Origin of the sequence: Paludibacterium yongneupense DSM 18731, from assembly GCF_000422925.1 — a bacterium.
Classification (GTDB): Bacteria; Pseudomonadota; Gammaproteobacteria; order Burkholderiales; family Chromobacteriaceae; genus Paludibacterium; species Paludibacterium yongneupense.
Genome location: NZ_KE383959.1, coordinates 77,196 through 133,596 on the forward strand (window position 1 = coordinate 77,196; position 56,401 = coordinate 133,596).

Genomic DNA, 56,401 nt, shown 5'->3' on the forward strand with positions numbered 1-56,401 from the left:
GTTTTCGGTTCATCCCCGCGGTCGCGGGGAACAGACTAAAAACAAACCATTGTTTTTAATCAGCATTTCAACCACTCAAAAATCTACCGACTTTTCTGCGATCAGCCTGCGTTTTCAGCTTGTTAAAGAACGGAGGGTCAATCCTGCTCCTGGCTATCCAGCGGATGAAATGATACCAGCGTGGCTCCGTCAAACTCGGCGGGCATACGACGGTTTTTACCCAAAGTAACAAACTCGAAACCAGCTTCGGTGCTGGCCTGCCAGGCCATAACCGCATTGCCGTTCTCCAGCCCAGCTTCCACCTGCTCCCACAAGTACTCACGTACCTTACGGCTATAGGTTCCCACGTAAACCCCGGCGCGGACTTCCAACAACCAGATCGCCATGCGCCCCCTCAGTCGTGGCGGGGCGTTTTCAAGCACGATGACCAGCATCGCCCAGTCCCTTCTCTTCAGGTATCGCGGCCTCCACCACCCCTTTCACATTGGGCACTTCCAGCCCGCCAACAGCCAGAATATCTTCGATGTCCGGGATGATACGCTCCAGCAGTTTGGTTCTGCGGAACATGTCGCGGCAATGTTGCCGCACCGTGCGCTCGTCGTTGCCACCGGTAAATTTTGAAGCTACAGCAAAGGCAACCGGAACCACGGTTTCGAATTTATAGATGTCCGCAATATCGTAGACAAATGACAAGGGTTTTCCACTATGAATGAAACCAATGGCCGGGGCGTAGCCGGCGGCCAGCACCGCCGCTTCTACCACGCCATACAGGCAATGGTTGGCAGCAGACAGGCAGCGGTTTACCGCATCGGCGGCGTCCCAATCTTTGTGATCGTAGTTTCTACCATGCCATTTGACGCCATATTGCTCGGCAAGCTGTTTATACAGCGCCCTCACCCGCGCGCCTTCGATACCGCGCAGTTGATCTACGCTGCGCCGCTGCGGTGGCTCTTCGCCAAAGCGACGGCGATACATTTCGCGCACCACTTTGAGCCGCGCATCGTCGTCCAGCGCCAGTTTAGCCTGATATAGAAGCCGATCAGCGCGTGCTCCACCGGGCTGGCCAGCAGAGTACAGCCTCACCCCGGCCTCTCCCACCCACACCAGCAAGGTACCAACTTCCGCCGCCAGCTTGCAGGCGGCGTGGGACACACGCACGCCCGGCTCCAGCATCAGACAGGCAACACCGCCCACCGGGATGTGGGTACGAATGCCCGTAACATCCACAGCCACAAATGCACCATCCAGAACATCCAGCTGGCAACGCTCGACAAACAGTGCAGAAAGTCGCTCCTTGATGGGGAGCGGCTTGAGCCTGGGTAGCAGATCAGCCATGGCTCACCGGCGCCAGTGACAAGAGGCCTAAGCCCAGGGATTTTGCGTGCCCTATTCCTTGATGGATTGTGGTTTGCAATGGCGCTGCCTGGTCAACGGCCAGCACACCTTCAAAACCTACCGCCTGTACCGTGATGACATGTCCTTTCTTGCGGACTGTCCAGCATTCGGAGCGGGTACGCATCACGCTTTGCGCCACGCAACCGGCTTTTTGCAGTTGCCGCTGCAACCAGGCCAATTGATCATCCTCCTTGTTCAGGCCATAGCGTTTACCTTCTCGGGTAACAGTGGGATTGGCCAGCAGGCGGAAGCGATAGCATCGGTCATCTTGCAGCAGGGCTGACAGATCCAGCACCTTGCTGGCGCTATCCCGCAAATAGCCTGCGGGGAGTTTGTGCCATCGCCCCGCTTCCTCTGATTGAATCAGCAAGATGGCCACGCCCAGGGAAGCCTCTACACTTTCCAGTCGCCACAAAAAGCGCGCAGGCTGGGCTTCATCGTGTTCGGCAAATGCCCGGCTCAAGGTACGGTGCATGTCGTAAGCGCTGGCAAGGTCGCGTCGAACGGCAGCCTCCCGGCTATCAAGCTTGAGTCTGGTCAGGAACATGCATCACCTCCGGTTTGACAAAGCGTGGGCCAAATCTGCGTTCGGAGAACGGGCCCACCGGCTGATCCAGGCGTACAGCACCTTCGGATGGGTGTTCCAGCATCAGGCGCAATGGCTGCCCGTGTTGTTCGGCCCGACCGCTGGCCAGCCGCGGCCAGGTGTGCAGCACAGATAGCAAATCACCATTCTGCACGCCTTCGGGTAGCCATAGGGGAAGCGCGGGTGGCATGGATTTGCGGCCGAGCGCCAGCGGCCATACCGGCTGTTGCAAAGCTAGCTGGATGGTTGAGAGCAGCGCAGCGTCCCCTTCCAGCCCCACCAGAAATACTGCGTCGGACAGATAAAAACGCGGACTGACCACGGTACGTTTGTGGTCTGGCTTGCCGGAAGCCAGCAGCACGCCGGTTGCTGTCTGATAATCACGCATTAGCAAGCCTTCACGGTCCACGCGCACCGCCATGCGCAATGAGGCGATATCATCCACCGGCAGGCTACGGTCACGCCCGAGTGCGGCGCAAATCAAGCCGATAACGCCGGATTTTGAGGGCTCCAGCCCGCTATCGCGTTCGTCAAACCGGCTGGTGGTGCCCCATGCCTGCATGGGGCCAGCCAGCCGAAGCAGCAAGGTGGCCATATTATTGCTCCAGCCCGCTACTCACTTGCGCCACAACCCAGTCGGCCAGTGCAGTCAGGCTGGTTTGGCACTCGCCCAGGTCTTGCGGCCACGCATGAGATAAATCCAGATAGGCCCAGCGATCCTGCTCATCACCATAAATGGCCGAGAGCTGCTTGTCGTAATCTGCCAGCGCTGCAACCGAAGGGCTGGTCAGCGCCTCGCCACCTCGGGCATACACCGGCTTCTCAAAAGCATTTGCCAGATTGAGCGGGCTTGCATGACGAATGGCGATACCGATAAAGCTGGGCGGATTATGCGCGGCAAAAGTGTTTTGCTTGCCGGTAGGAATGGCTCGGGCTACCGCCAGCACCAGCGCACGCAAGCCTGCCAGCGCCAGTTCGCGGTCGCCTTGCAGGTTAGCGACCAGCTTGGCCGGGTCAAGCACCGCATAGCGATAGAAGGTGGCGGAATTAAACTCGACCTGACCGATCATGCCGGCACCGGTTTCATCCGCTGCCCCCATGTCATCCACGGCGGTGAAATAGTCGAATTCGCGCTCTACCCGATGGGTACTGATGGCATGGGCCACCTGGCAGGCGGCGTCCTGATTCACTTCGGGCAAGTCCGCCAGCATGCGACCAAACAGGGCCACATCCAATGCTTTGCCCCCATTCATGATGGTTTTTGCCTGTTTCACCACCTCTGCCGGCGCACTGGCCTTTGCGTCTTTTTTGCTCTTTTTCCCGCCACTGACCGGCGCTGCCAGCACGTCCCAGTGTTGATTGACGAGTGAGGCAAAACCATCGACTTCCTGCTGTCCCAAGAACAGCAGGTATTCGGTTTTACCATCGTCTTTCAGTTTCAGACCAGCGGCAGAGAGTGCGCTTTCAATACGGCTATCGAGGTCCTCCGCGTCACGGCCATATTGCTCTTGCAATTGCGCACGCAGCAGTTCCAGCAGTTTCTTGGTGCGGATGCCCTGATTCGGCACCGGGAAGTCAGCATTCAAACGAATGGCCCGCTTAAAACACTGACTGCTGACACGGGCACGACGATAGCCGCCAAACACCGCATCTTTCGGTGCACCGGTATCGTCACGGTTGAGGTTGGATGGCGCAAAGTTCTGGATCAGGTGAAATTCGACAAACAGGCTCATGGCAATTTTCCAAAAATGGCGATATCAATTCAGGGAACAGCGGCTTATTTCTCTTGTGCAACCAACTGGCGATAAAAATCCCGCGCCCAGCGCTGGCGCACTTTGTCGCGCGCTTCAAACTGGAAGGGATTGAGATAACGCGACAGGTCCTGCAGGAGACTGACGTAATCCAGCCCGTAGCCATCGGCGGCCAACAAGGACACAATCTGGCGCAGATATTGAGATAGGTCTTCGGCGTCAGCAGCCAGGAGAGCGATAAACCGCTGTTCGATACTGCCGCTGTCACGCGCCTGCATCAGCTTGCCCAGTGCAGCTGCCAGGCTTTGCCCTTCGGCATGTTGCGGGTGGCGAGAAAACAGTGCGGCCGTGACATACAAGGCCTGGCGGTAACTGTCTTCGGCATGACTATCTGCTGAAACAAAACGTTCCACATACGGGAAGGCTGGCGGATACGCCCCCGGTGCGAATCCGGCACTACGGCGCAAGGCCGCCAGCGCGCCACGGTTGTTTTGCGCCAGGTTTTGCAAATGCAGGACAAAGGCCTGCGGCTGGTCAAACATGAGATGGCTCCTCTGGCAGGGATGCGATAACAGGACGCAGGGACTTGATCAGCCCCAGATAGAAAGATTCGTGCAGGGCACGGGCCCGCAAGGCACGGGCGCTGGTACCCAATTGGCGACACACGGTTGCCCAGGACAGCTCGGCAGCAGCCAGTTTTGCCGATCGCCAGTAGGCGTCGGCTGTATCCAGCCGGTTATCGGCGAGAAACACCAGAAGTTGCGGCAAACGGCTTTCCAGCGTGGAGAAGTAGGAGGCGGTGGCAGGACCGTTGTCAAACACCGCCCGCGCGCGACTGCGTGTGTCCTTGTGTTTTGGGTCAGGCATGGTATTAGCCAACATGCTACAGGCCTTCTCCTTGATGCTTTTGAACAGATCCTCGCCTTCACGCAAGTAAATGCGCAGTACCTCAGCTGCATCTTCCTGAGCCAGCAAGCGTTGCGGCAGGGCAAACCGTTCAACACGCCAACGCAAGAGTTTGGCCTGATCACTGGCCAACCCCAGCACCATGACCGCAAGCCAGCCGGAGGATTCACCCAACCTTTGCAACACCAGATTGGCGTAGCCCAGTACTGCAGCAGGCAAGGCATGCTTGCCACTGGCATCCGGTAAAAAAGTCGGTAAATCACGCCACACTGCCCGGCCCTCGCTAAAGCCCAGCCGCACCATGCCCACGCTACCAGCGCGGTAGCTTGCCATACTGTCCGGCACGTGTTCGTCGTCGGCCAATGCAAGGCCGGCGGCAAAACGTATCTGGCTAATGGTTTGCCCACCGTCGTTGTCCGGTAATAGCAGGACTGCACGGCTCAAGCGCGTATAGCGGTCATTTGGCCCGGTTGCTAGCGCGGGCTCGCCACGCAAAGCGGCAATATCAGGTTGCGGCTTTTCCCAGGCAGGCAAGTCACCCTCGCCTTCCGGCTTGGAAGGATGCAATGCCAAGCACAAGGTCTGAGCCAAAGTCTCACCCACAGGCAGGATGGCAGCGGTATTAGCCAACGCCCCTGCCTTGTCTGAATCCCTGACAGTTTTCACCAAGCCCCCTGGCGTGAACTGCAAGAAGCCCAGTAACTGGCACATCAGCGAGGAGACGGGCAAGCTGCTCCCCAGAGTGTCTACCGCATGATCAAACAACACCGGAGCATTGCCACTGCTACTGGCCAACACAATCTGTGTCCAGGATTTACTCTTGGCTCGCGTCTCCTCTGCTACCGCCAAAGCCGCTACTTGCATGAACGGCCACTCGGGATGAAATACATAGAAGCGCTCACGCCAGCGTTCCAGATAATCATGAATCGCGTCGACCGGCAGGCCTTCTCGATAGTAGCGCGCCATATCCCGCGCTGACCAAGTGCCGAACTTGTGCGTAAAAGCGCGATGGGTGATGACCAGCAGCAGACGATATAGCGCGATCAGGCTGGGCGGTGCCGTTTCCGCCAGTGCACTGATCTGCTTGGCATCGGCAAACAGCTGCAACAAACCAATATCTTTGACCTGCCCATCGGCATAGCGCACCGGTAGCCAAGGCTCGTCCAACAGGTTGTATGACTTCATGGTAATTCCTGCAGGGTTTGAGTGGAGTAGACCAGACCCAGTTTCGGGTCCAGCCGAATGGAAAGCTTGCCGATCTGGCATACGCCGTCTTGCAGCAACAACGGAGGGTAATGCGCAAGCAGGGGGTGTTCGGCCAACGCGGGATGGGGTGCTTGCGCTTGCAGGTGTTTGAGCAACGCTTTACGGGAAATCTTAATTTGACGTGCATACAGCTGCCGCGCCAGTGCGTCGCTTACGGGCTTCTCTGGGGTAAATGGCGCACTGCCGGCATGCATGCGCCACTGGCCATCGGCATCCACCCACACTGGAATGGCAGTGATGCTTTCGCTGCCCAGGCGGGTCTGATTACGCAGCGCCAGCGTATCGTCCTCGTCCGCCCCATGCGGTTTGTCGTTGTAGGCATATTCAGGGGGTTCACGCGGATCGATAGCAATATGGCGCGCCAATTGCACCTGAAAATCAGTACTAGCCTTGTGCTCTATACGGCTAACATCTTCAATTTTTTGCACAATATCAGCCGCCAGCACGGGTAACGCCGGCCATGGCGCATACACTGCCTGCACCAAGCGGTCGATATCGTCGGGCAGCCTCCATACCGGTTCATTAAGCAGCATGGCCCAAGTCACCAGACACAGATAGTCGCCGTAAATCCGTCCCCAGTTCGTAGTCTCCAGGTCAGGTAGACGCTCGGACAACAAGCCGGCAACCAGTAGACGCGGCTGGCAGTGGGCAACCGGCCGCAGATCACGCTGATGACGATGTAGACGACCGGCTCGCTGCAGCAGCAGGTCAACCGGCGCCAGATCGGAAATCAGGAAATCGAAGTCAATGTCGAGGCTCTGCTCGGCAACCTGGGTCGCAATCAACAATGCGCGTCCAGGTCGTTCCGCTGTTGGGCCAAAGGTATTCAGTACCTTCTCTTCGATATCCCGGCGCTCGTCGGCAGGAAAGCGGGCATGGAACAGCAGTAGTACCGTATCGTCAGGCAAGCGATCAACCAGACTCAGATAGAGCTGCTGGGCGCGATCCACCGTGTTGACGATGACGGCTCCGCATCCCCCTTCTTGCAAGGCACCCAGGGCCTGAATGGCGATGCTGCCCAGCGATTCGTCCAGTCCGCTTACTTGGATGGGCTCTTGCTGGCGTGCACTAAAGGTGTCACCGCGCACACCCTTGCCATCGGCCAGCAATACCCGTGGATAAGGGGGGTTATCAGGAATACCTCCGGTCACGTCCCAGGCTCGCAGTAAAGCCTCACGCTTTTTATCCGGCAGGGTGGCACTCATCAATATCACCGAGCAGCCTAGCGCTTTCAGCCAACGCAACAGGGTTTCGATCAGGCCACCGGTGTAGGCGTCGTAAGCGTGTACTTCATCGAGCACGACCACCTTGTTGGCCAAACCCCATAGCCGCACAAAGTGATGTTTGACGTTCATTACCCCAAACAAGCCTTGGTCCACCGTCCCCACCCCATAAGGGGATAGCAGACCGCGCCGCTTTTGCGCAAACCAGGCAGAGGAGCGCACGGCTTCATCGCGCGAGTCACCCCATATATCGCGTAGGCGGGCCACGGTTTCATTCATCTCCGAGCCACCGTGCGCCAGTTGGATGTCCAGCATTGAGTGACCGGCAAAAGAGCGCAGAAATTTCAACGTGCGCTCGAACATGGCATTGCCGGTGGCTTGCGTGGGTAAGGCCAGATAGATCCCGCGATGACGCTCGCGCTCTTGCAGCCTCAGACAGGCAAGAAACGCCAGCTCGGTCTTTCCCTCTCCCATCGGAGCTTCCACCACCATCAAACTAGGGCCCTGTCCTCCTGACAACAGGGCATCGGCTACCTGCTGCAAAGGGCGAGCCGTAACTCTCTGGCTCGCACCAAGAATCTGCGTAATTAATTCGTTACTACTGGCATCCGGTTGCTGCAGCAAGGCAAAAAATGGCGGCCACCCCAGCTTATCGGGCTTTGCCAGCACCTTGAATGCTATTTCCCGAGCGTTGGCAAAATGCCCGGCCAGGGTGGCGTCACGTTCACCGGGCACAAACCATTCGCTGTTGGAACCGATCCAGTCACACACACTGGTTAGGCCCGCCAACCATTGAACGGCAGTAAGGGATAGCAATTGATCCTGGGGGGCAGAGTCGGGAGAAAGCGTTTGCCAATAGGCATGAAAGATTTGCTGGCGAGTTGATTTCCAGATATCGGGCTCACCTACCGGGTGGATCGCTTGACCATCCAGAAAATTGAACCCATGGTGGGCACTCACCGCTTGCACCACGCCGGAGGCCCAATCGTAAGCCACACCCATGGATTGCAAAAACTTGGGAAGCAACGCAGCGGTGGCGGCATCGTGCCTATCCGCCTTAAGGCATATATCCGGGGAGAAAACCAGGCCCGACTGTTGGCCCAATCGCATGCCGGGCTCCCATTTGGCCTGAAAGCCGGGAATCGCTTTTCCAAAATCATGCAGGCCAACCAATGCGGCCAGCCAATGCCTGACAGCGCCAGCCGGTAAACCAAACCATTCAGCCGTCTGTATCTCATTGCTCGGGCAGTATTCCAGCAACACCGATGCGACAGCAGCCACATCCAGCATATGGCACAGCAAGCTGTGCCATAGCTCTTCTCCACTTTTTGCCCAAATATTTCTGCAAGCGGGCGGAAGTGCATCAAACCGAAGCGGATTTTCACTACTAAGCAGCGGCGCCATGAATAGCCATGTACCCTTTGTGTTTACATTGGCATATTACATTGATTTCATATTTAGTTTAACTTCACTTCTCCTGCATCATAAACGGTCTGCTCCCAGTGCGGCATTATCGATGTAATGTACTGCCTCATGCAGCTTGCAACATCCAAATGACCTTGCTCCTCGATAGGATGCCGTGCAAGCAGTAGATTACAGACTTTAAGATCTTAAACCACGGTACATCCAATGATAGGGAAGAATTCCACATCGAGGCGATGAAGAATGCGCGCACCGTGATCTGGCGACCAGTGGGCAGCCATTTTCCGTGACACTCTTGGGCAACCGCTTCGAAATTGTTCGTGACGGCAAATATGGCCTGCTGCTTATCTTGTTTTTTGGCCCCGTGATTGAGGATTTTGATTAGCGAAGAAGAATGAAAGAGCAAGAAACGGGGCACGGAAACGGATCGTACCCAAGATACTGGCGACACTCCTAACCGTTGCCGAGGTGTTGATATGTCTGATTCACACGTTCTAAGCGAGCCTGCCATCCTTATGCTTCGGAACGCCTGTCGTTCTGATCAGCACAAGGAATGCAGATGGCACGCCCAATATCGCACACTTTTCTTCAGCATTCTGGCTCGGATGGTGTTGCATCATCGGGATCGGCGCAGCATCAAAAACAACAGAAAATCTTAATCGTACTGGCGAGTGCGTTCTCAATCTTCCGTCGTCCCGTGAAGCCGGGGCAGTGGATCGCATCGCCCGCACCACTGGCTCCAATCCGGTTCCAGCTTCAAAGCAAGTTTGGCCTGACTGGACTGACACCGGTTGATTCGCTGACGATGGCGGCCCCGCGAGTACAGGAGTGTCCCGTTCGCATGGAGGCAGTCGTGGCCGCGCGGCACGGTATCAGTGAAGATACGCCGCAACTACGCGGCGCCATCAATATCTTCGAGTTGGGGGTTCAACGGGTACATGTGCGCCCTGATCTTCTTCTCAATGGCGCCCCCAACCGCATCGCCCCAGACAAATGGCACCCGCTCATCATGAGCTTCCAGAATTTTTACGGCTTGTCGCCGGGCCAAATACATAGCTCGAAACTGGCAGATATTCCATAGTCAGCATATCGAAGCCCCGATGCTGAGCGGGCCCGTACTTGTCCGCGTGCTGGAAGTTGAGTTGAATCGAGCTTCGCAACCATTGAAGCCGATTCATCTTGACTGACCGTTCGTGGCTGCGGATTCAACCGGCGACGGGCGTTATCGGCAGTAGCCGGATAGTCCCGGACAAACCCGGACAACAAAAAACCCGCATAGCCTTACGCTGTGCGGGTTTTGTGTACTTTATCGGACCTTCCCGGAAGGAAGGCTGGTGCCCCGAGCCGGAATCGAACCGGCACAGCCGAAGCCGAGGGATTTTAAGTCCCTTGTGTCTACCAGTTTCACCATCGGGGCCTATCGACGCCGCCGGCTTGCACCAGGCACATCGAGTCGAGCATTGTATGGGCTAAGCCCACCGCTTAGCAAGCCGACACCCGGATTTGAATTGTAGCCATCTGACATCTACCATTAGAACGTCCGGTCGTTGCGACCGTGAATGCAGCCCCGCCCGCTGGCGGCGGGTTCTTCCATCGACGAGAAGCGATACATGAACGACGGCAGTAGTCCCTGGCGTTGCCCGGCAACGCCTCCATCCAGCCATACCGGCCCGGGCAGGGCTGGCTCGTCGACGTCTTGCCGTCTCGCGCGGTAAGCCGCCGCTGCGCCGCCTTGCGGGCCCACCCGCAACAGGAGACGCAATCATGAACTACGGCAGCCTGATTTCCGAATACACCCAACTCAAAAATGAAGCGCAATCCCGGCCGGCGGCCGAGGGAGCCAGCGTGCTGCGCTTTATGCTGGATGCGCTGCGAAAGTGGCGTTATCGTGTCTGAACCGGTCCCGTCGGCGACTTGTTACCTGCAAGGGGATATGCTCAATGTTGACAGGCAAAACCAGCATCAGCCTCGGCCTGCAAGGCGGAGGCGCTCACGGCGCATTTACCTGGGGGGTACTGGATCGTCTGCTTGAGCATGAGCAATGGCATATCGACGGGATCAGCGCCAGCAGTGCCGGCGCCATGAATGCCGTGGCGCTGGCGCAAGGCCTGCTCGATGGAGGCCGTGCCGGCGCGCGCGCGGCGCTGTCACGCTTCTGGATGGCGGTGGCGGACAGTGCGCCGTTCGCCTTGCTGTCCGGCTCGCTCGACAACGACAACCTGACCCTGGCCCCGGCCTTCCAGGCCATGCTGCAATGGTCGCGCTACCTGTCGCCGGAAGAGCTCAACCCTTTCGACCACAATCCGCTGCGCGACATCATCGCCGAGCAGTTCGACTTCGAGCGTCTGCGCCGCAACGGCCGGGTCAAGCTGTTTGTCGCCGCAACCCACGCCAACACCGGCAAGCTTCGCATCTTCAACAACAGCGATCTCAGCGCCGACGCGGTCATGGCCTCGGCCTGCCTGCCAACGATCTACCGGCCTGTCGAAATCGACGGCGAGCCTTACTGGGATGGCGGCTTCGCCGCCAACCCCGCCGTGTTCCCGCTGTTCTACGACTGTCGTGCCGACGATATCATGCTGGTGCTGCTCAGCCCGCTCTCCTTCCAGACCACGCCGCAAAGCGCGGAGGAAATCAAGAATCGCGTGCTCGAGCTCGCCTTCAACTCGACATTTCTGCGCGAGATGCGCATGTTCACCCACCTGCGGCGGATGCTCGGACAGCGCTGGCCGATACTCGGCCGCTTCGAGCGCCACTTGATGCGCACGCGCTTCCACATGATCGAAGCGCCGGAAAAGCTGGCGCAATTACATCCGGCGACGAGGATGGCGGCCAATGCCGACTTTTTCGCCACCCTGCGCGATCTGGGCCGCGCAGCGGCGGAGACATGGCTCGCCGCGCACGGCGCCGCCGTCGGGCGACGCTCGACCGCGCCGCTCGACGACTTGTTCTATTAGCGCAGGAACAGCCAGACCGTCAGCGCGGCGCCGACGCAAACGACAAAGGCGCGCAAAATCTTCTCGGGCAGGCGGTGCATGAGCCAGGAGCCGCTGATGCCGCCAAGCACCCCGCCCGCGCCCAGCGCCAGCACGGCGGGCCAGCTGACTTGCGGCGAGAAGACGAAGACCGCCACTGCAGATGCATTCATCGCCATCGCCAGTGCGTTCTTGGTCGCCGTGGCGGTTCGCACCGCCTGCCCGGCCACGGTCAGCGCCGCCAGCATCAGAAAACCGATGCCACCGCCGAAGTAACCGCCGTAGATCGCGATCGCGCCCTGCACCGCCAGCAGCACCGGCAGTGGCAGCGTGGCGGCCGCGTCTAGCGGTTTGCGCCGGAAGCTGCCCCAGGCGAATACGCTGGTGGCGAACAACACCAGCCACGGCACCAAGCGGGCAAAGAACTCGGCGGGCGTACTCAATAGCAGCAAAGCACCTGCGACCCCTCCGACCAGACTCAGGGCAAACAGATAGCGGAAGCGCAAGGCGCCGACATCACCCACCAGCCGCCGCCCGGCATACGCCGAGGTCATCTGGCTCGGAAACAGCGCGATGGTCGATGAGATATTGGCCGCCAGCGGATTGAGGCCGGCCAGCAGCAAGGCCGGAAAAGTAATGAAAGAGCCGCCGCCGGCGAGAACGTTTTGCGCGCCGGCGTAAACGCCCGCCAGGGCGACCAGCAGCAAGGCATGGACGGAGGGATGAGCGATCGGCATGGTCATCATTCGAAAAGAGGTAAGGCCCGATTCAAAACCATGCCATTGACTATGGCAAATTGATTTATCTAATCAGGCCGAGGCACCCAGGCCATACCCATGCCGCCCCAGGTGCCGCTCCAGCCGCCGGCCAAGCTCGGCCAACGTCGCGCACACGATGAAGTACAGCGCCCCCGCCGTGAAGAACAGCGGCAGCGGGTAGATCATCACGCGGTTATTGACCTGATTCGTCAGCAGGGTCAGTTCCGGTACGCTGACGATGAAGGCCATGGACGTATCCTTGATCAGGGCGACAAACAGATTGACCAGCGATGGCAGCATGGGCGGCAATGCCTGCGGCAACAGGACCAGGCGCAAAGTCTGCCACGTCCCGAAACCCGAGGCGATTGCCGCTTCGCGCTGCCCCGCCGCCACCGCCCCCAGCCCCGACAGGACGATGTGCATGACCGATACGGCACAGAACAGAGCGAGCGCGAGCACCACCGAGGCGGAATCCGGCGCCCCCTTGCCCATCAGCAGCGGCAACAGGAAGTAGAACCAGAAAATCAGCAGCAGCAGCGGGATGCCGCGCACCAGATCCGCCAGCAAAAACAGCACGCGCCGCAGCGCGGGCGGGCTGAACCAGGCCAGCACGGCCAGCGCGAAGCCCGACAGCAGTGCGATCCCCCCGGATGACAAGGCAATCAGCAGCGTCAGCAGCAGCCCGCCTGGCTCGCCTTCCGCCGCCCTGCCCCACAGCAGATAGCCGATATTATCCGCGATGGCGGACCAGGCGCCGGGATCAATGACGGACATTTCGCCTCCACGACGGCAGCAGCGAATTGCCCAGCCCCTGTAGCAGCGCGCTGAGCAGCAGTCCTAAGCCCAGATAGATAGCGGAGACCACGGCAAAAGCTTCGATCGCATGGAAGTTGTAGCTTTCGATCTGATTGGCCTGGTAGCAAAGTTCGGCGACGGCGATAGACATGGCCAGCGTAGAGTTTTTCATCAGATTGAGGTACTGCCCGATCAGCGGTTGCCAGGCATGGGCCAGCGCCTGGGGCAAGACGACGAGTCGCAGCGTCTGCCAGGCACCGAGCCCCAGGCTGCGACCGGCCTCGATCTGGCCGCGCGCGACCGCACGCATGCCGGCACGCATGTCTTCCGCCACGAAGGCGGCGCTGAACAGGCCCAACCCCCAGACGCCAACCAGCAGTTCGAGCGAGGGGAAAGCCAGGCCGACCGCGTGATGGGGGGCATTCAACCATGTGCGCCAGGCGGAGGGCAGCAGGCCGATGCCACCGAAGTACCAGAACAGAAACTGCACCGCCAGCGGGGTATTGCGGAAGACCGCGACATAGGCGGCGGCCAGTGTCCTGGCCGGACGCGACGGCAGCAAGCGCAGCCCCAGCAGCGCGACGGCGATGGCGGTGGCGAGCACGCTGGCACACAGGGTCAGCTCGAGTGTGGTCAGCAGCCCCGACAGCAGCCATTGCCGCGGCGGGCCGCTCAACACCGCCAGCCAGTCGAAGTGGTAGCCGTTCATTCCGCCCCCCCGGGCTGGCGGGTAGCGGAATGGCGATGTCGCCCGACCATCAATGCAGGGCGATCTTGAAGTCGCGCGGCAGCGGCGTGCTGCTGCCCTTGCCGAACCAGGTGTTATAGATATGCAGCGCCTGTCCGTTCTTTTCCAGACCGACCAGGGTCTGGTTGATCGCATCGAGCAGGCGTTTCTCGCCCTTCTTGACGGCGATGCCGTAGGGTTCGACCGATACGCGATAAGGCGTGAGTTCGTACTTGGCCTTGTCCGGCGACGCGGCCAGCAGCCCGGCGAGAATCGCGCCGTCCTGGGTAATCACCTGGACATTGCCGTTGCGCTGTGCAGCGAAAGCCAGAGCGATTTCGTCATAGGACAGCACGGTCGCCTGCGGGAAGGCCTTGTGCAACTCCTGCTCTTCCGTGGTGCCCTTTACCGCGCCTATCTTGGCGTTGGCCAGGTCCTGCTGTTTGCGGAACTGGCCTTTGGGGACGAGAAACTGCTGGCCGGTTACAAAATACGGTGTCGAGAAATCGACCTGGCGCGCACGTTCTTCGGTAATGGTAAAGGCGGCGACGATGGTGTCGACCTTGCCCGAAGCCAGCAGCGGAATGCGATTGGCCGGATTGGTCGTCTTCAGCTCCAGCTTCACGCCGAGCTTGCTGGCCAGGGCCTTGGCGAAGTCGACATCGTAACCGGCGACCGCATGCGTCTTGGCATCGATGTAACCAAAGGGAGGGTTGCTGTCGAAAACGCCGACGGTGATTTTGCCGGCATGTTTGATTTCGTCGAGCTGATCGGCATGCGCGCCGCTGGCAAGCAAGGTCAGCAGCAATACGGACATATACTTTTTGCTATGCATTATGAGTCACCATCGGTTGATTTGCTTATATGTGACTCATGCTACCGCCGCAGAAACGATATATCCAATAGACAAAAACGAATTACAAATACCGATAAAGTCTAACAAAACAGACGTTTTTACTGATTTTTCCGCTAGACATAGCGTTTTACACCTTTCGAACATGCTCTAGCGCAACGCGAGAAGCGGCTCAGCTTCCGACTTCGAGCGAACCCGGAATGCGCGGGCTGACCTGATTGCGCCCCCGGTCCTTGGCATGGTAGAGCTCGACGTCGGCCAACTGGATCAGCCGCGACGAGGCCTCGCCGTGCAGCGGATAGAGTGCGGCCACCCCGATGCTGAGCGTCACTATCGGACCCGCGCGGGAATAGCCATGCTCAAGCTCGGCGTCGCGCACCGCCTGTACCAGCTTCTCGGCCAGGTAGAGCGCGCCCGCGAGATGCGTGCCGGGCAGCACCAGCGCAAACTCCTCGCCGCCGTAACGCGCAGCGAGGTCAAGCGGGCGCCGTGCATGGGCAGCGATGATGCGGGCGATATCGCGCAATACCATATCGCCTTCGTGATGGCCGTAATTGTCGTTATAAGCCTTGAAGTAATCGATGTCACACAGCAACAGGGCAACGGGCTTGCGCTCGCGCTGGGCGCGCGACCACTCGCGCTCCAGCACCTCGTTGAAACAGCGCCGGTTGGCAATGCCGGTCAACGCATCCTCGCTCGCCAGGCGTGCCAGCTTTTCGTTGACCACTTCCAGCTCCTGGGTTCTCTCTACCACCCTCGATTCCAGGTTATCGATCATGTCCTGCAGGCTGACGGCCATCCCGTCGAAGGCGTGCGCGAGGCTGTTGATCTCGCGCACGGAACTGTCAGGCATCGGCCGCCCGTCCCACTCGCCGCGGGCGAGTTGTGCCGCATACTGATTGATCTCTTCGATGGGATGCGATACCCGCTTGGTCAGTGCGATGCCGAAGCGCGTGCCGATCACAACGGAAAGCAGGATCAGCAGACCGCTGATACGCAGATTGTCGGTCAGCATGCCGGAGAAATCCTTCTCGGGTAGCAGCACGCCTATTGTCAGTTTCAGGCCATCCGGCCCCTCGTACGGAATCGCATTGAGCAGATAGTTCTCCGACCCGATACTGATCAGGCGCGAGCCGGTGAGCGGAGATCTCTTCAACTCGCGTCCGGCGGCGGCAATGCGCGGTTCATGGCTCTCGCTGGCGCTGAAACGGTGCAGATCGCCGCCGCGCATCTCGAACAGCGAACTGCTGTCCGAGGTCGCCAGCAGGTGGCCATGGACATCCATCAAAAACGAAAGTCCGTGCGCGCTGCTCTGCGACTCTTCCAGGAACCGGCTGAGCTGGTCCTCGCCCACATAGACGCCAGCGACCCCGAGCAAGGCATGACCGGCGCCGTAGACGGGTGCACCGATGCCAAAACCGAGACCATCCCGGCTATCGAGGTGGTCGGGATCGTCCCAACTCGGCGCGCCGGTGGCCACCGCCCTGCGAAACCAGGCGGTTTCAGTCACGTCATAGGGACTTTCACCCACATATAAAAGATCGCGCGCGCTATCGTCCGAACCGGTGGAATAGATCTGCAGTACCCCCCGGGTCCGTTGCCCGGACAGCACCACATGCACTGTCGTCCCCTGGCGGGCGCGACGTGCGGCGACGAACTCGTTAGAGGGGCGGCCAAAACTGATCGCCGTCAGATAAGGCATCTGATACAGCTGCAAAGCAAACATCCGCTGCTGCGCGAGGCTGTCGTCCACCCCCATCTGCCGACTCTGCAACAGGTCGCGGTTGACATGGGCGATCGTGGCCGCAGAGTTGAACAACTGCTGCAGGTTGGTCTTGATGCGCTGGCCGATCTCGTCGGAGAGCCTGCGCTCGAATTGATGGGCGGAGGCCTGCCAGTTCTGATACGAAATCCATCCAATGAGGACGACTCCGGATAAAAATAACAGCAAGAACGGCGCTATCAAAAACGTCCGCAGCGATACCCCTCGTTTCATGCCGTTCCCCATGACCAGACAACCCATACATTGATACTAGTAAACACGGACGAGATATTCCGTTCTTAAGGTCATACCCGTCAAGAATTGACGCACGCCTCCTCCCCGCATCGACCAAAGCGCACTATTATTCCATAAATATCATATAGTTAAAAAAATTAACCAAAGTGCCAATAACAATCAAACTGCAATTCCTATATGCTATTCACTAGCATTAAATCTAAATTATCTCTTACAACAATAATCCCCCTCCAGGAGGAACGATGAACTGGAATCAGGAACTGCTGGCCAGTAGCCTGTGGCTGGCCAGAGCCTACGGCATCACCTTGCTCGCCTTTGGTCTGTTCGCCTGGGCCGTTACCCGCTACACGCAATGGGGGCGCCAGTTCGTCGCACTGGCCGGCCCTTATTTCTCGCCGCGGCGCAGCCTCAAGCCGCTTGGCATTCTGGCTTTGATCCTGCTGTTGACCTTGCTCGCCGTGCGCTTGAACGTACTGTTCTCGACCTGGTTCAACGGCATGTACACCGCGCTGCAAAATCTGGACGCCAAAGTCTTCTGGATGGAGATCGCCGTGTTCTCCGTGCTGGCCAGCTTGCACGTGGTGCGCTCGCTGTTCGATTTTTATATCCAGCAGAGCTTTACCCTGCACTGGCGCCAGTGGCAGAACGAACACCTGCTGGGCCGCTGGCTGGACCGGCAGGCCTATTACCGCAGCCAGTATCTGGCTCAACCGGCCGACAACCCCGATCAGCGGCTGCAGCAAGATGTCGCCAGCTTCGTCACCACTTCGCTCGACCTGTCGATGGGGATGGTCAATGCGCTGGTCTCGACAGTGGCCTACACGCTTATTCTGTGGAATCTGTCCGGCATACTGAACGTCTTGGGTCTGCATATTCCCAGGGGGATGGTGTTCGCGGTCTTCCTCTATGTCATTGTCGCGACCGGTTTCGCCTTCCGGATCGGCCGTCCTCTGGTCGGACTGAATTTTCGCAATGAAAGGCTGAACGCTGATTACCGGTATGCTCTGGTCCGCCTGCGCGAGTACGCGGAAAGCATCGCCTTTTACGGCGGCGAGGGGGTCGAAGGCCGACAGCTGCGCCAGCGCTTTGCCCGCATCATCGACAACGCCTGGCAGATTGTCTACCGGTCGCTGAAATTCCAGAGCTTCAACTTCATCGTGTCGCAGACGGCGGCGGTATTCCCTTTCATCATTCAAGCCTCCCGTTTCTTCGCCAAGCAGATCACGCTTGGCGACATGGTGCAAACGGCCCAGGCCTTCGGGACCCTACACGATAACCTGTCTTTCTTCCGTAACGCGTATGACAATTTTGCCAGCTACCGTGCGGTGCTGAACCGGCTGTCCGGCTTCACCGAGGCGATCTCGAACGCCGTAGCCCTGCCCGAGCCGTCGCGGCATGAGCGCGGCAGCGAACTGAGCCTGGAAGGGCTGAGCGTGCGCACGCCCGCCGGCGTCTTGCTGCTCGAGCAGCTCACTGTCCGGGTCGACACCGCTCGGCCCCTGCTGATACGCGGGCGCTCGGGCGCAGGCAAGACCACGCTGCTGCGCGCGATAGCGGGCTTGTGGCCGTATAGCGAGGGCGAGATCGTACGCCCCGAGGGCGCTTCGCTGTTTCTGTCGCAGAAGCCCTATCTGCCGCAGGGAACCTTGCGCGATGCGCTCTACTACCCGGCCGGTGTCGTGGCACAGGACGATGCCATGGCACGCCAGGTCTTGCGCGATGTACAGCTCGGGCACCTGATCGATCGCCTCGACGAATCGACCGACTGGGGGCATATCCTGTCGCTAGGCGAACAGCAGCGTCTCGCTTTCGGGCGCCTGCTGCTGGCCAGACCGCAGGCCGCGTTTCTGGACGAAGCCACATCGGCCATGGATGAAGGGTTGGAAGAAGCCATGTACCGTCTGGTCAGGGAACGCTTGCCGCAACTGGTGCTGGTCAGCGTGGGGCACCGCAGCACCCTGCGCGCCTTCCACCCGCGCGAGCTGCAACTGCTGGGCGACGGCGCCTGGCAACTGGCCTGACAAGACCGGCGGGCGGGGGCCGCCCCGCCCGCGCAGCCTAGCGCGCGCTCTTGTGGTAGCGCGCTTCGAGACGGGCCTGGAATACTTCCAGGACGATGGACAATATCCAGTAGATCACCGCGGCGGTAATCAGCATTTCCATATAGCGGTAGGACGAGCGGCCATAGCTCTGTGCGAGGAACATGATCTCCCACAAGCCCATCACCGATACCAGCGACGAATCCTTGAGCATGGAAATAAACATCGCCCCGACCGGTGGTATCGCGACCTTCATCGCCTGCGGCATGATGATTTTGCTGAAGATATGGCGCCGGCTCAGTCCGAGCGCCATCGCCGCCTCCCACTGTCCGCGATCGACGGACAAAATGGCCGAGCGAAAAATCTCGCTCAAGTAGGCGCCGTAGCACAGCGACAGCGCGGTAATGCCGGAGGGGATGGCAGCGGGGACCGGGCCGAGCTGCGGCAAGCCGAGATAGATCAACAGGACTTGCAGCAGCAGCGGCGTACCGCGAAAAAACGAAGTATAGAAAGTTGCGATGCCGAAGGCGCACGCACTGCTGGACATGCGGCCCAGCGCCGACAGCAGCCCCAGTATCAGGGAAATCACCATGGAGGCCAGACAGAGCAACAACGTCAGCGGCACCCCCTGGACAAAACCGTCCGGAGCCAGCTCAAAACCGAGCAGGCTGGGCAATTTGTCCCAGACAAAGGAAAACTGCAGTTGGAAGCTGGAAACGAACAGCAGAAAACCGGCGAGCAGCGTACCCCACACCAGCGCCACGCGCAGCTTGAAGGAGGGGACGAAAGATTGTTGAGTCGACATAGAATACTAAGCAAAGCCCCTGCCGCAGAGCGGCAGGGGCGGGGCGAGTCAAATACGCATCACTTGGTGATGTCGCTACCGATCCACTTTTTGGATATCTTCGAAATCGTTCCGTCCTTGCGCAGATCGGACATGACCTTGGCCACCAGCGCCTGCCACTCCGGATCGCCCTTGTCCACGGCGACCCAGTTTGGTTCCAGGTACAGGGGTTTGCCTACAATCCTGAACTTGCCCGGCTGCTTGTCCAGCCGCGCCTTGGCCGTCACATAGTTGGATACGATGCCATCGATGCGCTTGCCGTCGCCCAGCGCCAGATCCTGATAGGCGAGGTCTTCGCTCGCATAGGGCGACACGATCACGCGGTCGAAAGGATAGGTCGGCTGAGCGCTGGTGCCCCACAGAGTCAGGGCTTTCTGCGCGTAACGTTCATAGGATGAACCCTGTTCGACGCCGATGCGCTTGCCGCCGGCATCGCGCATGTCCTTGATCCGGGTATTGGCGGCATTGACCACCAGCACGGCGGGCGAGCTGTAGTAATAGGAAACGAAACTGAGAATATCGGCTTTTTTCTTGTCCGGCGTCATCGAGCATACGCAGATATCGAAGCGGTTGCCCCAGCGACCGGCGGTGATAGCCTCCCAGGACGGCGTTTCGATTTTCAATCTGGCGCCCAGCCTCGCGGCCACGGCCTTGGCCACGTCGACGTCGAAGCCATCCATCTGGTTATGCGCGTTAAGGAATGAGAACGGCGGGTAGCTCTGGTCTAGGACTTCGACCAGCACATGCGTTTTTTTGACTCGATCCAGCGTCGCGCCGGCCAGCACCGCCACGCTCCACACTGCGCACAAGGCTGCGACGCCCGCCCGCTTGGTCCATTTATTTTGCATACCACTCACATTCAAAATTAAATTCCGGTTAGTCCGAATATTCCACAAATTTACCATGAGCACAACCTCGCCCCCCGCTGCGCCGCCTCGCGTCGGCCCGGCACGACGCCACAGTAAGCCTTGCAATAATCGCGACTTGCGCAGCGGAGCCGGCTATCAGCGCACGGTGGCCGGACGCCTGCTGAAGGCCCTGCTTCACGCGAGCGACAGGCGTTTGATGACGGCTACATGTCTATACAAAACAGGCGGCATACCGCTAGGCATGTGGCAAATAAAAGAAGGCCTGCACTCTTGTCTAGACACGGACGCGGGCGCCCCTGCTCTAGCCACCTGCGTTACACCATGGCATGCTTGACTCAAGCACACTGGACACGGGAGGACGCCATGCGCGAGATCACCATCCGCCACAGCACGGCGGACGACATCGCTGGCATCAGAAGCGTTTACGAAGGACCGAAAGCCTATTCCGGCACCATGCAACTGCCCTTCCCCTCTCTCGAGAAATGGGAAAAGCGGCTTGCCGATTTTCCACCCGGCCGTTACAGCCTGGTGGCCGAAGTCGAGGGCGAGATCGTCGGTCAACTCGGTCTGGAAGCGATGCAGAACCCACGGCGCAAGCACGTCGCCAGCGTAGGCATGGGGGTCAAGGATGCGTGGCACGGGCAAGGCATAGGCAGCAGGCTGTTGGCGGCCGCCATCGACCTGGCCGAGAACTGGCTCGATATCAGTCGCATCGAACTGTCAGTATTCGTCGACAACGCCGCCGCGATCGCCCTCTATAAGAAGCACGGCTTCGCGATCGAAGGCGAATCGCCGCGTTACGCGTTTCGCAACGGCGAGTATGCAAACGTCTATCACATGGCGAGAATGACGCGACTCTAAGATCGCGCCGTCTTCCGCGCCGCTCACCGACATGTCATCATATAAGGCATGGCGCAATCACCATATTAGGTGAGTAGCAAAAACGCATAACGTCCGCGGGGAAGAGATGACCGATTTTACCAATGAAGTAAACGAGCGTATCGCCGCTCTCTCCGTCAACACCGAGCTGCAGGAGATTTCCGCCGCCTTCCTGCGCGCTTCGACGGCCCCGAAATACTGCTACAACTTCGCCTGGCAGGGCCGCCCCATCATTCAGTACCCGCAAGACATCGTGGCGATGCAGGAACTGATCTGGGCGATCAAACCCGATCTCATCATCGAAACCGGCATCGCCCACGGCGGCTCGCTGGTTTTCAGCGCATCCATGCTCGCCCAGCTCGATCTGTGCGACGCCATCGAGAGCGGCGCCACGATCGATCCGCGCCAGTCGCGGCGCAAGGTCGTCGGCATCGATATCGATATCCGTGCCCATAACCGGGCGGCGATCGAGGCGCACCCGATGGCATCGCGCATCCGGATGCTGCAAGGGTCGAGCACAGACCCCGCCATCGTGGAACAGGTGCGGGCGATCGCCGCCGACTATCGCACCGTGCTCGTCTGCCTCGACAGCAACCACACCCACGACCACGTGCTCGCCGAACTCGAAGCCTATGCCGGTCTGACCTCGGTGGGCAGCTACTGCGTGGTGTTCGATACCGTGGTCGACGAGTTGCCCAAAGAATTGATCCCCGACCGCCCATGGGGTCCTGGCGACAATCCCAAAACGGCGGTATGGGCCTTCCTGAAGACGCACCCCGAGTTCGCGATAGACGCGAGCATCCACGACAAACTGCAGATTACCGTCGCCCGCGACGGCTATCTGCGGCGGATCAAGCACTGAATCGCCGTGCCTCCCGCCGCCCCCGGCGGTAGGCGCGGACATGCCGGCCAGGCAGAGCGCAATCCGGCCGGCAACCCTCTCTCCCCTCGTTCATCTTCCATTCCATACGCTGAAGTGGTGCCGGTCTGGCACATGCGCCCTGCACAGGCGTCCCGTTCTGGCGCACGCGATGACAGCGGCCGGTGCAAGCCGTGCGAGCCTGGAATAATTATTCCTTGTTTTTCAATGACCTAAGCACCGCCCTCTTTGCCCCCATCTTCTCCTGCCTGATCCAGTCAGCCTGGCATGACGTTTGCTATGTTATAAAAATAACAAAACGAACATACATGACAGAGAACGAACAGCGGAGATCAAATGGAACAAGCCGATATCATCGCCGACATTGAACGCCATTACCCGGAGCTGACGCCCACCGGCAAAGACATCGCCAGCTATCTGCTCGCCAATCTGGAGCAGTTGCCGTTCGAAACGGCCAGCAGCATTGCCCAGGCCACGGGCACCAGCGGCATTTCGGTCGGGCGCCTGCTGCGCACACTCGGCTATCGCAATCTCGACGATTTCAAACACGCGTTGCGCGGCAAGACAGAAACCCGCCCATGGATGATCACCGACCGCCTCGGGGCATTTCGCGCCCAGCACGACGCAGCGGATCGAAGCGATCACTCGCTGACGCTGGAACTCGAAGCCATCCGCCATGCGCATGCACTGGCTCAGAGTCCGGTCTTTGCCCGCGTCGCCAAGCGCCTCGCCCATGCCGAAGCCGTGTTCATTCTCGGCATTCAGTCAACACGTGGCATTGCTAACGCTTTTTTTAGCCATCTTGAGTATTTGCGTCCGCGTGTGTTCTACGCCGAAGGCCAGGCCGGCACCTATGTGGAATCGCTCAATTCGGGTTTCGCTCACCCCTATCTGGTGGTCACTGACCTGCGCGCGTATTCCAGCCTGACGCGCAAAGTATGCGCCGCCGCAGTCGAACGCGGCATCGAGGTCTGCCTGGTCACCGACTGCTATTGCACCTGGGGCCGCGACTACCCGATAGACCTGCTGCAAGTCAAAACCGATGTCGGTCAGTTCTGGGATGCCTACTCGCCCTTGCTATGCCTGTTCAACCTGCTGGCCTCGTCCGTGGTCGAGCAGCTGGGGCCGGAGCTCGATACACGGCTCGCACAAAACCGCGCGCTGCAGAACACCTTTGGACAATTCGAACAATAACCGGAACCCGAACCATGCCACAGCACGCCGCTCCCCTGGTTGTCATCCACCCTCCGCGCCACCATGTCGAGATCGATCTGGTTTATGCCGGCGCCGACAATCTGACCGGGCGCCCGATCTACCGTCAGCCCTGCTGCCTGCTGCATCCCGATGCCGAGCGCGCACTGGAAAGCGCCATCCGCATTGCGGCACTGGCCGGGCTGCGCTTGCGCATCCTCGATGCCTACCGGCCGGCAGAGGCTCAGCGCCGGCTGTGGGATGCCTTGCCCGACAGCCGCTATGTGGCCGACCTGGAGCGCGGCTCGCACCATAGCCGCGGCGTCGCGCTCGACGTCACGCTGGTCGACGGCGACGGCAGCGTACTGGACATGGGCACGGCGTTCGACGAGATGAGCGAACGCTCCCATCCTTTTCACCCGGCAGTGGAGGCGGCGAGTCAGCGCAACCGCCTGCTGCTGCTAGCGATCATGACCCAGGCCGGCTTCCGGCCGATCGCGACCGAATGGTGGCATTTCGAACTCGACAATGCCATCGCCTATCCGCTCGTCGACGACGAGCGGCTGACCTGCCTTCCCTTGCCGCTGCGGTAAGGGTTTCATCGTGTTATCTGTCCCTGTCATGTCAAGAAGGAGCGCTCGATGTACGAACCATGTTCTGTAAACGAGAAGGTATCCGCGCACGCGCGCATCACCGTCATCGCGGCAACCCTGCTGCTGGCGCTGGGGGCGACCGCGACGGCACTCGCCGCCACTCCGCCCGGGGTTCTGGTGATAGGCAAGGCCGCCGATCCGCAGACGCTGGATCCCGCGGTTACCATAGACAACAACGACTGGACCGTGACCTACCCGTCCTATCAGCGACTGCTGCGCTACAAGGGCGGCTCGACGAGTGTCGAAGGCGATCTGGCATCGTCATGGAGCTCATCCCCGGATCACCTGAGCTGGACCTTCGTCCTGAAGTCCGGCCAGCGCTTCGACGACGGCACGCCGGTAACGGCGGAGGCGGTCAAGCAGTCTTTCGAACGCATGCTGAAAATCGGCCAGGGGCCGGCCGATGCCTTCCCCAAAGGACTGGCCGTTTCCGTGCCCAAACCGGGGGTGGTCAAATTCACCTTGCCGACGCCGTTCGCCCCCTTCCTGTACACGCTGGCCAATGACGGGGCCGCCATCATCAACCCCAAGGCCGTGGCGCAGAACGCCGGCGATGACGGACGCGCCTGGCTCGCGCGCAATACGGCCGGCTCCGGCCCCTTCCGCCTGGTATCGTGGCAGAAGGGACAATCTCTGGTCCTGGCCCCCAACCCCTATTACGGCGGCCCCAAGCCCGCGCTGTCCAAGGTCGTGGTAAAAATCATCGGCGAGGCATCGACCCGGCGCCTGCAGCTCGAGCGCGGCGACCTGGACATCGCAGAGGAACTGCCGGTCGATCAACTGGAAGCGCTCAAGCACACATCGGGCGTCACCGTCGGCGCCTATCCTTCGCTGCGCGTGACCTATCTTTACCTCAACAACCGCAAGTCTCCCCTGTCCAACCCGGCGCTGCGGCGCGCCATCTCGTACGCCACCGACTATGACGGAATCATCAAAGGCGTCTTGCAGGGCAAAGCAAAGCAGATGCGCGGAGCGATACCGCAAGGGCTGTGGGGCTATGATCCACACGCCATGCAATACGGCTTCGACCTCAAGCGCGCGCGCGAGGCACTCGACCGTGCCGGTACCAAGCCCGCCACGCTGAGCTTCCTCTATTCGGACCGCGATCCGAACTGGGAGCCAATCGGTCTGGCCTTGCAGGCCAATCTGGCCAAGCTGGGCATCACGCTGACGATGGAAAAGCTGGCTAACGCCACGATGCGCGATCGTGTGGGCAAGGCCGACTACGATATTTCCATCGGCAACTGGAGCCCCGACTTCGCCGATCCCTATATGTTCATGAACTACTGGTTCGAGACCGCCAAGGCCGGGTTGCCGGGCAACCGCGCGTTCTACACCAATGCGCAAGTCGACGCGCAACTGGTACGCGCCGCGACGCTCACCGATCAGAAGCAGCGCACGCAGCTGTATCAGTCGGCGCAGAAGACCATCATCGGCGAAGCGCCCTATGTCTTCCTGTTCCAGAAGAACTATGAGGTTGCGTTGCGCAGTTCGGTCAAGGGCTTTGTATTCAACCCGATGTTGGAGCAAGTGTTCAATCTGGACACGCTGTCCAAGCACTGACCCCGGTCGCGGGGAGGGCCGCCCGCGGCCTTCCCCGACCACCGGAGATGGAGACAAGCCATGTCCTTTCTTCCCGTTTTGCGCCAGCGTCTGTTCGGACTGATGGTGGTGGTGCTGGGGGTCTCCTTCATCACCTTCGCCGTGTCCCATCTGATTCCGGGCGACCCCGCGCGCCTGATCGCCGGCGACCGCGCCTCGAACGAAACCGTGCTGCACCTGCGCCATACGCTGGGGCTGGACCGCCCATGGTGGGTGCAGTATGCCCACTACGTGAACGGGCTCGTGCATGGCGATCTCGGCACATCCATACGTACCGGCCGCCCGGTACTGGAAGACCTGGTCGCGTTTTTTCCGGCCACGCTCGAACTTGCGCTCGTCGCGCTGTTCTTTGCGACGGTGATCGGCGTTCCACTCGGGGTACTCTCGGCGGTGTATCGCAACCGCGTACTGGACCAGATCGCGCGGACCGTATCGGTCATCGGCATCTCCACGCCCGCATTCTGGCTCGGGCTCGGCGTCATCGTGCTGTTCTACGGCAAGCTGGCCTGGCTGCCTGGCAGCGGGCGGCTGGACGAAGGGCTGGATGCGCCGGCGGCGATAAGCGGCATGTACCTGCTGGACGCCCTGCTGCGCGGCCAGCGCGACGTATTCTTCAATGCCCTGCAGCATATCCTGCTGCCGGCTTTCACCCTGGGTTTTGTCCACCTCGGCGTCGTCGCCAGACAAATCCGTTCGGCCATGCTCGGCGAATTGGGCGAGGACTATATCCGAACCGCGCGCGCCAGCGGTCTGTCGGCAGCGAGCGTGATACTGCGCCACGCGCTGCCCAATGCACTGATTCCATCGGTCACGGTGCTCGGCCTCGCGCTCGGCGATCTTCTATACGGTGCGGTTCTGACCGAAACCGTGTTCGCCTGGCCCGGCATGGGCGCCTATGTGGTCAATTCGATTCAGTCGCTCGATTTTCCCGCGGTCATGGGCTTCGCCGTCCTGGTGTCGTTTGCCTATGTCCTGGTGAACCTGCTGGTCGACCTGTTGTACCGGCTCATCGATCCACGTATCAAGGAGGTCAACTGATGGAAGCTAGCTCGATGGAACAGAGCGAAGCCGCAACGCCGGCCGGGCGCGGCGGGCGGGTGTGGTACCGCCTGCGGCAAAGCCCGCTGACCCTGGCCGGAGGAGCGGTCATCCTGCTCGTGATACTGCTGATGCTGAGCGCGCCCTGGCTGGCACCCTATCCGCCCGATGCCATCGATCTGGGCGCCCGCCTGGCGGCGCCGTCGGACGCGCACCGCTTCGGCACCGATGAAGTCGGGCGCGATCTGCTGTCGCGCGTTTTGTACGGAAGCCGGCAGTCAGTGACAGCCGGTCTGGCGGTGGTACTGCTGGCCGGAGTCATCGGCTCGCTGACCGGCTGTTTTTCCGGTGTCGTCGGCGGCCGCGTCGACAGTATCATCATGCGGCTGATGGATATCATGCTGTCGGTGCCGTCGCTCGTGCTCACCCTGGCGCTGGCGGCCGCGCTCGGGCCCAGCCTGTTCAACGCGATGCTGGCCATCGCCGTAGTGCGCATCCCGTTCTACGTGCGCCTCGCCCGTGGCCAGGCATTGTCTTTGCGCGAAACCGGCTACGTCAAAGCCGCCGCCACGTTCGGCGCGTCGCGCTGGCATATCGTGCATTGGCATGTGCTACGCAACAGCCTGCCGCCACTGATCGTGCAAGGCTCGCTCGATATCGGCGGCTCCATCCTGATGGCGGCGACGCTGGGCTTCATCGGACTGGGCGCACAACAACCCACGGCCGAGTGGGGGGCGATGGTTGCGACCGGCCGCAACTACCTGCTCGACCAGTGGTGGTACTCGGCTTTTCCCGGCGCCGCCATCCTGATCACCGCCACCGGATTCAATCTGTTCGGCGACGGCTTGCGCGATCTGCTCGACCCCAGACAACAGGCACGCTGACCATGAACCCATCCCCCGTTTTATCCATCGACCGGCTCAGCCTCGAGTTTCCGGTCTATCGCGGCGCCATCCATGCGCTCAACGGCGTAACGCTGTCGGTCGGCGCCGGTGAAATCGTCGGCATCGTCGGCGAGTCGGGCTCCGGCAAGTCGGTGACGGCGATGATGGCGATGCGGCTGCTACCCGCCACCAGCTATCGCGTCACCGCCGGCTCGCTGCACGTTCTCGGCCACGACATGCTGACGGTGTCCGAGCGCACCCTGTCGGCCTTGCGCGGCGCCGATGTTGCCATGATTTTTCAGGAACCGATGACGGCGCTCAATCCGACACGCCGCATCGGCGCCGCCATGGTGGAAGTGATCCGCTGCCATCGGCGCCTGTCGGCGCACGACGCGCGCGCGCATGCCATCGCGCTGCTGGAAGACATGCACATCGCCGACGCCGCCGGCGTGCTGGAACGCTACCCTTTTGAACTATCCGGAGGCATGCGCCAGCGCATCCTCATCGCCCTGGCCTTCTCCTGCAATCCTCGCCTGCTGATCGCCGACGAACCGACCACCGCCCTCGACGTCACCGTGCAACGCCAGGTACTGCTGCTGTTGCGCGAACGCGCACGCGCGCTCGGCACCGGCGTTCTGTTCATCAGCCACGATATGGCCGTGGTCTCGCAGCTCTGCGACCGGGTCTATGTCATGTATGCGGGCAGCGTGGTCGAGTCCGGCCCAACCGCCGACATCCTGGTGCGCCCCGCGCATCCGTATACCCGCGGCTTGCTGCTCGGTCTGCCGGAATCGGCTGCGCCGCATACTCCGCTGCACACCATCCCCGGTACGGTACCCGATCTGTCGCGCGCATTGTGCGGTTGTCCGTTTGCCGCACGGTGCCCGGATGTCGGCCCGGCCTGCACGCTCAAGCCGGAACTGAGCACCGCCGCCGCGCGCGCGGTCGCCTGTCATTACGTCCACCACCCGGAGCCGGTCGCATGAACACTCCCGCCTTATTGACATTGGATGCGGTCCACGTCCGCTTTCCCGTCGCCCACAACTGGCTCGGACGCGCCACCGCGCACGCCCACGCGCTCAACGGTGTCTCGCTCGCGGTGAAGGCCGGTGAAACCCTGGGCATCGTCGGCGAGTCGGGTTGCGGCAAAAGCACACTGGTACACGTTCTGACCGGGCTGCTCGCACCGTCGTCCGGAGCCCTGCACGGCCGCGACGGAGAAGGCACGCGCATGCAAGTCGTGTTTCAGGACCCGCAATCCTCGCTTGACCCGCGACTGCCGGTGTGGAAAATCATCGCCGAGCCGGCCTGCGTGCTGCAGCACGCCACGGCCGCGCAGCAGCGCGCGCTCGCGGCTGAGGTCGCGGCCCAGGTCGGCCTGCGCGCAGCAACGCTCGATCGGTATCCGCATGAATTTTCCGGCGGGCAGCGCCAGCGCATCGCCATCGCGCGCGCGCTGGCGGCGCGGCCGGACATCATCGTGCTGGATGAGCCGACCTCGGCGCTCGACATCTCGGTGCAGGCGCAGATTCTCAACCTGCTGGCCGAGCTGCAACGCGAACGCGGGCTCACCTATATCCTGATTTCGCACAATGTGTCGGTGGTACGCCATGTCAGCGACCGGGTGGCGGTCATGTATCTGGGGCAGATCGTCGAAATCGGCACGACCGAACAGGTCCTGAATGCACCGCAACACCCTTATACCCGACTGTTGCTGGATGCGGTTCCGAAACTGGGCACGCCCTTTGCCACCGATGCGGCAACGACCCGGACCGAACTGCCCGGCAATCGCCAGCTGCCTGCAGGCTGCTTCTTCGCCGAACGCTGCTCGGAGCGCTGCGACGCCTGCGAACGGCCGCAGAACCTGCTGGACAGCAGCGATGCGACGCGGCAGGTGCGCTGCCATCTGCGCCAGTGAACACAGGGAGACGGGGACGAAAGCGGCGCGCGTACGCCTCCGAGCGGGCACGGCGGGCTCTGCTGCCGCAGGGCACGAGTTCACGCGGGCAAGTGGCAGACGGCCTCGATATTATTGCCTTCCGGGTCAATCACGAATGCGCCGTAATAATGGGGATGATAGTGCGGGCGCAGTCCCGGCGCCCCGTTATCCCGCCCACCCGCCTCAAGCGCCGCAGCGTAGAAAGCGTCGACGCTTTGCCGGTCCTTGGCGCTCCAGCACAGGTGGCATCCTGTCGTCGCCTCGCTCCCCCCGTAGGGGGACTCGCCATCGACAAACCAGGTATCGATCCGCTCGCCGTCGGCCTGGCTTGGATCGGGATATCCAAACCCCAGGACATTGAAGCCATGAACGGCTTCATAAGCGACGCGGTAGCCGAGCGTACGCAGTATCGGCTCATAGAAAGCCTTGGTCTTCGCGATATCGCGGACACGAAATGTCATGTGGTCCAGCATGGGATGCACTCCTTTTCATTTGTGACGGTCGGTAGCGACAATCAGAATACACAATGGAGTATGCATTAAGCATTGCCGCATGGTTCGATACAACGGCAAAATCGCTGCCCTGCCGATCCCCTTACTCGCGCTCACGCCACGCAGCCGCCAGCGCTTCGGTAAACACCTGCAGCTTGGCCGGTGGCCGAGGCAGTGCCCTCAGCAGGTGGATTTCTTCTTGGCGCCGGGCTGGATCGTCAAATACGGTGACGAGCTTTCCGTGAGCGCCGGCGAGTCCCGTGACCCACGTCGGCAGGTAGGCCAGGCCCAGCCCTGCCATGGCTGCCAGCAGTAATGCCTCGTAATCATCGCAAACCAGCACATTGTCGTCGGCGTTCTCCGGTATGAGTCCTGCCGCTCTCAGGCCGCGCCAGCCCAAGCCATCCGGGTCGTGGCGCTTGTCCAGCAAGCGGTGGCCGATCAGATCCGCAAGCGAGTCTGGCTGCCCGTGCTCGCTCAGATAGTCAGGGCTCGCGCAGATTGACCAGCACTGTGTCCCCAGGCGCAGCGCATAGAACCGGCTGTCCTTGAGCGGACCAATGCGGATCACCGCATCCAGGCGCTCGCGCGTCGGATCGGCCTGCCGCTCGGTGAAATCCAGTTCTACGCGCAAGGCGGGGTAGCGTGCGAGCAGGTCGGGCAGCAGCGGCAGGACGAGATGGCGGCCGAAGGTGGGGAGGCAGGCCACCCGCAATACGCCTCGCGGTTCATCGCCCAGGGTGGCGACCTCGGCGCGCAGGTCCACCAGTTCATCGAGCAGGGCGGGGACGCGGGACAGAAAGAGTTCACCCGCATCGGTGAGGGCCAGTCCGCGCGTGGATCGCACAAACAAGCGCGTGCCCAGCGCCGCTTCCAGTGCGTCGATCTGGCGGATCACCGAGGACGGCGCCACCCCCTGGCGGCCGGCCACGGCGGAAAAGCTGGATGCCCGGGCGACGGCCACGAAAACTGGCAGGTATTCTGCATAGCTAATTGACTGCATTCTTGCATATTACGCAAAACCGTTGCGCGCTGCAGCTGCATTCTACTGACCCAGCAATGAGCCTAGTATTGCTCCGCGATGAAACAGTATGAATGGAGTTTGTGAAATGGCTTTGCTTCCTCATGACACGACGCCGCTTTCCGGGCGCAGCGTGCTGGTGTTGTCGGCGACCTGCGGTTTTGCCGTGGCGACTCTGTATTACAGCCAGCCGTTGCTGCCCATGATGGCGGCGAGTTTTGGCGCGAGCGCCTCTGCCCAGGGTTCCATTGCCATGCTGACGCAGCTCGGCTATGCCGCGGGTTTGCTGCTTTTCGGTCCGCTGGGCGACCGGCTTGAGCGGCGCGGGCTGATCACCCTGCTGCTGTTGGCGAACATCTCGGGCTTGGCGCTTTGCGCAACGGCGAACAGTCTGGATTGGCTGCTGGCCGCCTCCACCCTGGTCGGGCTGACAGCGGTAAGCGCGCAGATCATCATTCCAGCGGTTTCCGGCCTGGCCGATCCCGCGCGACGCGGTCAAACCGTGGGCAGGCTGATGAGCGGCCTGTTCGCAGGAACACTGATGGCGCGCACCATCAGCGGATTTGTGGGGGCGCACGCGGGCTGGCGCGCAATGTTCTTGTTGGCCGCCTTGCTCGACATGGCCTTGATCGCGCTGGTCAATTATCACCTGCCAAAAACGCCGCCGGACAGCGAGCTGCCCTATGCGAAGCTGCTGGCTTCACTGTGGCAACTGCCTGCGCAGCAGCCATTGCTGCGCGAGGCCTGCCTCGTCGGCTTCCTGCTGTTTGCTGCATTCAACGTTCTGTGGGGCTCGCTGGCGATGATGCTGGCGCGGCCGCCCTACGGCTATGGCAGCGAGGTGGCGGGACTGTTCGGGCTGATAGGGATCGCAGGCATGTGTGCGTCCCCCACCATTGGCCGTTTGGTCGACCGATGGGGCGGACGCCGGATCGTTGCACTGGCGGCCGGGCTGGTGATGATCGCGTTCGCGTTGATTGCCGCGGCATCCTGGAACCTGGGCATGCTGATAGCGGGAGTGGTGGTGCTCGACCTCGGAAGCCGGGCCAATCTGGTGGCCAATCAGACGCGCCTCTATGCGCTACTGACCCAGGCGCGCGGACGGCTGAACACCCTGTTCATGGCGAGCTATTTCCTGGGCGGCGCAGTGGGCTCGGCCCTGGGTGGCGCGGCGGCGAGCCAATATGGCTGGCCGGGGGTGGCTGCCGCCGGCGTGCTCCTGGCTGCGGGGGCGTTCGGGACGGTTGTGCTGTGCCGTACGGCCGGACGTGTCGCTGATCCTGTCGGATGAGCCTCTTCTGATTCATACCGCCAGTATGGCTATGCCGTCAGGGGCTCGCTCGCAGCGACCCCGCAACTCGCGTCCACCCACAAACAGGCCGTTGCCCGGGTGGCAGAGGGGGGTGATTTTGACACAACGGCCCGAACAGCTGCATTTCACTGCGGATTCAACCGGTGGACGCAACACCCTATAACTGCATTATGCTGATGCAAGAATTTTCATGCATGAAGTGGGCGGGCGAGGCGGGGCTTCGATGGCGCGCGCGTGGCGCAGATCGTCAAGGATCAGCCACAATTTGTATCGCACCTTTTCCTTGTCATTGCATCGGGAGATCACATGATTCGTCTGTTCTTTGCCTATGTCTGTTCGCTGTTCCTGCTTTCTGGTGTCGCCGTTGCCGAACAATCCTCGGCGCCGGCAGTAGTACTACCACCTGCACAGTCAATTAGCCTTTGGCCACAGCAAGCACCGGGGGGAGACATGGTGCTCGGGGAGGAACGCAGCAATGCGGTGGGAACCGTTCATCACGTTGTCCACGCGCGGATGGAGATCTATCGGCCTTCCAGGCCGAATGGCACGGCAGTGCTGATCATCGCTGGAGGGGGGTACGCTGGCATCGCGATTGGCCACGAATCACAGCCAGCGGCACGCTGGTTGCTTGCACTTGGAGTAACCCCTGTCATTCTCTATTACCGCCTGCCAGCTGATGGGTGGCTGCCGGTCGCTCCGTTTCAGGATGCCCAGCGAGCAATGCGTTTGCTACGCGCGCAGGCAGGAAAGCTGCAAATTGACCCGCAGCATATTGGCGTGCTGGGATTTTCTGCCGGCGGTAACCTGGCAGGTATTACTGCTACTCGTTTTTCCGAAACATTCTATGCCGCTGTCGATGATGCCGACCGACTATCATCGCGCCCTGATTTTGCCGGGCTGATTTATCCGGTTATTTCGCTGAGAGCACCTTTCAATACAACCCGGTCTAGCCATCATCTTGCGCTGCAGCCCGATTCGGTGAGTGCTTATTCAGTCGAACTGCATGTCGATCAAGGAACGCCACCGACCTTTCTGGCTCAGGCAGCGGATGATCCTATTGCCAACATCGGCAACAGTTTGCTCATGTTCGATGCGCTTCACCGGCAGAAGATTCCGGTCGCATTACACATCTTTCCCAGCGGAGGGCACGGGTGGGGGATCGGCAAACCGGGAACGCTCGAAACCGCTTGGCCTCAGCTGTTTGCCGATTGGGCGACGTCTTGTGGCTTTCCGCTCGCGACAGTTGCACGCACGAAATAACGCAAGAAAGCCCTGTCTCGTATCGTCGCGATGTCCGGCAACGGCCTCACGAGCTCGGGAGGAGAGATTCCGCGGTCGGGCACAATCTCAAGTCGAGAGCAGTAGGCGTCCCCTTCTTTCTCAGTTTCAAACGTAAAAGAAACGGGCCTCGGCAGCAGTCCCTTGCGCCTGACGGTGAACTCCCAGCTCCCGCTAGATCGTAGCCTTTTCGTGGCCATGGAAATCTCGCGTATACGGCAATGAGCATAGTGCACGGGTGGTTCGCCACTTTTTGCGAGCGATCCGAAATCAAGGGAAACCAGATACACAAAAGCCCTGCAACTCATTGAGTTACAGGGCTTTTCTATTGGAGGCGGGGGTCGGAATCGAACCGGCGTACACGGCTTTGCAGGCCGCTGCATAACCACTCTGCCACCCCGCCATGAGGGGCTTCAAATCGCCTTGGGCAATCTGATGAAAACTGGAGCGGGAAACGAGGCTCGAACTCGCGACCTCAACCTTGGCAAGGTTGCGCTCTACCAACTGAGCTATTCCCGCGTCGCATACAACATCTAAAACCAGCATAACGGTGGAGCGGGAAACGAGGCTCGAACTCGCGACCTCAACCTTGGCAAGGTTGCGCTCTACCAACTGAGCTATTCCCGCGTCGCATACAACATCTAAAACCAGCATAACGGTGGAGCGGGAAACGAGGCTCGAACTCGCGACCTCAACCTTGGCAAGGTTGCGCTCTACCAACTGAGCTATTCCCGCATCGCATACGACATCAAAACCGGCAAACGGTGGAGCGGGAAACGAGGCTCGAACTCGCGACCTCAACCTTGGCAAGGTTGCGCTCTACCAACTGAGCTATTCCCGCATCGACACATGACTACCGAAAAGCGCTGGAGCGGGAAACGAGGCTCGAACTCGCGACCTCAACCTTGGCAAGGTTGCGCTCTACCAACTGAGCTATTCCCGCTTGGACTTTTCGTCCCGGCGTCACCACCGAGAGATTGCGAATTATAAAGATTAATCCGTTTCTGTCAACCGTTCAGACGTCGATTTTTTTACCCTTGAACTCGTGGGCAGCCATTCTCAGGTAGTAAACCATTGACCACAAAGTCAAAATCACGGCGACCACCATACACAGATTTCCAAGCGTCCAGGTATCGATGCCGGGGATGATGGGACCGTCGTACAGCAGCATCAATATCGCCACCATCTGCGCCGTGGTCTTGAGCTTGCCGATATAGGCCACGGCCACGCTCTTGCGGCTGCCCATCTCCGCCATCCATTCGCGCAGCGCGGAGATGGCGATTTCACGGCCGATGATGATCATCGCCATCCAGCCCGGCGTGCGGTTCAGTTCGACCAGCAGGATCAGGGCCGCCGCCACGATCAGTTTGTCGGCGACCGGGTCGAGAAAGGCGCCGAAGGCGGAGGTCTGCCCGAGACGGCGGGCGAGGAAGCCGTCAGCCCAGTCCGTAAAAGCCGCCAGCGCAAAAATGACGGCACCGGTCGTATTGCGCATATCGGACAGCAGAATGCTGTCCGGCAGGAAAAATACAGCCACGCAGATCGGAATCAGGACAACCCTGAACCAGGTCAACAGGATGGGTAGGTTAAACGGCATCGTCGCTTCTTGTTGTTGGCCGCACTACGGTTCAGTGCAGGGTGTTATAAATCTGTTCGGCCAGCGTCAGGCTGATGCCTTCCACCTGGGCCAGATCATCGATACTGGCTGCCGCCACGCCGCGCAGGCCGCCGAAGCGCGTGAGCAGCCGCTGCCGGCGCTTGGCGCCGACGCCGGGGATATCTTCCAGCGTCGACGAGGTGCGCGCCTTCGCGCGCCGCGCACGGTGCCCGGTAATGGCGAACCGGTGCGCCTCGTCGCGCACGGTCTGGATCAGGTGCAGCGCGGGATGGTCGCTCGGCAATTGTAGCGTTTTTTGCTGATACGGGAGGACCAGCGTCTCCAGGCCCGGCTTGCGCCCTTCCCCCTTGGCCACGCCGACGATGGTCAGGTCCAGCCCCAGTTCGGCGAACACCTCCAGCGCGACCCCCACCTGCCCTTTACCGCCGTCTATCAGTACGATGTCGGGCCGTTTGCCTTCGCCAGCCGCGAGCTTGCCGTAGCGGCGGCTCAGGACCTCGCGCATCGCGCCATAATCGTCGCCGGCCTTGGCCGTTTCGATATTGTAGCGCCGATATTCTGACGGTTGTATGGCGGTATGATCATAAACCACGCACGAGGCGACCGTTGCCTCGCCCATGGTATGGCTGATGTCGAAGCATTCGATGCGTTGCACCCCCTCCAGCCCCAGCGCTTCGTTCAGCAACTGCACCCGGTGCGTCTGCGTGGCCTGCCCTGCCAGTTTTTGCCCGAGTGCCAGCATCGCGTTTTTCTCGGCCATGGTCAGCCAGATCCGCCGCTCTCCGTTTGGATTGCTGATCAAGGTCAGCTTGCGTTCGGACTGCAGCGCCAGATGATCGCACAGCAAGGGGTCGATCTCGCCATTGACGATGAGCACCGGCGGGATGGCGCCCCCCAGATAGTGCTGCGCGAGGAAGGCTTCAAGCACGGCCTGCGGCGAGTCGCCATCGTCGTTGCGCGGAAAATGGCTTTTGTCGCCAAGGTGGCGCCCGCCGCGAATCATGACCAGATTGACACAGCAAACCCCGTCTTGCGTCGCCACCGCGACCACATCCGCGTCGAGCTGGTTCGAGTTGCTGGAAACGAACTGCTTCTCCTGCATCCGCGACAGGGCCTGGATCTGATCGCGCAGCTCGGCAGCGGTTTCGAACTCCAGCGCTTCCGCCGCAGCGTTCATGCGCACGCTCAAGGCATCGAGCAATTCGTTTTGCTTGCCTTGCAGAAAGGCGACCGCGCTGGCGACATCGGCGCGGTAGTCCGCATCAGCGATCAGGCCGACGCACGGCCCCGAGCAGCGCTTGATCTGAAAGAGCAGGCACGGGCGCGAACGGTTGCCGAATACGCTGTCCTCGCAGGTCCGCAGCCGAAACACTTTCTGCAGCATCTGGATGCTTTCGCGCACGGCATAGCTATTGGGGAAAGGACCGAAAAACTGATTGGGCCGTTTCGCCTCGCCGCGATAATAGGCAAGCCGCGGATAATCGTGCGCGGTCAACATCAGATAGGGGTAAGACTTGTCGTCGCGAAACAGGATGTTGTATTTCGGCGTCAACGCCTTGATCAGGTTGTTTTCCAGTATCAGCGCCTCGGCCTCCGAGCGCGTCACCGTGGTCTCGATGGCGGCGATCTGGCGCACCATCAGGCGTATGCGCGGCGACAGGTCGTTTTTCTGGAAATAGGAACTCACGCGCCGCTTGAGATCGACGGCCTTGCCGACGTACAGGACTTTTCCGCCCTGATCCAGCATGCGGTAGACACCGGGCAAAGACGGCAGGCCGGCCAGGACCGGCTTGGGATCAAACGGGGCGACAGCCATGACCGTCTCCGGGCTGGATGCAGCGCGACCGCGCGCGCCCGTGCGAAGCGGCAAAGCCGCTGAAATGGGTAGGATTTTGCATCAATACCAGTATACCGGTATAATGCGCCTTTGCCGCAAAGGAAACGCCAGATGCGTATCATCGAGAAAGCCTACACTTTCGACGACGTTCTCCTCGTCCCGGCCCACTCAGTGGTACTGCCGCGCGACGTTCAACTTTCCACCGTACTCTCCCGCAATATTCGATTGAACCTGCCCCTGGTCTCGTCGGCCATGGACACCGTGACTGAAGCCCGCCTTGCAATCGGCATGGCCCAGGAAGGCGGCATCGGCATCATTCACAAGAATATGACCGGGGAACAGCAGGCGCTGGAAGTTTCCAAGGTGAAGCGCCACGAAAGCGGCGTGGTCAAGGATCCGATCACCATTGCACCGGACATGCTGGTGCGGGATCTGGTCCTGTTGACCCGTCAGCACAAAATTTCCGGTCTTCCCGTCGTCAAGAACGGCAAGGTAGTGGGTATCGTCACCAACCGCGATCTCCGCTTCGAAACCCGCCTCGACCAGCAAGTCGCCTCGATCATGACTCCGCGCGAGCGCCTGATCACGATCCGCGAGGGCGGCAGCATCGATGAAGCGCGCGATCTGATGCACACGCATCGGCTGGAGCGCGTGCTTGTCATCAATGACGAGGACGAGCTCAAGGGCCTGATCACGGTCAAGGACATCATCAAGACCAGCGAGCACCCGCTCGCCAGCAAGGATAGCCAGGGCCGTCTGCGCGCAGGCGCCGCGGTCGGCGTCGGCGCCGGCACTGAAGATCGCATCGAACGCCTGGTTGCGGCCGGCGTCGACGTGATCGTGGTGGACACCGCTCACGGCCATAGCCAGGGCGTACTCGACCGCGTGCGCTGGACCAAGCTCAACTTCCCGCAAGTCGATGTCATCGGGGGCAATATCGCCACCGCCTCCGCCGCACTGGCGCTGGTTGAAGCCGGTGCCGATGCCGTCAAGGTCGGCATCGGCCCGGGATCGATCTGCACCACGCGTATCGTGGCAGGCGTCGGCGTACCTCAATTGACCGCCATCCACAACGTGTCCGAAGCGCTCAAGGACACGGGCGTCCCCCTGATCGGCGACGGCGGCATCCGCTTCTCCGGCGACATTTCCAAGGCGCTGGCGGCAGGTGCGCACACGGTGATGCTGGGCGGGATGTTCGCCGGCACCGAGGAAGCGCCAGGCGATGTCGAATTGTTCCAGGGTCGTTCCTACAAGTCCTACCGCGGCATGGGTTCGCTCGGCGCGATGACGCAAGGCTCTTCGGATCGCTATTTCCAGGACAACGAAGCCAATGTCGATAAATTCGTGCCCGAGGGGATCGAAGGCCGCGTACCCTTCAAAGGTCCGATCGGCCAGGTCATTCATCAATTGATGGGCGGCCTGCGCTCGTCGATGGGCTATCTGGGCTGCAAAACGATCGAAGAGATGCACGAAAAAGCCAATTTTGTCGAAATCACGTCGGCCGGCATTCGCGAATCTCACGTCCACGACGTACAGATCACCAAAGAAGCACCTAATTACCATATGGAGCGCTAAAAACCGGCGCTGCCTTAGGGTAGGAGAAAGCGCCCCGCCATGCGGGGCGCTTTCATTTTGATTGGCGTGTGCGCACACCATGAGCGACATGCGCTAGACTAATGTCTTTCCATGCTCAACCTCCATCCATGACGCCTTACAACACCGACTTCATCGCCATCGGCGACCGGCAGTATCACATTCGGCAGTGGGGCGACCCGGCGCGCGAACCGGTATTCCTGCTTCATGGCTGGATGGACAGTTCAGCCACCTTCCAGTTTCTTGCCGATGCTCTCGGCCTGGGCTGGAACCTGATCGCTCCTGATTGGCGCGGCTTCGGCGACAGCGACTGGAATCACGACAGTTATTACTTTCCGGACTATCTCGCCGATCTGGATCACATTCTCGAACACTATTCTCCGGGGACGCCGGCCGCGCTGGTCGGCCACAGCATGGGCGCCATGATCGCCAGCATCTATGCGGGGGTACGGCCAACCCGCGTGTCGCGGCTGGCGCTGATCGAGGGCTTCGGCCTCAGCGATACCGATCCGGCGGAAGCGCCCGGACGCTACGCACGCTGGTTGCGCGAGAAACGCAGCAACTTCGACTTCCGCCCGTTGCTCGATCGCAGCGAGGCGGCGGCACGGCTGCTGGACCGCAACCCCCACCTGAGCCAGGAGCGCGCCGACTGGCTGGCGGACGCACTGACGCGACCGCAGGGCGACGGCACGCGCATCTATCGCGCCGACCCGCGCCACAAGATGGTCAACCCCGCGCTCTACCATCTGGAAGAAGCCAAAGCCTGCTGGCGCAAGATCACCTGCCCGGTGCTCTGGGTTGCGGGCGAGGACCCGTGGGAACACCCGCAGGTACGCGGCGTGCTCGATACGCTCGACGAGCGGCGTGCCTGCTTCGCCGATCTCAGCGAAATCCGTTTTGCCAACTGCGGCCATATGGTGCAATGGGAAGCGCCGGAAGAGCTGGCGCTCGCGCTCAGCGCCTTTCTGCGTCCTTACTGACTGCGCCGCAGCGGCGACTCAGCCTAGATAGCGCGCTTCGAGATGGGCGCGGTAATGCACGGGATCGAGCGCGCTGCCCGTGGCACGCTCGATCAACTCGTCGGTTGTCCAGCGGCTGCCCTGACTCCAGATATGGCGTCCCAGCCAGGAGAACACCGATCCGAAGTCGCCGGCGGCGATGTCGGCGTCCAGCAAGGGACGCTCGCGGCGCATGGCGGCAAAATACTGCGCCGCATACATCGCGCCCAGGGTATAGCTGGGAAAATAACCGAAGCAGCCATCCGTCCAGTGGATATCCTGCATGCATCCGTCCCTGAAATTGCCCCGGCTATCCACACCGAGATAGGCGCTCATTTTTTCGTCCCACAAGGCAGGCACATCGCGGCAGTCGACATGTCCCTCGATCAGGTCGCGCTCGATCTCGTAGCGCAGCATCACATGGGCCGGGTAGCATAGCTCGTCGGCTTCGATGCGGATCAGCCCGGGCTCGACGCGGGTAAACAGTTTGATCAGGTTTTCTGTTTCGTAGGCCTCGCTCGCGCCGAAGTGCTGTTCCAGCAACGGCGACAGTTGCGCGATCAAGCCGGGGTGGCGCCCGAGCTGCATCTCGAAGGACAGGCTCTGGCTTTCATGCACGCCCATCGATCGGGCCTGCCCGACCGGCAGGTGCACTCGGGTGCGCGGCAAGCCCTGTTCGTAGCAGGCATGCCCGGTCTCATGGATGATGCCCATCAGGCTCTGGATGAAATCGTCTTCGCGGTAGCGCGTGGTGATGCGCACATCTTCCGCCACGCCGCCGCAGAATGGATGCACGCTCAGATCGAGACGGCCAGCGTCGAAATCGAACCCCAGCTTTTTCATCATGATCAGCCCCAGCGCACGCTGGCGCTCGAGCGGAAACGGTCCCTGCGGGTAAACCAGTGTGTCGCCGGCCTGGCGGGCACGAGCGCGTGCGATCAGATCCGGCAACCAGCCTTTGATCTCGCCGAAGATCCTGTCCAGCCGTTCACTGCGCACGCCAGGTTCGTATTTGTCGAGCAAGGCATCGTAGCGGCTCAAGCCGCTGGCGTCGGAGAGATAGGCCGCTTCTTCGCGCGCAAGCCGCACCACCTCCTCGAAATTGGCCAGAAACCCGCTCCAGTCGTTCGCCCCCCGCTGACGCCGCCAATCGTGCTCGCAGCGGGCGCCAGCCAGAGAGCGGGCTTCGATCAGCGCTTCCGGCAGCCGGCTGGCCATCAGCCAGACGCGGCGCATCTCGCGCAGACCGGCCGCCTCGTCTTCGTTCCCGGCTGCCGCCTCCGCATCGGCGAACAAGGCGCCCAAGCCGGAATCGGTCAGCGTGCGGTGCAGCAACACGTCCATCTCGGCCATCGCCCTCGCGCGCGCCTCGTTGCCCTTGGGCGGCATCATGGTTGCCCGGTCCCAACCGGCCATCGCCACCAGATGCTGATAGCGGTACAGACGGGTAAAAACCTGTTCGAGTTGAGACTGAGCCGGATTCATGAGGTTCTCCATTCAGACGGTAGGACGCAGGGTCAGGCGCAAATCGGCCCCCACTTTCCTCGTTTCCGCGATGTCGAAGCGGATGCGCGCGTCGAGGCTGCACAACTCGGGCCAGGCGAACAAGCCACGCGCACTTGCGCCGAGAAAGGAGGGAGCGAGATAAAGAATAAGTTCATCGACCAGCCCCGCTCCGAGCAAGGCGCCCGAGAGCACGGCGCCAGCCTCGACCATCAGCTGATTCACCCCGCGCGCGCCCAAGGCCGCCAGCAGGGCGGCGAGATCGACGCGGCCATCCACGGCAGACGGCAGGCACAGGGTTTCCCCACCTCCCGCGCGGTAGGGCCGCAGCCTTTCCTCGTCATCGAGACAACTGACAAGCAAGGTGTTCCCGCCCTGATAGATGCGGCTGTCGGCCGATGTGCGCAGCCCGCTGTCCAGCACGATGCGCAAGGGCTGGCGCGCGACCGGTGTGTCGCGCACGGTCAGTTGCGGATCGTCGGCCAGGACCGTCCCGCTGCCGGTCAGTATCGCATCGCACCGCGCGCGCAGGCGATGCACGTCGCGCCGCGCATCCGGCCCGGTTATCCACTGACTCGCACCGTTGCGCAGGGCCGTGGCGCCATCCAGCGAGGCGGCCGCCTTGAGCGTCACCCAGGGACGGCCGCGCTCGATGCGCGATAGAAAACCGCGCTGAACCTCGCGCGCCTCGCTTTCAAGCACGCCGCAACTCACCTCGACGCCGGCGGCGCGCAAGCGTTCCAGCCCCTGCCCGGCCACGGCGGGGAAGGGATCGCGCAAGGCCGCAACCACGCGTGCGATTCCGTGCCGTATCAGCGCATCGGCACAAGGCGGGGTACGGCCATGGTGGCTGCAAGGCTCGAGCGTGACATAGGCTGTCGCTCCGGCGACGTCTTCGCCTGCTGCCACGGCGGCCTTCAGCGCCTGGATTTCGGCATGATCGGAGCCGGCTTCGAGCGTAGCGCCTTCGCCCAGGATGCGCCCGTCGCGTACCAACACGCAGCCGACGCCGGGATTCGGAGCGGCCCGGACAGAGGCCCCGGCGGCAAGACGCAGCGCACGCTGCATATAATGAAAATCGTTATCAGTCATGGCTAGTCCAGAACGCACCCCGGTCCCGAGTGCAAGCGGTCAACGATGGGTCTTCTGAATTTCCTTGATGGCGTCGGAAAACTCGGAAATATCCTGGAAGCTGCGGTACACCGATGCGAAGCGGACATAGGCGACTTTGTCGAGGCGGGACAGTTCGGTCATCACCATCTCGCCGATCTGGCGCGAGCTGACTTCACGCTCGCCCAGTTGCAGCAGGCGATGGCAGATCCGGTCTATGGATTCATCGACCAGAGTGGTCGAGACGGGACGTTTGTGCAAGGCGCGCAGGAAGCTGGTCCTGATCTTTTCCAGATCAAACTCGGCACGGTGGCCTCCGGCTTTGACGACTTGCGGCATACGCACATCGGCCGTCTCGAAAGTCGTAAACCGTTTTTCACACAACAGACAGCGACGGCGGCGACGGATGCTGGTTCCGTCCTCACTGACACGAGAATCAATCACCTGCGTATCGGCATGGCCACAGAACGGACATTTCATGGTTGTCAAACCCTGATTGATTCAATAATTGAATACTATCAGCAATTCAGCGCAGGCATAACCGAATTCTCATGCACTTTAAACCAGCGGGAATCGCCGCCGGGCGATCCCCGCTGCCAGCCTCAGATCAACGGCCGTAGACAGGCAGCCGCAGGCAGAGTGCCTTGACGGCATCGGCCACGCGGGTGAGCACAGCCTCGTCTTGCGGCGCATCGAGCACGTCGGCAATCAGATTGGCCAGTTCGCGCGTTTCGGCCTCGCCAAACCCGCGAGTCGTCATCGCCGGCGTACCGATACGGATGCCCGAGGTCACGAACGGTTTTTCCGGGTCGTTCGGAATCGCATTCTTGTTGACGGTGATATGGGCACGTCCCAGAGCGGCTTCCGCATCCTTGCCGGTGATCTTCTTGGCACGCAAGTCAAGCAGGAACACATGGCTTTCGGTGCGTCCGGACACGATGCGCAGACCGCGTTCGATCAGGGTATCGGCCATCACGCGCGCATTGATGCGCACCTGGTGCTGGTAGGACTTGAATTCAGGGGATGCCGCTTCCTTGAAAGCCACGGCCTTGGCGGCAATGACGTGCATCAGCGGACCGCCCTGCAGGCAGGGGAAGATCGCCGAATTCAGCGCCTTCTCGTGTTCGGCACGCGCCAGGATCACGCCGCCGCGCGGGCCTCGCAAGGTCTTGTGGGTGGTGGTGGTCACAAAGTCGGCGTAAGGCACCGGGTTCGGGTACTCGCCGGCGGCGACGAGACCCGCGTAATGGGCCATGTCGACAAACAGCCAGGCACCGACTTCATCTGCGATCTCGCGCATGCGCGCCCAATCGATCGCCAGCGAATAGGCGGAAGCGCCGGCAACGATCATCTTCGGCTTGTGTTCCTGCGCCAGGCGGCGGACCTGTTCGTAGTCGAGAACTTCGTTCTCGTCGAGGCCGTAGGTGATGGCGTTGTACAGCTTGCCCGAAATATTGACCGAGGCGCCATGGGTCAGGTGACCGCCGTGCGCAAGGCTCATGCCGAGGATCGTGTCGCCGGGCTTGAGAACCGAAGCGTAGACAGCCTGGTTGGCCTGCGAGCCGGAATGCGGCTGCACATTCGCATATTCGGCGCCGAACAGGGCCTTCAGGCGGTCGATCGCCAATTGCTCGACCACATCCACATACTCGCAGCCGCCGTAATAACGCTTGCCCGGATAACCTTCGGCGTACTTGTTGGTCAGCACCGAGCCCTGGGCTTCCATGACGGCGGGGCTGACATAGTTTTCAGAAGCAATCAGTTCGACGTGATCTTCCTGGCGACGGTATTCGTCTTCCATCGCGGCGGAGAGTTCAGGGTCGAATTTGGCTATCGACAGATCGGCTGCAAACATCTTTGACTCTTCCAATCAAAGGGTTATCAATAATGTGAATTTTACACGAATTGCCGCCAGTTGCGGTACGCATATAAATTCGCCGGAACATGAAAATGATTCATGTTCAATATCCATTCATTCTGGAATTCCGCTCCGCCCCGGCCGCCACATCGGCAGGGTAGAGGAAGACGGGAACCCCGTTGCGCTCGGCAGGCTGCACGGCCAAGGCCACCCGGACGTCACCCACCTGACATTGCGCCATCAGCATGCGAAAATCGCTCTCGATCGCAGCGACGTCGTCCTGAGGTCCCAGCGGCCAGACGAAGCCGCCTTTCACTTCGTCGGCCTCTCCCGCCGACACGGTGAAATGAATTTCATTGTTTTCATGCGAAGACACCACGGCGACCGGCTCTTTGCCGCCATCCCGCAGCCGGCGGATCGCACTGCTGGCAAACACTTGCAAGGCCACCTCCAGCCGCGTGCGCTGCCCGGTCACCAGCGCCTGCATCAGCGACTGCGGGGCGCGGGCGATAGGGAACAAGGTCGCGCCGGGGCGCCCCAACTGCTCGCCGAGGAACTTCATCAGCGCGACGCCCCAGGCGCCTACCTCGCCATCGAGCTTCACGGCCGGCGCGGCGCCGGGGTTCTGCATCGCGACTCCAATCAGGTAGCGCAGAAAAACGCCTTCCTCCCGTGCCACCACCGGCGCGGCATGCAAGTCGAGAGGCAAACCGCGCGCGGCATCGGCCAGTTGCCGCGTATAGCGGTAGAGTTGTGCCGGCGTGATATCGACGACGCTATCGGGAGACAGCAGCCGACCCGACAGCATCACTTCGGCATCGGGGGCGAAAACGCCGCCATCCCGCAAAATCGCATTGAGCCCCTCGACATCGGCCAGTTGGCCAGGCAGCTCCACCGCCTCGCGCGATCCAAGCACCAGCACAAGCGGAATGGCGAAAACCACGGCATGCCGCGCGTCGACCGTCTCCACGCTGTCGCGCAACGCGCGCCACAAGGTCCGATACACCTCGCGCGACGGCGCCATCGCCAGCGCGACGGAAAGCCGCAGCAGGTCCTCGCGCTCGAGAGTCTCGTCCATTGTCGCGCGCAATGCCGCGCGCCACTGCGCTCGCACGGAGTCGTCGGCCGCGCCCAGCAGCGAGTACGCGTAATCGAGCAGTTGCGTTCCCGGACGCAGGCTCGGGTATTGGCGGGGGTCAGGCAATACAAGTGGCGAAGTGGTCATGGCGCTATCCGGGACGATGATGCCGATATCTTCGCATACCCGGTGGGTCGGCGACGAGTCGGACACGATACGGCGATGGCGAGCCTGCATTTTAGCACCAATATGGTGCCATAATGTTCTATACAGGTGCAAAATTCCCGGCTTTTCGTTGACAGCCCCCGGGCTGCACCGGATAATTCCGCGCTGTGAGGGGGTCTCGCGACCCCCTTTCAGTTTCTTCTATTTCTCCTTTGTAGACTTGGCGCGGAGCGGATGACGGCTCCGCGTTTTTTTCGTCCGCAAGCGCGGGAAATAAAAGAAACCCGCGTTTGCCGGCTCTGGCAAACACGGGTTCGGATAAAGAAATACCGGACACCTTCGCGTCCGGTAAAAGGTGAAACTACCGGGGAATCAAGAGATTGACCCGGCCCCGGCAAATAAGTTCACGCCATCGGCCATCTTTCCGTAAAAAGACAGTCAGCGGCGCTCGACCTGACTGACGTCGCGCACAGCGCCATTCGCCGCCGACGTCGCCATGGCGGCATAGGCGCGCAGGGCCGGACTCACGTAACGGTCGCGTTCGAGCGGCTTCCAGGCCTTGGCGCCACGGGCTTCCATCGCATTGCGCCGGGCGGCCAGAATGTCGTCCGACACGGCCAGTTCGATACGGCGGGCAGGAATATCGATCTCGATGGTATCGCCCTCTTCCACCAGGCCGATCGCACCGCCATCGGCCGCTTCCGGTGAGGCGTGGCCGATGCTCAGTCCCGAGGTCCCGCCGGAAAAGCGTCCATCAGTCAGCAAGGCGCAGGCCTTGCCCAGCCCCTTGGACTTGAGGTAGGACGTCGGATACAACATTTCCTGCATCCCGGGTCCGCCTTTCGGTCCTTCGTACAGAATCACCACCACATCTCCCGCGACGATGCGATCGCCGAGTATGGCCTCGACTGCGGCGTCCTGGCTTTCGAAAACCCGCGCCCGTCCGCTGAAACGCAGATTGCTATCGTCCACGCCCGCCGTTTTGACGATGCAGCCGTCGCGCGCGATATTGCCGTACAGCACCGCCAGGCCGCCGTCCTGGCTATACGCGCTGTCGCGGCGCCGGATGCAGCCCTGCTCGCGGTCAAGATCGAGATCCGGATAGCGCATGTTCTGCGAGAACGCCAGCGTGGTCGCCACCCCGCCCGGCGCGGCGCGATAGAAGCGATGGGCAGTGCTTTCGGGCGCGTTGCGGGCGATATCCCACTCGTCCAGCGCCGCCGCCAGCGTAGCCGAATGCACGGTCGGCACCTGGGTTTCCAGTAGACCCGCGCGATCCAGCTCTCCCAAAATGGCCATCACGCCGCCAGCCCGGTGCACATCTTCCATATGATACTTCTGCGTGGCAGGCGCCACCTTGGCCAGGCAAGGCACGCGCCGCGACAAGCGATCAATGGCCGCCATGTCGAAATCGATGCCCGCCTCGCGCGCCGCAGCCAGCAAGTGCAGCACGGTATTGGTGGAGCCCCCCATGGCGACATCCAGCGTCATGGCATTGGCGAAAGCGGCGCGACTGGCAATATGGCGCGGCAGGGCCGTCTCGTCGTCCTGCTCGTAATAGCGCCGCGCCAGATCGACGATGGTGCGTCCGGCGCGCAGGAACAGTTCCTTGCGATCCTCATGCGTCGCGACCAGCGAACCGTTGCCGGGCAGCGACAGGCCGAGCGCCTCGGTCAGGCAGTTCATCGAATTGGCGGTAAACATGCCGGAACAGGATCCGCATGTCGGGCAGGCCGAGCGTTCGAGCTCGGCGACCTGAGCGTCGCTGTTGGCGGGATTGGCCGCCTCGACCATCGCATCGATCAGGTCCACCCCCCTCGTCTCGCCGTTCCAGTCGACCTTGCCGGCTTCCATCGGTCCGCCGGAAACGAAGACTACCGGGATATTGAGCCGCAACGCGGCCATCAGCATCCCCGGGGTGATCTTGTCGCAGTTCGAGATGCACACCAGCGCGTCGGCACAGTGCGCATTGACCATATATTCGACCGAATCCGCGATCAGGTCGCGCGACGGCAAGCTATAGAGCATGCCGCCATGCCCCATGGCGATGCCGTCGTCGACGGCGATGGTATTGAACTCCTTGGCCACGCCGCCGGCTTTTTCGATTTCGCGCGCGACCAGCTGTCCGAGCTTGTGCAGATGCACGTGGCCGGGGACGAACTGGGTGAACGAGTTGGCGATGGCGATGATGGGTTTGTCGAAATCGCCGTCTTTCATGCCGGTGGCGCGCCACAGGGCGCGCGCACCCGCCATGTTGCGACCGGACGTGGAGGTACGCGAGCGGTATTGGGGCATAACAGAATCCTTGGACAATTCGTTGGCTTCACAGGGTCAGTCGCGAACCGCGCCAGCCGCGCCGCATGGCCGTATGGGCCACAGCGCGGAAACACTCTCGCGGGGGTCTCCGGGAGAACGGGCGAACGCGCCCACCGGTATTGGGCGCGACGGCGGGGAACGCTTTCCGTATAATTTCGTCCATTCACTTTTACCGCAAACAAACACGACTGACAAATGATCATTCATCCGCAGTTCGATCCGGTGGCCATCCACCTCGGCCCGCTGGCCATCCATTGGTACGGGCTGATGTACCTGCTTGGCTTCTTGCTGTTCATCTGGCTTGGCAATCGCCGCATCCGCGCGCGACAGACGTTCATGACCGGAAAAATGCTCGACGACCTGCTGATGTACGGCGTGTTCGGCGTGGTGCTTGGCGGGCGGCTCGGTTATGTCCTGTTCTACAAACCGGCCGAGTACCTTGCGCACCCGTTGTCGATTCTGCATGTCTGGGAAGGCGGCATGTCCTTCCATGGCGGCTTTCTGGGCGTACTGGTCGCGATGGCGCTATTCGCACGCAGGCATGGGCGCGGCTTTTTCGAACTCGCCGACTTCGTGGCGCCGCTGGTGCCGCTGGGTCTGGCCGCCGGGCGCATCGGCAACTTCATCAACGGCGAGCTGTGGGGCCGGGTCACCCGCCCCGACGCGCCCTGGGCGATGCTGTTTCCGCAATCGCAGCTCGACGACCGCGCGTTCGCCCAAACGCATCCGCAGTGGCTGCCGACACTGCAACAGTATGGCGGCCTCGCACGCCACCCTTCCCAACTGTATGAATTCGCACTGGAGGGCATTGTCCTGTTCGCGCTATTGTGGTGGTATAGCTCGGGAAGACGGCAAAAAGGCGAAGTATCCGCCCTGTTCCTGGTCGGCTATGGCAGCGCCCGCTTCCTGGTCGAATTTACCCGCGAACCCGACAACTTTCTCGGCCTGCTGGCCTTCAACATGAGCATGGGACAATGGCTGAGCCTGCCCATGATCGTGATCGGTCTTGCCATGCTGTTCGTGCTGAAAAAACGGGCCTGAACCGACGTCCGTCCTTTTGTGGAGGTTACGCCATGCGCATTATCGTTCTCGACCCCGGTGTCGTCATCGACGATTCGACCATCATCGGTTTTGGTCTTGATCGCAGCGGACTCGCCGCAGGGGAACAGCAAAGCGCCACGCGCTTGTTCATGCGCTACGATGGCGATATCGATATCGACCGGCTGGCCGAAACAACGAGCGGCATCGAGCGGTCGGTATACGGTCCGGCGGAAACGCTCGATGCGCTGGCAGCGGCCTTGCCCGCCGCGATCCGCGCCCGGCTGCGCTTCGAAGCGGTCGAAGTCGGCGATACGGTGGCCCTGCCCGACGGCATGGCCACCGCACTGCCGGCCGACCGTGGCGATGAGCCGGCCATAGGCTGGCTGGTGGAAGGGCCGTGGCGCGCGCTGGCCATCAGCGGCGACGACGGTCAGTGCGCGGCGTTCTGGCACTGGGCGTCGAACGCCCCGTCGCTGACCGACGTGATCTGCCCGCAAATCACGCCTGACGCACTGGCCCTGCTGCCGCCCAATGCCCACATCTGGCTGCCGCCGAACTCCGCCGGCAGCTACCCGATCGCCGCCATAAAAGCAGGCATGACCCTCGAATTGTGAACATCCGTCCGCGCGGGCGGCGGCCGCCGCCCGCGTTCTGTCCTATGCCCGCTTGATATCGAGCGTGACCCCTACGCTCTTCCACTGTCCGACTTCCTGCATGAAGGCGCTGGCGGTCAGCGGACTGCTGCGCATCCACGCCTGGTCGACGCTGAGGCAGAAACCCCTGGAATGCGCGCTCAGGTCGAATACCAGCGGCAGCGCCATATCGTTGCGACTGCGATAGAACAGCACCGCAAGGCGCAAGGCGATGATGGCCTGCCACAAAGGATGGTCGCTCGCGTAAGGCAGCATCTTGCTCATGTCGCCGCGATGCCCGAGCACGATAGTCGCCAGCGCCGTTTGCTCCCGCCGCGAAAAACCCGGCATATCGGCATTTTGCAGGATATAGACCGAGTGCTTGTGATAGGCGGTGCGCGAAATGGTCAACCCGATCTCGTGCAACTTGGCTGCCCACAACAGGCGCTTGAGCCAGTCGGGATCGATCGCATCGCCCGCCACCATCCGATACAGGCGTTCGGATAAAACCATGACCCGATCCGACTGAGCGATATCGACATGGTAGCGGCGCCGAAACTGCGCCACCGTGGTCTCGCGCATGTCGTGTTCGCGCTGGCGCCCCATCAGATCGTACAGCACGCCGTCGCGCAAGGCGCCTTCCGCCACCGCCATCCGCTCGATGCCAAGCTCTTCGAAGATTGCGATCATGATCGCCAGGCCGCCCGGCAACACCGGGGCGCGATCCGACTTCAAGCCGTTTAGATCGAGGTTGCGTATCCACTCGCGCCGGATCATTTCCTGACGCAAGCGCTCCATCCCGGCGAGCGTGATGTCCGAATTGCTGTAGTCGTTGAGCTCGAGAATGTCGCGCAAGGAACGCGCCGTGCCCGACGTCCCGATCGCGTGCTGCCATTGCCCCGCATTAAATTCGTGAGCGATGCGCTGCACTTCGTTGCGCGCGGCGAGAACCGCATCGCGGAAGCTGCTCTTGAGCAGGCGGCCATCAGGAAAGAAACGCAAGGTATAACTGACGCAGCCGAGCGGGAGGCTCTCGGTGGAAATCGGCTTCAGATGGCTGCCGACAATAAACTCGGTGGAGCCGCCGCCGATATCGACCACCAGCCGCCGTTCGCGCGTCGCCGGCAGCGAATGCGCGGCGCCGAGATAAATCAGCCGGGCCTCTTCACGGCCAGCGATGATTTCAATGGGAAACCCCAGCAGCTGTTCCGCACGTTCGATGAAATCGGGCGCATTTTTCGCGACGCGCAGCGTATTGGTGCCGACCACGCGCACCTGCGAGGGGTCGAGGCCGCGCAGCCGCTCGCCGAAACGCGCCAGGCAGGATAGCGCACGCACCTGGGTGTCGTTATCCAGCGTCTTGTCGGCCCCCAGCCCGGCGCCCAGGCGCACGGTTTCCTTGAGGGCATCCAGGGAATAGAGCTGGTCGTCGACTACACGCGACACTTGCAAGCGAAAGCTGTTTGAACCGAGGTCGACTGTAGCCAGAATCTCGGGCGTGGTGGGGGGTACGTTCGTCAAGTTCACCCCTTCTGGGTCTGAGTTCGAATATGGCGCACTGGCGCAAAAAAAACGGTAGAACCCGGTCGCGCAAACGACAGGTTGTACCGTTTTCCCAGGGTATCACCGCGACGCGACCGTGGCGGACATGTTACCGCCAATGCAGGGTGACGTCACCTGCGCACGCAGCGTGCGCCCTACCCGTTGATCGTCGCGTTCAGATCGTCGATCGTGGTATGGCGGATATCCTTGCCCTTGACCAGATAGACCACATACTCGGAAATATTCTTCGCGTGGTCGCCAATGCGCTCGATCGCCTTGGCGATGAACAGCGTATCGATCGACATGCTGATCGTCCGCGGATCTTCCATCATGAAGGTGATCAGGTGGCGGATCTCGGCGGCGAAATCGTCGTCGAGACGGCGGTCTTCCTCGGCCAGTTCGAGCGCGGCGTGGGCATCCAGCCGGGCAAAGGCATCGAGCGCGCGGCGCAGCATCGCGATCGCGACTTCAGCCATCTTGCGCACTTCGCGAAAGCGCGGCATCTGATAGCGCTCGTTTTCGTGAATGGCTTTGCCCATACGCGCGATTTTCTGCGCTTCGTCGCCGATGCGTTCCAGATCGGTGATCGTCTTGACCACCGATATCACCATGCGCAAATCGCCGGCAGCCGGCTGGCGGCGTGCGATGATATGCTGGCAGTTCTCGTCGATCGAGACTTCAAGCGCATTGACCAACGCGTCTTCGGCAATCACCCGATCGAGCTTTTCGATATCCCCCGTCATCAGCGCATCGATGGCAGAGAGGATTTGCTGTTCGACCATGCCGCCCATCTGCAAAACGCGGGTACGCGTGTTTTCCAGCTCCAAGTCGAACTGCTTCGATATATGTTCAGCCATTCAAGCCTCGGCAAAAATGAAAGCAAAAAGTAGAGCTTAATCCAGCTGCATGACACGCAAATGACAGCGCGGGGCGTTCAGCGTATTTCTTCTATGCCGTTCTGACGCGCGAGCAGCAGCACATCGGCCCGGCGGCGGGCAAACAGGCCATTGGTGACCACGCCGGCGATCTGGTTCAGGATGCCTTCCATTTCCACCGGCTTCGAGATTTTCATCCCGTGCACGTCGAGAATGATGTTGCCGTTGTCGGTTATGAAGCCATCGCGCAGTTCGGGGTGGCCGCCGAGCTTGACCAGTTCGCGCGCCACGAAACTGCGCGCCATCGGGACGACTTCGACCGGCAGCGGGAAGCTGCCGAGCACATCGACGTATTTGCTTTCATCGGCGATGCAGATGAACTGGTCGGACGCCGTTCCGAGGATCTTCTCGCGCGTCAGCGCGCCGCCGCCGCCCTTGATCATGTGCAGATAATGGTTGATCTCGTCGGCGCCATCAATATAGACGGGTACGCCATCGACCGCATTCAGATCGTACACAGGAATATGGTGTGCCTTCAGCCTGTCGGCGCTGGCCTGGGAGCTGGCGACTGCGCCCTTCAACCGGCCCTTGATGGTTGCCAGTTCTTCGATGAACAGATTGACGGTGCTACCCGATCCGACGCCGACGATACAATCATCGGGAATGAACGCCAGCGCCTTGCGGGCGGCCTCCAGCTTGAGTTGATTCTGGGTAAGCATACGGTTCTCCATGAAGTCTCGTGACCCGGCCCTGCACGGGCCGCTGATTTGAGTCGATTATCACATATTGGCGGGGCCTTGGGGCGCCCCTGCGGAGCGTTCCAGCAGGCAGACCGCCTGGGCCTCGATGGCCTCGCCGCGCCCGAGATAACCGAGTTTCTCGTTGGTTTTCCCCTTGACGTTGACGGCACCGGACTCGAGCCCCAGATCGGCGGCGATCGTGGCGCACATCGCATCGATATACCCGGCCAGGCGCGGCGCCTGCGCTATGACAGTAGCATCTACATTGACAATCTGCCAACCTGCGGCAGCGACGCGCGCTTGCGCCGCGCGCAGCAGCACGCGGCTGTCCGCGCCGCGGAAGCGGGGGTCGGTGTCGGGAAAATGACGGCCGATATCGCCGAGTGCCGCCGCGCCGAGAATGGCGTCGGTAATCGCGTGCAACAGTGCGTCCGCATCGGAGTGACCGAGCAGCCCGAACCCGTGCTCGATGCGCACTCCCCCCAGAATCAACGCACGTCCTTCCACCAGGCGGTGGACGTCGTAACCTTGCCCGATACGAAACAGGCTCATTCTTTCCTCGCTGCCAGTATCGCGCGCGCCAGCGTCAGATCGCGCGGCCAGGTGATTTTGAAATTGCTGGCATCGCCTTCGACCAGCCTCGGCTTGTAGCCGAGCTTTTCGATGGCGGACGCCTCGTCGGTGATCGTATCGAAATCGACATCGCTCAAGGCCCGCGACAGCAGGCCCGCACGGAACATCTGCGGCGTCTGCGCAAGCCACAGGCCGCTGCGAGGCAAGGTCGAGGCGACGCGTCCGTCACGGTCGGCACGCTTGACGGTGTCCGGCACCGGCAATGCCAGCAGGCCGCCGACCGGGTCGTCGGCCAGTTCGGCCAGCAGCCGCTCGACCATGCCGACAGTCAGGCAACAGCGCGCCGCATCGTGCACCAGCACCCAATCGTCGGCGGCGGCATCCAGCGCCGCCAGGCCGTTGCTGACGCTCTCGGCACGGGTAGGTCCGCCGATGCGTTGCACACTGAGCCGTGGCAGGTCCCATTCGTAATCGTCGAACCATTCGTCCTGTGCCGAGATGACCAGCACGACCTTGTCGATGCATTCCAGCGCGCACAAGCTGGCCAGGGTATGCCACATCAACGGCCGTCCGGCCAGTTGCAGGTATTGCTTGGGGCAGGCAGCACCGAAACGCGAGCCGGAACCCGCCGCCGGCACGATGGCGTAGCGGCGGCTCATGCCTCGCCCTCCGCCGCAGTCTGCTGGAGGGAGCGCCACAGGCAGGTCCCTTTTACCGCGCGATCGAGCTCGTCGAGATAGGAGGCATGCGCGCTTTCTTCCTGCTCCGTGGCCGCCAGCACCCGCAGCGGCTTGCGTTCGAAATGCAGACCATCTGCCCCCAGCGGGGTGTTCTCGTCGAGGTCGATGTCCATGACCAGGCTTTCCTGGCCCCGGGTCATCGACAAATAGACTTCGGCCAACAGCTCGCAGTCGATCAGCGCCCCGTGCACGGTCCGGTTGCTGCGGTCGATGTCGAAGCGGTCGCACAAGGCATCCAGGCTGTTGCGCTTGCCCGGAAATTGATCGCGCGCCATCGGTAAGGTGTCGATGACGCCTCCGCATAACGTGGCGACCGTCTCGCCGCCCGCACGCGCGAATTCGGCGTTAAGAAACCCGACGTCGAACGGGGCGTTGTGAATGATCAGTTCGGCATCGCGCAAGAAATCGACCACCTCGTGCGCGACGGCGGAAAAGCGCGGCTTGTCGGCGAGAAAGTCGAGCGAAATGCCATGCACCCGCTCGGCATCGGGGTCGATCGCCCGGTCGGGATGGAAATAAAGGTGGAGATGGCGTCCGGTCAGCTTGCGGTTGACCATTTCCAATCCGGCGAATTCGATGATGCGATGCCCTTGCGCCGCGTCGAGACCGGTCGTTTCGGTATCGAGAATGATTTGTCTCATGGCTTCTACAGTCGCACTCTTACATTACGGAATCGACGCCGCGGTTGGCCAGGCCGTCGGCGCGTTCGTTGAACTCATGGCCGGAATGGCCCTTGACCCAGCGCCACTCGACCTGATGGCGCCCGGCGCTCTCGTCCAGCCGGCGCCACAGATCGGCGTTCTTGACCGGTTCCTTGGCCGCGGTCAGCCAACCGCGCTTCTTCCAGTTGTGTATCCACTCGGTGATGCCGTTCTTGACGTACTGCGAATCGGTATAGACCACAACCTGGCACGGGCGCACCAGCGCATCCAGCCCTTCTATCACCGCCAGCAGTTCCATGCGGTTGTTGGTCGTCGTCCGCTCGCCGCCGAACATTTCCTTCTCGCTGCCGTTGCAACGCAATAGCGCGCCCCAGCCGCCCGGCCCGGGATTACCCTTGCACGCGCCATCGGTGTACATCTCTACCACTTGTGTCATGTCGTCTCGTCTGTATGTTGCCGGGAAACCGGCTGATGATCGCTTCCGCCGGCCACGACCAGGCCGGAGGCGGCCTGCTGTTTCCAGTTCGGAGTAATCAGGCGCATGGAGCGCTGCCGCTTGATGGCCTCGATGCCGTAAACGCCGGCAGCCAGCGGCCACCAGCGGTCGCCGGCCGCTTCCATGAAGCGGAAGCTGTCGAGCCAATCGCTGCGATTGAAAGGGGGGGCATAGCCCATGAAAGCGCCGCCGCTCGGTTCGAGACCGAGCAGGGCGAACCAGTCCTTGATCCGCACCAGGGACAGAAAATTACCGTTCCACGGCTCGGGAAAACGCCCCTGCAAGGCACGGCGCGCGCCCCACAGCGACACGGGATTGAAGCCGGTCAACACCAGCCTCCCCTCGGGCATCAGCACGCGCTCGGCCTCACGCAGGACCTGGTGCGGATGCTCGCAGAAATCCAGCACATGCGGCATCACCAGCAAATCCAGGCTACGGGTGGCAAACGGCAGCAGTTCGCCGTCGCACACCACGTCGGCCGGCTTGCTCGCGGCGGTCCGGCATTGCCACGGAATACGGTTTTCCCGCAAAAAATCCACTTGTGGCAAACCGATCTGTAGGGCATGGTAACCGAACGCATCCGCCACCGCACCGTCGAAAAACGCGAGTTCGCGCGCGAGCAGATACTGGCCTAACTCACTGGCGGTGAGCCATTGGGAAAACGCGTCCATCAACGCCCCCGAGTCCTATACATCATGCTGACTATCACTCCTTTACCCGCATTCAACGACAATTATATCTGGGTTTTACACAGCGAATCGCACGCCGTAGCGGTCGACCCCGGCGCTGCCGCCCCGCTGACGGAATTTTTGACTCGGCAGGGCCTCACGCTCGACGCCCTGTTACTGACCCACCATCACGACGATCACACCGGCGGGGTCGCTGCCCTGCGGCGCGACACGCCGTCGCTGACCGTTTACGGCCCGCCCGCCATCGCCACGCACGGGGTCGCCGAAGGCGACCGCATCGAGGTGCTCGGCCGCGAATTCCGTGTTCTCGCGCTGCCCGGACACACCCTGGACCATATCGCCTATCTGGGCGCTGGCGATCTGTTCTGCGGCGACACCCTGTTCGGCGCCGGTTGCGGACGCGTGTTCGAAGGAACGCCGGAGCAGATGCATGACTCGCTGCAGCGATTGACCACGCTGCCGCCGGAGACCCGGATCTACCCCGCGCATGAGTATACTCTGTCCAATCTTGCTTTCGCCCGCGCGATAGAGCCCGGCAACGACGCGCTGCAGGACAGGATAGTCGCAGACCGCGCCAGCCGTGGCGCTGGACGTCCGACCTTGCCATCGACCCTGGCCCTGGAAATGGCCACCAATCCGTTTTTGCGCGTCGACAGCGAAAATGTTCGTAGAAGCGCAGAAAATCATTACGGTTCGCACTTGCCGCTTCCCGTGGATATTTTCAGGACGCTTCGGCAATGG

General features: G+C 61.4%; 54 protein-coding genes and 7 tRNA genes (1 of these 61 running past the window's edge). 20 read left to right on the forward strand and 41 right to left on the reverse strand.

What is annotated here, in order from left to right; translation table 11 throughout:
• Nucleotides 1-137: 137 nt before the first annotated feature.
• Genes cas2e through G520_RS0118410 form a run of 8 tightly spaced genes read right to left on the reverse strand, consistent with a single transcriptional unit; the run spans nt 138 to nt 8,531 of the window.
• Nucleotides 138-434, reverse strand: coding sequence for a type I-E CRISPR-associated endoribonuclease Cas2e (gene cas2e, locus G520_RS0118375; RefSeq protein WP_028536934.1), 297 nt, complete (start codon nt 432-434; stop codon nt 138-140).
• Nucleotides 415-1,335 (reverse strand): type I-E CRISPR-associated endonuclease Cas1e, encoded by a 921-nt coding sequence (cas1e, locus tag G520_RS0118380; RefSeq protein ID WP_028536935.1) that lies wholly within the window; start codon nt 1,333-1,335, stop codon nt 415-417. The genes cas2e and cas1e overlap by 20 nt, the downstream gene beginning before the upstream one ends.
• Entirely contained in the window at nt 1,328-1,942 is a 615-nt protein-coding gene (gene cas6e / locus G520_RS0118385) for a type I-E CRISPR-associated protein Cas6/Cse3/CasE (protein ID WP_028536936.1), read from the reverse strand. The genes cas1e and cas6e overlap by 8 nt, the downstream gene beginning before the upstream one ends.
• Nucleotides 1,917-2,576 (reverse strand): type I-E CRISPR-associated protein Cas5/CasD, encoded by a 660-nt coding sequence (gene cas5e, locus G520_RS0118390; RefSeq protein WP_028536937.1) that lies wholly within the window; start codon nt 2,574-2,576, stop codon nt 1,917-1,919. Before cas5e ends, cas6e begins: the two co-directional genes overlap by 26 nt.
• Before the next feature lies 1 nt (nt 2,577).
• Nucleotides 2,578-3,714: a type I-E CRISPR-associated protein Cas7/Cse4/CasC gene (gene cas7e / locus G520_RS0118395; RefSeq protein WP_028536938.1), complete on the reverse strand. Its 1,137-nt coding sequence runs from the start codon at nt 3,712-3,714 to the stop codon at nt 2,578-2,580.
• A 44-nt stretch (nt 3,715-3,758) separates the two neighbouring features.
• Nucleotides 3,759-4,274 (reverse strand): type I-E CRISPR-associated protein Cse2/CasB, encoded by a 516-nt coding sequence (gene casB / locus G520_RS0118400; protein WP_028536939.1) that lies wholly within the window; start codon nt 4,272-4,274, stop codon nt 3,759-3,761.
• Nucleotides 4,267-5,823, reverse strand: a complete 1,557-nt coding sequence (casA, locus tag G520_RS0118405) for a type I-E CRISPR-associated protein Cse1/CasA (RefSeq protein ID WP_036666540.1) — start codon at nt 5,821-5,823, stop codon at nt 4,267-4,269. The genes casB and casA overlap by 8 nt, the downstream gene beginning before the upstream one ends.
• On the reverse strand, nt 5,820-8,531 hold the full coding sequence (locus G520_RS0118410) for a CRISPR-associated helicase/endonuclease Cas3 (RefSeq protein ID WP_028536941.1): 2,712 nt from the start codon (nt 8,529-8,531) through the stop codon (nt 5,820-5,822). Before G520_RS0118410 ends, casA begins: the two co-directional genes overlap by 4 nt.
• A gap of 591 nt (nt 8,532-9,122) precedes the next feature.
• On the opposite strand from G520_RS0118410, the gene G520_RS25870 reads away from it, so the two are divergent.
• Nucleotides 9,123-9,344 (forward strand): hypothetical protein, encoded by a 222-nt coding sequence (locus G520_RS25870; protein ID WP_425516771.1) that lies wholly within the window; start codon nt 9,123-9,125, stop codon nt 9,342-9,344.
• A 537-nt stretch (nt 9,345-9,881) separates the two neighbouring features.
• Here the strand turns inward: G520_RS25870 and G520_RS0118425 are convergent.
• Together G520_RS0118425 and G520_RS23415 are read right to left on the reverse strand one after the other, a co-directional pair.
• Nucleotides 9,882-9,966, reverse strand: a tRNA-Leu gene (locus G520_RS0118425).
• Between the two features lie 114 nt (nt 9,967-10,080).
• Nucleotides 10,081-10,311, reverse strand: coding sequence for a hypothetical protein (locus tag G520_RS23415; protein ID WP_036666542.1), 231 nt, complete (start codon nt 10,309-10,311; stop codon nt 10,081-10,083).
• A 2-nt stretch (nt 10,312-10,313) separates the two neighbouring features.
• On the opposite strand from G520_RS23415, the gene G520_RS25745 reads away from it, so the two are divergent.
• Both G520_RS25745 and G520_RS0118435 read left to right on the forward strand, forming a co-directional pair.
• Nucleotides 10,314-10,445 (forward strand): hypothetical protein, encoded by a 132-nt coding sequence (locus tag G520_RS25745; RefSeq protein WP_281424447.1) that lies wholly within the window; start codon nt 10,314-10,316, stop codon nt 10,443-10,445.
• A 44-nt stretch (nt 10,446-10,489) separates the two neighbouring features.
• Nucleotides 10,490-11,506 (forward strand): patatin-like phospholipase family protein, encoded by a 1,017-nt coding sequence (locus G520_RS0118435; protein ID WP_036666544.1) that lies wholly within the window; start codon nt 10,490-10,492, stop codon nt 11,504-11,506.
• Here the strand turns inward: G520_RS0118435 and G520_RS0118440 are convergent.
• The 5 genes from G520_RS0118440 to G520_RS24130 form a co-directional block, all read right to left on the reverse strand.
• A complete protein-coding gene (locus G520_RS0118440; RefSeq protein WP_156877014.1) occupies nt 11,503-12,261 on the reverse strand; it encodes a sulfite exporter TauE/SafE family protein in 759 nt (252 codons plus the stop codon). The genes G520_RS0118435 and G520_RS0118440 overlap by 4 nt on opposite strands.
• Nucleotides 12,262-12,333: 72 nt before the next feature.
• Nucleotides 12,334-13,056 (reverse strand): amino acid ABC transporter permease, encoded by a 723-nt coding sequence (locus tag G520_RS23420; protein WP_051229514.1) that lies wholly within the window; start codon nt 13,054-13,056, stop codon nt 12,334-12,336.
• The gene (locus tag G520_RS23425) at nt 13,043-13,786 is read right to left on the reverse strand and encodes an amino acid ABC transporter permease (protein ID WP_051229515.1); all 744 of its coding nucleotides are present in this window, start codon (nt 13,784-13,786) and stop codon (nt 13,043-13,045) included. Before G520_RS23425 ends, G520_RS23420 begins: the two co-directional genes overlap by 14 nt.
• Before the next feature lie 49 nt (nt 13,787-13,835).
• A complete protein-coding gene (locus G520_RS0118455) occupies nt 13,836-14,639 on the reverse strand; it encodes an ABC transporter substrate-binding protein (protein ID WP_028536946.1) in 804 nt (267 codons plus the stop codon).
• Between the two features lie 190 nt (nt 14,640-14,829).
• Nucleotides 14,830-16,653: a sensor domain-containing diguanylate cyclase gene (locus tag G520_RS24130; protein WP_169449859.1), complete on the reverse strand. Its 1,824-nt coding sequence runs from the start codon at nt 16,651-16,653 to the stop codon at nt 14,830-14,832.
• A gap of 263 nt (nt 16,654-16,916) precedes the next feature.
• On the opposite strand from G520_RS24130, the gene G520_RS0118465 reads away from it, so the two are divergent.
• On the forward strand, nt 16,917-18,695 hold the full coding sequence (locus tag G520_RS0118465; RefSeq protein ID WP_028536947.1) for an ABC transporter ATP-binding protein/permease: 1,779 nt from the start codon (nt 16,917-16,919) through the stop codon (nt 18,693-18,695).
• A gap of 37 nt (nt 18,696-18,732) precedes the next feature.
• Here the strand turns inward: G520_RS0118465 and G520_RS0118470 are convergent, their stop codons facing one another.
• Both G520_RS0118470 and G520_RS0118475 read right to left on the reverse strand, forming a co-directional pair.
• On the reverse strand, nt 18,733-19,518 hold the full coding sequence (locus G520_RS0118470; RefSeq protein WP_028536948.1) for an amino acid ABC transporter permease: 786 nt from the start codon (nt 19,516-19,518) through the stop codon (nt 18,733-18,735).
• A 59-nt stretch (nt 19,519-19,577) separates the two neighbouring features.
• Nucleotides 19,578-20,405, reverse strand: coding sequence for a transporter substrate-binding domain-containing protein (locus tag G520_RS0118475; protein ID WP_036666546.1), 828 nt, complete (start codon nt 20,403-20,405; stop codon nt 19,578-19,580).
• Between the two features lie 384 nt (nt 20,406-20,789).
• On the opposite strand from G520_RS0118475, the gene G520_RS0118480 reads away from it, so the two are divergent.
• From G520_RS0118480 to G520_RS0118520, 9 genes are all read left to right on the forward strand, one after another.
• Entirely contained in the window at nt 20,790-21,287 is a 498-nt protein-coding gene (locus G520_RS0118480; RefSeq protein ID WP_028536950.1) for a GNAT family N-acetyltransferase, read from the forward strand.
• Nucleotides 21,288-21,393: 106 nt separating this feature from the next.
• The gene (locus G520_RS0118485) at nt 21,394-22,167 is read left to right on the forward strand and encodes a cephalosporin hydroxylase family protein (protein WP_028536951.1); all 774 of its coding nucleotides are present in this window, start codon (nt 21,394-21,396) and stop codon (nt 22,165-22,167) included.
• A 354-nt stretch (nt 22,168-22,521) separates the two neighbouring features.
• Entirely contained in the window at nt 22,522-23,379 is an 858-nt protein-coding gene (locus G520_RS0118490) for a MurR/RpiR family transcriptional regulator (protein WP_028536952.1), read from the forward strand.
• A gap of 14 nt (nt 23,380-23,393) precedes the next feature.
• Entirely contained in the window at nt 23,394-23,969 is a 576-nt protein-coding gene (gene ddpX, locus G520_RS0118495) for a D-alanyl-D-alanine dipeptidase (RefSeq protein WP_028536953.1), read from the forward strand.
• Nucleotides 23,970-24,017: 48 nt separating this feature from the next.
• Nucleotides 24,018-25,592: an ABC transporter substrate-binding protein gene (locus G520_RS0118500; protein WP_036666547.1), complete on the forward strand. Its 1,575-nt coding sequence runs from the start codon at nt 24,018-24,020 to the stop codon at nt 25,590-25,592.
• A 60-nt stretch (nt 25,593-25,652) separates the two neighbouring features.
• Nucleotides 25,653-26,669 carry an ABC transporter permease gene (locus G520_RS0118505; RefSeq protein ID WP_028536955.1) on the forward strand — a complete coding sequence of 339 codons (1,017 nt, stop codon included), beginning with the start codon at nt 25,653-25,655 and terminating at the stop codon, nt 26,667-26,669.
• Complete coding sequence (gene ddpC, locus G520_RS0118510; protein WP_084637704.1) at nt 26,669-27,553, forward strand: D,D-dipeptide ABC transporter permease; 885 nt, start codon at nt 26,669-26,671, stop codon at nt 27,551-27,553. Before G520_RS0118505 ends, ddpC begins: the two co-directional genes overlap by 1 nt.
• 2 nt (nt 27,554-27,555) lie before the next feature.
• Nucleotides 27,556-28,539, forward strand: coding sequence for an ABC transporter ATP-binding protein (locus tag G520_RS0118515; RefSeq protein ID WP_036666548.1), 984 nt, complete (start codon nt 27,556-27,558; stop codon nt 28,537-28,539).
• Nucleotides 28,536-29,471 (forward strand): oligopeptide/dipeptide ABC transporter ATP-binding protein, encoded by a 936-nt coding sequence (locus G520_RS0118520; RefSeq protein ID WP_028536958.1) that lies wholly within the window; start codon nt 28,536-28,538, stop codon nt 29,469-29,471. The genes G520_RS0118515 and G520_RS0118520 overlap by 4 nt, the downstream gene beginning before the upstream one ends.
• An 80-nt stretch (nt 29,472-29,551) precedes the next feature.
• On the opposite strand, the gene G520_RS0118525 is transcribed toward G520_RS0118520, so the two are convergent.
• Nucleotides 29,552-29,965 (reverse strand): VOC family protein, encoded by a 414-nt coding sequence (locus G520_RS0118525; RefSeq protein WP_028536959.1) that lies wholly within the window; start codon nt 29,963-29,965, stop codon nt 29,552-29,554.
• Between the two features lie 121 nt (nt 29,966-30,086).
• Nucleotides 30,087-30,986: a LysR family transcriptional regulator gene (locus tag G520_RS0118530; RefSeq protein ID WP_028536960.1), complete on the reverse strand. Its 900-nt coding sequence runs from the start codon at nt 30,984-30,986 to the stop codon at nt 30,087-30,089.
• A gap of 106 nt (nt 30,987-31,092) precedes the next feature.
• On the opposite strand from G520_RS0118530, the gene G520_RS23435 reads away from it, so the two are divergent.
• Together G520_RS23435 and G520_RS23440 are read left to right on the forward strand one after the other, a co-directional pair.
• Nucleotides 31,093-32,295: an MFS transporter gene (locus G520_RS23435; RefSeq protein WP_051229517.1), complete on the forward strand. Its 1,203-nt coding sequence runs from the start codon at nt 31,093-31,095 to the stop codon at nt 32,293-32,295.
• Between the two features lie 255 nt (nt 32,296-32,550).
• Nucleotides 32,551-33,576 (forward strand): alpha/beta hydrolase, encoded by a 1,026-nt coding sequence (locus tag G520_RS23440; RefSeq protein WP_156877015.1) that lies wholly within the window; start codon nt 32,551-32,553, stop codon nt 33,574-33,576.
• Between the two features lie 347 nt (nt 33,577-33,923).
• Here the strand turns inward: G520_RS23440 and G520_RS0118545 are convergent.
• The 8 genes from G520_RS0118545 to uvrC form a co-directional block, all read right to left on the reverse strand.
• A tRNA-Cys gene (locus G520_RS0118545) sits at nt 33,924-33,997 on the reverse strand.
• 40 nt (nt 33,998-34,037) lie between these two features.
• A tRNA-Gly gene (locus G520_RS0118550) sits at nt 34,038-34,113 on the reverse strand.
• A 32-nt stretch (nt 34,114-34,145) separates the two neighbouring features.
• Nucleotides 34,146-34,221 (reverse strand) — tRNA-Gly (locus tag G520_RS0118555).
• Between the two features lie 32 nt (nt 34,222-34,253).
• A tRNA-Gly gene (locus G520_RS0118560) sits at nt 34,254-34,329 on the reverse strand.
• Between the two features lie 30 nt (nt 34,330-34,359).
• A tRNA-Gly gene (locus G520_RS0118565) sits at nt 34,360-34,435 on the reverse strand.
• Nucleotides 34,436-34,461: 26 nt separating this feature from the next.
• Nucleotides 34,462-34,537, reverse strand: a tRNA-Gly gene (locus tag G520_RS0118570).
• A 72-nt stretch (nt 34,538-34,609) separates the two neighbouring features.
• Nucleotides 34,610-35,191 (reverse strand): CDP-diacylglycerol--glycerol-3-phosphate 3-phosphatidyltransferase, encoded by a 582-nt coding sequence (pgsA, locus tag G520_RS0118575; protein ID WP_028536961.1) that lies wholly within the window; start codon nt 35,189-35,191, stop codon nt 34,610-34,612.
• Nucleotides 35,192-35,222: 31 nt separating this feature from the next.
• Nucleotides 35,223-37,028: an excinuclease ABC subunit UvrC gene (uvrC, locus tag G520_RS0118580; RefSeq protein WP_028536962.1), complete on the reverse strand. Its 1,806-nt coding sequence runs from the start codon at nt 37,026-37,028 to the stop codon at nt 35,223-35,225.
• A gap of 132 nt (nt 37,029-37,160) precedes the next feature.
• Between uvrC and guaB the strand changes: the two genes are divergently transcribed.
• Complete coding sequence (gene guaB, locus G520_RS0118585; RefSeq protein WP_028536963.1) at nt 37,161-38,624, forward strand: IMP dehydrogenase; 1,464 nt, start codon at nt 37,161-37,163, stop codon at nt 38,622-38,624.
• 128 nt (nt 38,625-38,752) lie between these two features.
• A complete protein-coding gene (locus G520_RS0118590) occupies nt 38,753-39,622 on the forward strand; it encodes an alpha/beta fold hydrolase (protein ID WP_156877016.1) in 870 nt (289 codons plus the stop codon).
• 18 nt (nt 39,623-39,640) lie between these two features.
• On the opposite strand, the gene G520_RS0118595 is transcribed toward G520_RS0118590, so the two are convergent.
• From G520_RS0118595 to ilvD, 6 genes are all read right to left on the reverse strand, one after another.
• Complete coding sequence (locus G520_RS0118595) at nt 39,641-41,125, reverse strand: carboxypeptidase M32 (protein ID WP_028536965.1); 1,485 nt, start codon at nt 41,123-41,125, stop codon at nt 39,641-39,643.
• Nucleotides 41,126-41,137: 12 nt separating this feature from the next.
• Nucleotides 41,138-42,235, reverse strand: coding sequence for a bifunctional diaminohydroxyphosphoribosylaminopyrimidine deaminase/5-amino-6-(5-phosphoribosylamino)uracil reductase RibD (gene ribD / locus G520_RS0118600; RefSeq protein ID WP_028536966.1), 1,098 nt, complete (start codon nt 42,233-42,235; stop codon nt 41,138-41,140).
• Nucleotides 42,236-42,274: 39 nt separating this feature from the next.
• A complete protein-coding gene (nrdR, locus tag G520_RS0118605) occupies nt 42,275-42,733 on the reverse strand; it encodes a transcriptional regulator NrdR (protein ID WP_028536967.1) in 459 nt (152 codons plus the stop codon).
• Nucleotides 42,734-42,860: 127 nt separating this feature from the next.
• A complete protein-coding gene (gene glyA / locus G520_RS0118610; protein WP_028536968.1) occupies nt 42,861-44,108 on the reverse strand; it encodes a serine hydroxymethyltransferase in 1,248 nt (415 codons plus the stop codon).
• A 106-nt stretch (nt 44,109-44,214) separates the two neighbouring features.
• Complete coding sequence (locus G520_RS23445; protein WP_246542674.1) at nt 44,215-45,426, reverse strand: hypothetical protein; 1,212 nt, start codon at nt 45,424-45,426, stop codon at nt 44,215-44,217.
• Nucleotides 45,427-45,792: 366 nt separating this feature from the next.
• A complete protein-coding gene (gene ilvD / locus G520_RS0118620) occupies nt 45,793-47,649 on the reverse strand; it encodes a dihydroxy-acid dehydratase (RefSeq protein ID WP_028536969.1) in 1,857 nt (618 codons plus the stop codon).
• 216 nt (nt 47,650-47,865) lie between these two features.
• Here ilvD and lgt point away from each other — a divergent pair, with 216 nt between their 5' ends.
• Together lgt and G520_RS0118630 are read left to right on the forward strand one after the other, a co-directional pair.
• A complete protein-coding gene (lgt, locus tag G520_RS0118625; RefSeq protein ID WP_028536970.1) occupies nt 47,866-48,711 on the forward strand; it encodes a prolipoprotein diacylglyceryl transferase in 846 nt (281 codons plus the stop codon).
• 32 nt (nt 48,712-48,743) lie between these two features.
• Nucleotides 48,744-49,325, forward strand: a complete 582-nt coding sequence (locus tag G520_RS0118630; RefSeq protein WP_028536971.1) for a hypothetical protein — start codon at nt 48,744-48,746, stop codon at nt 49,323-49,325.
• 42 nt (nt 49,326-49,367) lie between these two features.
• Here the strand turns inward: G520_RS0118630 and ppx are convergent, their stop codons facing one another.
• The 8 genes from ppx to G520_RS0118670 form a co-directional block, all read right to left on the reverse strand.
• Nucleotides 49,368-50,864: an exopolyphosphatase gene (ppx, locus tag G520_RS0118635; RefSeq protein WP_246542675.1), complete on the reverse strand. Its 1,497-nt coding sequence runs from the start codon at nt 50,862-50,864 to the stop codon at nt 49,368-49,370.
• Nucleotides 50,865-51,040: 176 nt separating this feature from the next.
• Entirely contained in the window at nt 51,041-51,742 is a 702-nt protein-coding gene (gene phoU / locus G520_RS0118640) for a phosphate signaling complex protein PhoU (RefSeq protein ID WP_028536973.1), read from the reverse strand.
• Between the two features lie 77 nt (nt 51,743-51,819).
• Complete coding sequence (gene rpiA / locus G520_RS0118645; protein ID WP_028536974.1) at nt 51,820-52,479, reverse strand: ribose-5-phosphate isomerase RpiA; 660 nt, start codon at nt 52,477-52,479, stop codon at nt 51,820-51,822.
• A 60-nt stretch (nt 52,480-52,539) separates the two neighbouring features.
• Complete coding sequence (gene ispF, locus G520_RS0118650) at nt 52,540-53,052, reverse strand: 2-C-methyl-D-erythritol 2,4-cyclodiphosphate synthase (protein ID WP_028536975.1); 513 nt, start codon at nt 53,050-53,052, stop codon at nt 52,540-52,542.
• Nucleotides 53,049-53,732, reverse strand: coding sequence for a 2-C-methyl-D-erythritol 4-phosphate cytidylyltransferase (gene ispD, locus G520_RS0118655; RefSeq protein ID WP_028536976.1), 684 nt, complete (start codon nt 53,730-53,732; stop codon nt 53,049-53,051). The genes ispF and ispD overlap by 4 nt, the downstream gene beginning before the upstream one ends.
• Nucleotides 53,729-54,454 (reverse strand): DNA polymerase III subunit epsilon, encoded by a 726-nt coding sequence (gene dnaQ / locus G520_RS0118660; RefSeq protein ID WP_028536977.1) that lies wholly within the window; start codon nt 54,452-54,454, stop codon nt 53,729-53,731. Before dnaQ ends, ispD begins: the two co-directional genes overlap by 4 nt.
• Before the next feature lie 19 nt (nt 54,455-54,473).
• Nucleotides 54,474-54,911, reverse strand: a complete 438-nt coding sequence (gene rnhA / locus G520_RS0118665) for a ribonuclease HI (protein ID WP_028536978.1) — start codon at nt 54,909-54,911, stop codon at nt 54,474-54,476.
• On the reverse strand, nt 54,908-55,642 hold the full coding sequence (locus G520_RS0118670; RefSeq protein WP_246542676.1) for a class I SAM-dependent methyltransferase: 735 nt from the start codon (nt 55,640-55,642) through the stop codon (nt 54,908-54,910). The genes rnhA and G520_RS0118670 overlap by 4 nt, the downstream gene beginning before the upstream one ends.
• 24 nt (nt 55,643-55,666) lie before the next feature.
• Between G520_RS0118670 and gloB the strand changes: the two genes are divergently transcribed.
• Nucleotides 55,667-56,401 carry the 5' portion of a hydroxyacylglutathione hydrolase gene (gene gloB / locus G520_RS0118675; RefSeq protein WP_028536980.1) on the forward strand. It continues 30 nt past the right edge of the window, so 735 of the gene's 765 nt are visible here — the first part of the coding sequence; its start codon is at nt 55,667-55,669; its stop codon lies beyond the right edge, outside the window.

Excerpts from the sequence above, each read along its gene's own strand:
- cas2e (WP_028536934.1), bottom strand. The coding sequence starts at position 434 with ATGCTGGTCATCGTGCTTGAAAACGCCCCGCCACGACTGAGGGGGCGC.
- cas1e (WP_028536935.1), bottom strand. The coding sequence starts at position 1,335 with ATGGCTGATCTGCTACCCAGGCTCAAGCCGCTCCCCATCAAGGAGCGA.
- cas6e (WP_028536936.1), bottom strand. The coding sequence starts at position 1,942 with ATGTTCCTGACCAGACTCAAGCTTGATAGCCGGGAGGCTGCCGTTCGA.
- cas5e (WP_028536937.1), bottom strand. The coding sequence starts at position 2,576 with ATGGCCACCTTGCTGCTTCGGCTGGCTGGCCCCATGCAGGCATGGGGC.
- cas7e (WP_028536938.1), bottom strand. The coding sequence starts at position 3,714 with ATGAGCCTGTTTGTCGAATTTCACCTGATCCAGAACTTTGCGCCATCC.
- casB (WP_028536939.1), bottom strand. The coding sequence starts at position 4,274 with ATGTTTGACCAGCCGCAGGCCTTTGTCCTGCATTTGCAAAACCTGGCG.
- casA (WP_036666540.1), bottom strand. The coding sequence starts at position 5,823 with ATGAAGTCATACAACCTGTTGGACGAGCCTTGGCTACCGGTGCGCTAT.
- G520_RS0118410 (WP_028536941.1), bottom strand. The coding sequence starts at position 8,531 with ATGGCGCCGCTGCTTAGTAGTGAAAATCCGCTTCGGTTTGATGCACTT.
- G520_RS25745 (WP_281424447.1), top strand. The coding sequence starts at position 10,314 with ATGAACTACGGCAGCCTGATTTCCGAATACACCCAACTCAAAAATGAA.
- G520_RS0118435 (WP_036666544.1), top strand. The coding sequence starts at position 10,490 with ATGTTGACAGGCAAAACCAGCATCAGCCTCGGCCTGCAAGGCGGAGGC.
- G520_RS0118440 (WP_156877014.1), bottom strand. The coding sequence starts at position 12,261 with ATGCCGATCGCTCATCCCTCCGTCCATGCCTTGCTGCTGGTCGCCCTG.
- G520_RS23420 (WP_051229514.1), bottom strand. The coding sequence starts at position 13,056 with ATGTCCGTCATTGATCCCGGCGCCTGGTCCGCCATCGCGGATAATATC.
- G520_RS23425 (WP_051229515.1), bottom strand. The coding sequence starts at position 13,786 with ATGAACGGCTACCACTTCGACTGGCTGGCGGTGTTGAGCGGCCCGCCG.
- G520_RS0118455 (WP_028536946.1), bottom strand. The coding sequence starts at position 14,639 with ATGCATAGCAAAAAGTATATGTCCGTATTGCTGCTGACCTTGCTTGCC.
- G520_RS24130 (WP_169449859.1), bottom strand. The coding sequence starts at position 16,653 with ATGAAACGAGGGGTATCGCTGCGGACGTTTTTGATAGCGCCGTTCTTG.
- G520_RS0118465 (WP_028536947.1), top strand. The coding sequence starts at position 16,917 with ATGAACTGGAATCAGGAACTGCTGGCCAGTAGCCTGTGGCTGGCCAGA.
- G520_RS0118470 (WP_028536948.1), bottom strand. The coding sequence starts at position 19,518 with ATGTCGACTCAACAATCTTTCGTCCCCTCCTTCAAGCTGCGCGTGGCG.
- G520_RS0118475 (WP_036666546.1), bottom strand. The coding sequence starts at position 20,405 with ATGCAAAATAAATGGACCAAGCGGGCGGGCGTCGCAGCCTTGTGCGCA.
- G520_RS0118480 (WP_028536950.1), top strand. The coding sequence starts at position 20,790 with ATGCGCGAGATCACCATCCGCCACAGCACGGCGGACGACATCGCTGGC.
- G520_RS0118485 (WP_028536951.1), top strand. The coding sequence starts at position 21,394 with ATGACCGATTTTACCAATGAAGTAAACGAGCGTATCGCCGCTCTCTCC.
- G520_RS0118490 (WP_028536952.1), top strand. The coding sequence starts at position 22,522 with ATGGAACAAGCCGATATCATCGCCGACATTGAACGCCATTACCCGGAG.
- ddpX (WP_028536953.1), top strand. The coding sequence starts at position 23,394 with ATGCCACAGCACGCCGCTCCCCTGGTTGTCATCCACCCTCCGCGCCAC.
- G520_RS0118500 (WP_036666547.1), top strand. The coding sequence starts at position 24,018 with ATGTACGAACCATGTTCTGTAAACGAGAAGGTATCCGCGCACGCGCGC.
- G520_RS0118505 (WP_028536955.1), top strand. The coding sequence starts at position 25,653 with ATGTCCTTTCTTCCCGTTTTGCGCCAGCGTCTGTTCGGACTGATGGTG.
- ddpC (WP_084637704.1), top strand. The coding sequence starts at position 26,669 with ATGGAAGCTAGCTCGATGGAACAGAGCGAAGCCGCAACGCCGGCCGGG.
- G520_RS0118515 (WP_036666548.1), top strand. The coding sequence starts at position 27,556 with ATGAACCCATCCCCCGTTTTATCCATCGACCGGCTCAGCCTCGAGTTT.
- G520_RS0118520 (WP_028536958.1), top strand. The coding sequence starts at position 28,536 with ATGAACACTCCCGCCTTATTGACATTGGATGCGGTCCACGTCCGCTTT.
- G520_RS0118525 (WP_028536959.1), bottom strand. The coding sequence starts at position 29,965 with ATGCTGGACCACATGACATTTCGTGTCCGCGATATCGCGAAGACCAAG.
- G520_RS0118530 (WP_028536960.1), bottom strand. The coding sequence starts at position 30,986 with ATGCAGTCAATTAGCTATGCAGAATACCTGCCAGTTTTCGTGGCCGTC.
- G520_RS23435 (WP_051229517.1), top strand. The coding sequence starts at position 31,093 with ATGGCTTTGCTTCCTCATGACACGACGCCGCTTTCCGGGCGCAGCGTG.
- pgsA (WP_028536961.1), bottom strand. The coding sequence starts at position 35,191 with ATGCCGTTTAACCTACCCATCCTGTTGACCTGGTTCAGGGTTGTCCTG.
- uvrC (WP_028536962.1), bottom strand. The coding sequence starts at position 37,028 with ATGGCTGTCGCCCCGTTTGATCCCAAGCCGGTCCTGGCCGGCCTGCCG.
- guaB (WP_028536963.1), top strand. The coding sequence starts at position 37,161 with ATGCGTATCATCGAGAAAGCCTACACTTTCGACGACGTTCTCCTCGTC.
- G520_RS0118590 (WP_156877016.1), top strand. The coding sequence starts at position 38,753 with ATGACGCCTTACAACACCGACTTCATCGCCATCGGCGACCGGCAGTAT.
- G520_RS0118595 (WP_028536965.1), bottom strand. The coding sequence starts at position 41,125 with ATGAATCCGGCTCAGTCTCAACTCGAACAGGTTTTTACCCGTCTGTAC.
- ribD (WP_028536966.1), bottom strand. The coding sequence starts at position 42,235 with ATGACTGATAACGATTTTCATTATATGCAGCGTGCGCTGCGTCTTGCC.
- nrdR (WP_028536967.1), bottom strand. The coding sequence starts at position 42,733 with ATGAAATGTCCGTTCTGTGGCCATGCCGATACGCAGGTGATTGATTCT.
- glyA (WP_028536968.1), bottom strand. The coding sequence starts at position 44,108 with ATGTTTGCAGCCGATCTGTCGATAGCCAAATTCGACCCTGAACTCTCC.
- G520_RS23445 (WP_246542674.1), bottom strand. The coding sequence starts at position 45,426 with ATGCAGGCTCGCCATCGCCGTATCGTGTCCGACTCGTCGCCGACCCAC.
- ilvD (WP_028536969.1), bottom strand. The coding sequence starts at position 47,649 with ATGCCCCAATACCGCTCGCGTACCTCCACGTCCGGTCGCAACATGGCG.
- lgt (WP_028536970.1), top strand. The coding sequence starts at position 47,866 with ATGATCATTCATCCGCAGTTCGATCCGGTGGCCATCCACCTCGGCCCG.
- G520_RS0118630 (WP_028536971.1), top strand. The coding sequence starts at position 48,744 with ATGCGCATTATCGTTCTCGACCCCGGTGTCGTCATCGACGATTCGACC.
- phoU (WP_028536973.1), bottom strand. The coding sequence starts at position 51,742 with ATGGCTGAACATATATCGAAGCAGTTCGACTTGGAGCTGGAAAACACG.
- rpiA (WP_028536974.1), bottom strand. The coding sequence starts at position 52,479 with ATGCTTACCCAGAATCAACTCAAGCTGGAGGCCGCCCGCAAGGCGCTG.
- ispF (WP_028536975.1), bottom strand. The coding sequence starts at position 53,052 with ATGAGCCTGTTTCGTATCGGGCAAGGTTACGACGTCCACCGCCTGGTG.
- ispD (WP_028536976.1), bottom strand. The coding sequence starts at position 53,732 with ATGAGCCGCCGCTACGCCATCGTGCCGGCGGCGGGTTCCGGCTCGCGT.
- dnaQ (WP_028536977.1), bottom strand. The coding sequence starts at position 54,454 with ATGAGACAAATCATTCTCGATACCGAAACGACCGGTCTCGACGCGGCG.
- rnhA (WP_028536978.1), bottom strand. The coding sequence starts at position 54,911 with ATGACACAAGTGGTAGAGATGTACACCGATGGCGCGTGCAAGGGTAAT.
- G520_RS0118670 (WP_246542676.1), bottom strand. The coding sequence starts at position 55,642 with ATGGACGCGTTTTCCCAATGGCTCACCGCCAGTGAGTTAGGCCAGTAT.